At 42.2% G+C, this 57143-nt stretch carries 59 protein-coding genes, 1 tRNA gene and 2 pseudogenes (1 of these 62 running past the window's edge); 23 read left to right on the forward strand and 39 right to left on the reverse strand.

The window, feature by feature from the left end; genetic code table 11:
* The 5 genes from V7K38_RS26495 to V7K38_RS26515 form a co-directional block, all read right to left on the reverse strand.
* A partial coding sequence (locus tag V7K38_RS26495) for an Hpt domain-containing protein (protein ID WP_334862236.1) occupies positions 1-2702 on the reverse strand: 2702 nt, incomplete at its 3' end.
* 200 nt (positions 2703-2902) lie between these two features.
* A complete protein-coding gene (locus V7K38_RS26500; RefSeq protein WP_442940805.1) occupies positions 2903-5857 on the reverse strand; it encodes a methyl-accepting chemotaxis protein in 2955 nt (984 codons plus the stop codon).
* Positions 5854-6384: a chemotaxis protein CheW gene (locus tag V7K38_RS26505; RefSeq protein ID WP_334862238.1), complete on the reverse strand. Its 531-nt coding sequence runs from the start codon at positions 6382-6384 to the stop codon at positions 5854-5856. Before V7K38_RS26505 ends, V7K38_RS26500 begins: the two co-directional genes overlap by 4 nt.
* 13 nt (positions 6385-6397) lie before the next feature.
* Positions 6398-6763 (reverse strand): response regulator transcription factor, encoded by a 366-nt coding sequence (locus V7K38_RS26510; RefSeq protein ID WP_069073698.1) that lies wholly within the window; start codon positions 6761-6763, stop codon positions 6398-6400.
* Positions 6764-7031: 268 nt separating this feature from the next.
* Positions 7032-8210: a response regulator gene (locus V7K38_RS26515; protein ID WP_334862240.1), complete on the reverse strand. Its 1179-nt coding sequence runs from the start codon at positions 8208-8210 to the stop codon at positions 7032-7034.
* Positions 8211-8618: 408 nt separating this feature from the next.
* Between V7K38_RS26515 and hmpF the strand changes: the two genes are divergently transcribed.
* Entirely contained in the window at positions 8619-10379 is a 1761-nt protein-coding gene (hmpF, locus tag V7K38_RS26520) for a pilus motility taxis protein HmpF (protein ID WP_334862242.1), read from the forward strand.
* A gap of 308 nt (positions 10380-10687) precedes the next feature.
* Here the strand turns inward: hmpF and tilS are convergent, their stop codons facing one another.
* From tilS to V7K38_RS26565, 9 genes are all read right to left on the reverse strand, one after another.
* Positions 10688-11680, reverse strand: a complete 993-nt coding sequence (gene tilS / locus V7K38_RS26525) for a tRNA lysidine(34) synthetase TilS (protein ID WP_334862244.1) — start codon at positions 11678-11680, stop codon at positions 10688-10690.
* Positions 11681-11754: 74 nt separating this feature from the next.
* The gene (locus V7K38_RS26530) at positions 11755-12108 is read right to left on the reverse strand and encodes a KGK domain-containing protein (RefSeq protein WP_334862246.1); all 354 of its coding nucleotides are present in this window, start codon (positions 12106-12108) and stop codon (positions 11755-11757) included.
* A 60-nt stretch (positions 12109-12168) separates the two neighbouring features.
* Positions 12169-12789 carry a Uma2 family endonuclease gene (locus tag V7K38_RS26535; protein WP_334862249.1) on the reverse strand — a complete coding sequence of 207 codons (621 nt, stop codon included), beginning with the start codon at positions 12787-12789 and terminating at the stop codon, positions 12169-12171.
* Positions 12790-12859: 70 nt separating this feature from the next.
* Positions 12860-13168, reverse strand: a complete 309-nt coding sequence (locus V7K38_RS26540) for a KGK domain-containing protein (RefSeq protein WP_334862251.1) — start codon at positions 13166-13168, stop codon at positions 12860-12862.
* A gap of 301 nt (positions 13169-13469) precedes the next feature.
* Positions 13470-14531 (reverse strand): c-type cytochrome biogenesis protein CcsB, encoded by a 1062-nt coding sequence (ccsB, locus tag V7K38_RS26545; protein WP_334862253.1) that lies wholly within the window; start codon positions 14529-14531, stop codon positions 13470-13472.
* Positions 14532-14680: 149 nt separating this feature from the next.
* Positions 14681-16432 (reverse strand): DUF3352 domain-containing protein, encoded by a 1752-nt coding sequence (locus V7K38_RS26550; RefSeq protein WP_334862255.1) that lies wholly within the window; start codon positions 16430-16432, stop codon positions 14681-14683.
* Positions 16433-16864: 432 nt separating this feature from the next.
* Positions 16865-17428 carry a Uma2 family endonuclease gene (locus tag V7K38_RS26555; RefSeq protein ID WP_334862257.1) on the reverse strand — a complete coding sequence of 188 codons (564 nt, stop codon included), beginning with the start codon at positions 17426-17428 and terminating at the stop codon, positions 16865-16867.
* Positions 17429-17586: 158 nt separating this feature from the next.
* On the reverse strand, positions 17587-18210 hold the full coding sequence (locus V7K38_RS26560) for a chorismate lyase (protein ID WP_334862259.1): 624 nt from the start codon (positions 18208-18210) through the stop codon (positions 17587-17589).
* 237 nt (positions 18211-18447) lie between these two features.
* Positions 18448-18528: transfer RNA gene (locus V7K38_RS26565), tRNA-Leu, on the reverse strand.
* Between the two features lie 131 nt (positions 18529-18659).
* Between V7K38_RS26565 and V7K38_RS26570 the strand changes: the two genes are divergently transcribed.
* Positions 18660-18869 (forward strand): hypothetical protein, encoded by a 210-nt coding sequence (locus V7K38_RS26570; RefSeq protein ID WP_334862261.1) that lies wholly within the window; start codon positions 18660-18662, stop codon positions 18867-18869.
* 83 nt (positions 18870-18952) lie between these two features.
* Positions 18953-20296 (forward strand): acetyl-CoA carboxylase biotin carboxylase subunit, encoded by a 1344-nt coding sequence (gene accC / locus V7K38_RS26575; protein WP_334862263.1) that lies wholly within the window; start codon positions 18953-18955, stop codon positions 20294-20296.
* A 63-nt stretch (positions 20297-20359) separates the two neighbouring features.
* On the opposite strand, the gene V7K38_RS26580 is transcribed toward accC, so the two are convergent.
* Positions 20360-20653 carry a YggT family protein gene (locus tag V7K38_RS26580; protein ID WP_334862265.1) on the reverse strand — a complete coding sequence of 98 codons (294 nt, stop codon included), beginning with the start codon at positions 20651-20653 and terminating at the stop codon, positions 20360-20362.
* 672 nt (positions 20654-21325) lie between these two features.
* Here V7K38_RS26580 and psbX point away from each other — a divergent pair.
* The 4 genes from psbX (at position 21326) to V7K38_RS26600 (ending at position 23812) form a co-directional block, all read left to right on the forward strand.
* Positions 21326-21445 carry a photosystem II reaction center X protein gene (gene psbX / locus V7K38_RS26585; RefSeq protein ID WP_012412183.1) on the forward strand — a complete coding sequence of 40 codons (120 nt, stop codon included), beginning with the start codon at positions 21326-21328 and terminating at the stop codon, positions 21443-21445.
* Positions 21446-21695: 250 nt separating this feature from the next.
* On the forward strand, positions 21696-22610 hold the full coding sequence (locus tag V7K38_RS26590; RefSeq protein ID WP_334862267.1) for a Ycf66 family protein: 915 nt from the start codon (positions 21696-21698) through the stop codon (positions 22608-22610).
* 47 nt (positions 22611-22657) lie between these two features.
* Positions 22658-23218, forward strand: coding sequence for a TolB family protein (locus V7K38_RS26595; RefSeq protein ID WP_334862269.1), 561 nt, complete (start codon positions 22658-22660; stop codon positions 23216-23218).
* A 69-nt stretch (positions 23219-23287) separates the two neighbouring features.
* Positions 23288-23812, forward strand: a complete 525-nt coding sequence (locus V7K38_RS26600) for a TolB family protein (RefSeq protein WP_094341552.1) — start codon at positions 23288-23290, stop codon at positions 23810-23812.
* A gap of 75 nt (positions 23813-23887) precedes the next feature.
* Here the strand turns inward: V7K38_RS26600 and V7K38_RS26605 are convergent, their stop codons facing one another.
* Positions 23888-24895, reverse strand: coding sequence for a succinate dehydrogenase/fumarate reductase iron-sulfur subunit (locus V7K38_RS26605; RefSeq protein ID WP_334862271.1), 1008 nt, complete (start codon positions 24893-24895; stop codon positions 23888-23890).
* Positions 24896-26340: 1445 nt separating this feature from the next.
* Between V7K38_RS26605 and V7K38_RS26610 the strand changes: the two genes are divergently transcribed.
* Both V7K38_RS26610 and V7K38_RS26615 read left to right on the forward strand, forming a co-directional pair.
* Complete coding sequence (locus tag V7K38_RS26610) at positions 26341-26778, forward strand: AbrB family transcriptional regulator (RefSeq protein ID WP_094341554.1); 438 nt, start codon at positions 26341-26343, stop codon at positions 26776-26778.
* A gap of 239 nt (positions 26779-27017) precedes the next feature.
* On the forward strand, positions 27018-27824 hold the full coding sequence (locus V7K38_RS26615; RefSeq protein WP_334862273.1) for a CPBP family intramembrane glutamic endopeptidase: 807 nt from the start codon (positions 27018-27020) through the stop codon (positions 27822-27824).
* A gap of 318 nt (positions 27825-28142) precedes the next feature.
* On the opposite strand, the gene V7K38_RS26620 is transcribed toward V7K38_RS26615, so the two are convergent.
* The 4 genes from V7K38_RS26620 to V7K38_RS26635 form a co-directional block, all read right to left on the reverse strand.
* On the reverse strand, positions 28143-29264 hold the full coding sequence (locus tag V7K38_RS26620) for a geranylgeranyl reductase family protein (protein ID WP_334862275.1): 1122 nt from the start codon (positions 29262-29264) through the stop codon (positions 28143-28145).
* Between the two features lie 388 nt (positions 29265-29652).
* A complete protein-coding gene (gene frr, locus V7K38_RS26625) occupies positions 29653-30201 on the reverse strand; it encodes a ribosome recycling factor (protein WP_334862277.1) in 549 nt (182 codons plus the stop codon).
* Positions 30188-30916 carry a UMP kinase gene (gene pyrH, locus V7K38_RS26630; protein WP_334862279.1) on the reverse strand — a complete coding sequence of 243 codons (729 nt, stop codon included), beginning with the start codon at positions 30914-30916 and terminating at the stop codon, positions 30188-30190. Before pyrH ends, frr begins: the two co-directional genes overlap by 14 nt.
* A 71-nt stretch (positions 30917-30987) precedes the next feature.
* Positions 30988-31542 (reverse strand): thioredoxin family protein, encoded by a 555-nt coding sequence (locus V7K38_RS26635; RefSeq protein ID WP_334862281.1) that lies wholly within the window; start codon positions 31540-31542, stop codon positions 30988-30990.
* A 439-nt stretch (positions 31543-31981) separates the two neighbouring features.
* Between V7K38_RS26635 and V7K38_RS26640 the strand changes: the two genes are divergently transcribed.
* Complete coding sequence (locus V7K38_RS26640; RefSeq protein WP_334862283.1) at positions 31982-32908, forward strand: alpha/beta fold hydrolase; 927 nt, start codon at positions 31982-31984, stop codon at positions 32906-32908.
* 94 nt (positions 32909-33002) lie between these two features.
* On the opposite strand, the gene V7K38_RS26645 is transcribed toward V7K38_RS26640, so the two are convergent.
* Positions 33003-33704 carry a diacylglycerol/polyprenol kinase family protein gene (locus tag V7K38_RS26645; RefSeq protein ID WP_334862285.1) on the reverse strand — a complete coding sequence of 234 codons (702 nt, stop codon included), beginning with the start codon at positions 33702-33704 and terminating at the stop codon, positions 33003-33005.
* A gap of 61 nt (positions 33705-33765) precedes the next feature.
* On the opposite strand from V7K38_RS26645, the gene yidD reads away from it, so the two are divergent.
* The 3 genes from yidD to ychF all read left to right on the forward strand — a co-directional run bounded on the left by yidD (position 33766) and on the right by ychF (position 35461).
* Positions 33766-34002, forward strand: a complete 237-nt coding sequence (gene yidD, locus V7K38_RS26650) for a membrane protein insertion efficiency factor YidD (RefSeq protein WP_334862287.1) — start codon at positions 33766-33768, stop codon at positions 34000-34002.
* A gap of 136 nt (positions 34003-34138) precedes the next feature.
* Positions 34139-34324, forward strand: a complete 186-nt coding sequence (locus V7K38_RS26655; protein WP_334862289.1) for a hypothetical protein — start codon at positions 34139-34141, stop codon at positions 34322-34324.
* Positions 34325-34369: 45 nt separating this feature from the next.
* Complete coding sequence (gene ychF / locus V7K38_RS26660) at positions 34370-35461, forward strand: redox-regulated ATPase YchF (protein ID WP_334862291.1); 1092 nt, start codon at positions 34370-34372, stop codon at positions 35459-35461.
* 177 nt (positions 35462-35638) lie between these two features.
* Here the strand turns inward: ychF and V7K38_RS26665 are convergent.
* The 4 genes and pseudogenes from V7K38_RS26665 to V7K38_RS26680 form a co-directional block, all read right to left on the reverse strand.
* Positions 35639-36551, reverse strand: a pseudogene (locus tag V7K38_RS26665) (hypothetical protein).
* Between the two features lie 293 nt (positions 36552-36844).
* Positions 36845-39124, reverse strand: a complete 2280-nt coding sequence (locus tag V7K38_RS26670; protein ID WP_334862344.1) for a hybrid sensor histidine kinase/response regulator — start codon at positions 39122-39124, stop codon at positions 36845-36847.
* Between the two features lie 5 nt (positions 39125-39129).
* A complete protein-coding gene (locus V7K38_RS26675; protein ID WP_442940807.1) occupies positions 39130-39555 on the reverse strand; it encodes a response regulator in 426 nt (141 codons plus the stop codon).
* 17 nt (positions 39556-39572) lie between these two features.
* Positions 39573-42113 carry a GAF domain-containing protein gene (locus V7K38_RS26680; RefSeq protein WP_334862295.1) on the reverse strand — a complete coding sequence of 847 codons (2541 nt, stop codon included), beginning with the start codon at positions 42111-42113 and terminating at the stop codon, positions 39573-39575.
* Positions 42114-42276: 163 nt separating this feature from the next.
* On the opposite strand from V7K38_RS26680, the gene V7K38_RS26685 reads away from it, so the two are divergent.
* On the forward strand, positions 42277-42486 hold the full coding sequence (locus V7K38_RS26685) for a hypothetical protein (RefSeq protein WP_334862297.1): 210 nt from the start codon (positions 42277-42279) through the stop codon (positions 42484-42486).
* An 84-nt stretch (positions 42487-42570) separates the two neighbouring features.
* Here the strand turns inward: V7K38_RS26685 and hisG are convergent, their stop codons facing one another.
* Positions 42571-43215, reverse strand: coding sequence for an ATP phosphoribosyltransferase (gene hisG, locus V7K38_RS26690; protein WP_334862299.1), 645 nt, complete (start codon positions 43213-43215; stop codon positions 42571-42573).
* 66 nt (positions 43216-43281) lie between these two features.
* Here hisG and rppA point away from each other — a divergent pair, with 66 nt between their 5' ends.
* Positions 43282-43974, forward strand: coding sequence for a two-component system response regulator RppA (gene rppA, locus V7K38_RS26695; protein ID WP_334862301.1), 693 nt, complete (start codon positions 43282-43284; stop codon positions 43972-43974).
* A 262-nt stretch (positions 43975-44236) separates the two neighbouring features.
* On the opposite strand, the gene V7K38_RS26700 is transcribed toward rppA, so the two are convergent.
* The 10 genes from V7K38_RS26700 to V7K38_RS26745 all read right to left on the reverse strand — a co-directional run bounded on the left by V7K38_RS26700 (position 44237) and on the right by V7K38_RS26745 (position 50409).
* Positions 44237-45733 (reverse strand): flavin-containing monooxygenase, encoded by a 1497-nt coding sequence (locus V7K38_RS26700; RefSeq protein WP_334862303.1) that lies wholly within the window; start codon positions 45731-45733, stop codon positions 44237-44239.
* Between the two features lie 143 nt (positions 45734-45876).
* The gene (locus V7K38_RS26705) at positions 45877-46026 is read right to left on the reverse strand and encodes a hypothetical protein (RefSeq protein ID WP_334862305.1); all 150 of its coding nucleotides are present in this window, start codon (positions 46024-46026) and stop codon (positions 45877-45879) included.
* Positions 46027-46488: 462 nt separating this feature from the next.
* On the reverse strand, positions 46489-47583 hold the full coding sequence (locus tag V7K38_RS26710) for a site-specific integrase (protein ID WP_334862306.1): 1095 nt from the start codon (positions 47581-47583) through the stop codon (positions 46489-46491).
* 84 nt (positions 47584-47667) lie between these two features.
* On the reverse strand, positions 47668-48087 hold the full coding sequence (locus V7K38_RS26715; protein WP_334862308.1) for a hypothetical protein: 420 nt from the start codon (positions 48085-48087) through the stop codon (positions 47668-47670).
* 92 nt (positions 48088-48179) lie between these two features.
* Positions 48180-48719, reverse strand: coding sequence for a hypothetical protein (locus V7K38_RS26720; RefSeq protein WP_334862310.1), 540 nt, complete (start codon positions 48717-48719; stop codon positions 48180-48182).
* The gene (locus V7K38_RS26725; protein WP_334862312.1) at positions 48701-48973 is read right to left on the reverse strand and encodes a hypothetical protein; all 273 of its coding nucleotides are present in this window, start codon (positions 48971-48973) and stop codon (positions 48701-48703) included. The genes V7K38_RS26720 and V7K38_RS26725 overlap by 19 nt, the downstream gene beginning before the upstream one ends.
* Positions 48973-49485: a hypothetical protein gene (locus V7K38_RS26730; protein WP_334862314.1), complete on the reverse strand. Its 513-nt coding sequence runs from the start codon at positions 49483-49485 to the stop codon at positions 48973-48975. Before V7K38_RS26730 ends, V7K38_RS26725 begins: the two co-directional genes overlap by 1 nt.
* Positions 49486-49494: 9 nt before the next feature.
* Complete coding sequence (locus V7K38_RS26735) at positions 49495-49749, reverse strand: hypothetical protein (RefSeq protein WP_334862316.1); 255 nt, start codon at positions 49747-49749, stop codon at positions 49495-49497.
* Entirely contained in the window at positions 49736-50209 is a 474-nt protein-coding gene (locus V7K38_RS26740) for a hypothetical protein (RefSeq protein ID WP_334862318.1), read from the reverse strand. The genes V7K38_RS26735 and V7K38_RS26740 overlap by 14 nt, the downstream gene beginning before the upstream one ends.
* Positions 50206-50409, reverse strand: a complete 204-nt coding sequence (locus V7K38_RS26745; protein ID WP_334862320.1) for a hypothetical protein — start codon at positions 50407-50409, stop codon at positions 50206-50208. The genes V7K38_RS26740 and V7K38_RS26745 overlap by 4 nt, the downstream gene beginning before the upstream one ends.
* On the opposite strand from V7K38_RS26745, the gene V7K38_RS26750 reads away from it, so the two are divergent.
* The 5 genes from V7K38_RS26750 (at position 50396) to V7K38_RS26770 (ending at position 54292) form a co-directional block, all read left to right on the forward strand.
* A complete protein-coding gene (locus V7K38_RS26750) occupies positions 50396-50716 on the forward strand; it encodes a hypothetical protein (RefSeq protein ID WP_334862322.1) in 321 nt (106 codons plus the stop codon). The genes V7K38_RS26745 and V7K38_RS26750 overlap by 14 nt on opposite strands.
* Before the next feature lie 27 nt (positions 50717-50743).
* Positions 50744-50956, forward strand: coding sequence for a ribbon-helix-helix protein, CopG family (locus V7K38_RS29740; RefSeq protein WP_442940806.1), 213 nt, complete (start codon positions 50744-50746; stop codon positions 50954-50956).
* 264 nt (positions 50957-51220) lie between these two features.
* Entirely contained in the window at positions 51221-51463 is a 243-nt protein-coding gene (locus tag V7K38_RS26760; RefSeq protein ID WP_334862326.1) for a hypothetical protein, read from the forward strand.
* Positions 51463-51660 carry a hypothetical protein gene (locus V7K38_RS26765; protein ID WP_334862328.1) on the forward strand — a complete coding sequence of 66 codons (198 nt, stop codon included), beginning with the start codon at positions 51463-51465 and terminating at the stop codon, positions 51658-51660. The genes V7K38_RS26760 and V7K38_RS26765 overlap by 1 nt, the downstream gene beginning before the upstream one ends.
* 205 nt (positions 51661-51865) lie before the next feature.
* Positions 51866-54292 (forward strand): DnaB-like helicase N-terminal domain-containing protein, encoded by a 2427-nt coding sequence (locus V7K38_RS26770; protein WP_334862330.1) that lies wholly within the window; start codon positions 51866-51868, stop codon positions 54290-54292.
* A gap of 119 nt (positions 54293-54411) precedes the next feature.
* On the opposite strand, the gene V7K38_RS26775 is transcribed toward V7K38_RS26770, so the two are convergent.
* From V7K38_RS26775 to V7K38_RS26785, 3 genes are all read right to left on the reverse strand, one after another.
* On the reverse strand, positions 54412-54609 hold the full coding sequence (locus tag V7K38_RS26775; protein ID WP_334862332.1) for a hypothetical protein: 198 nt from the start codon (positions 54607-54609) through the stop codon (positions 54412-54414).
* 77 nt (positions 54610-54686) lie between these two features.
* Entirely contained in the window at positions 54687-54839 is a 153-nt protein-coding gene (locus V7K38_RS26780; protein WP_334862334.1) for a hypothetical protein, read from the reverse strand.
* Positions 54836-55420 (reverse strand): tyrosine-type recombinase/integrase, encoded by a 585-nt coding sequence (locus tag V7K38_RS26785; RefSeq protein WP_334862336.1) that lies wholly within the window; start codon positions 55418-55420, stop codon positions 54836-54838. The genes V7K38_RS26780 and V7K38_RS26785 overlap by 4 nt, the downstream gene beginning before the upstream one ends.
* A 226-nt stretch (positions 55421-55646) precedes the next feature.
* On the opposite strand from V7K38_RS26785, the gene V7K38_RS26790 reads away from it, so the two are divergent.
* From V7K38_RS26790 to V7K38_RS26800, 3 genes and pseudogenes are all read left to right on the forward strand, one after another.
* Positions 55647-55961, forward strand: a complete 315-nt coding sequence (locus V7K38_RS26790) for a hypothetical protein (protein WP_334862338.1) — start codon at positions 55647-55649, stop codon at positions 55959-55961.
* A 3-nt stretch (positions 55962-55964) separates the two neighbouring features.
* Entirely contained in the window at positions 55965-56465 is a 501-nt protein-coding gene (locus V7K38_RS26795) for a hypothetical protein (RefSeq protein WP_334862340.1), read from the forward strand.
* A pseudogene (locus V7K38_RS26800) lies at positions 56466-57143 on the forward strand (hypothetical protein) (its annotated part continues 995 nt past the right edge of the window); the annotation flags it as partial.

Raw genomic sequence — 57143 nt, forward strand, 5'->3', positions numbered from 1 at the left:
ACAGTATTCTCTGTGATTTCCATCTGAATATAGGTGGAATCATTTATGGCTACATCTTCAAATAGCAGTTGTGAATTTTCATCGAAAGAGCCGAACAAATCATCTGGCTCTGCTTGAACTAAATCTGAAGTTTCACCAAAACTGATATCTAAAGAAGCTTCTATAACCGATATTTCATTCACAGTATTCTCTGTGATTTCCATCTGAATATAGGTGGAATCATTTATGGCTACATCTTCAAATAGCAGTTGTGAATTTTCATCGAAAGAGCCGAATGAATCAAGTTCCAAATCAACACCAGATATTTCTGGGGGCTGATGAGCAAAATCTAAAGCTTCTGGTTGTTGCGGCCTGAGAATTTCTTCCCCTGGATGCTGCGCGAACAAAGGCGTTTCTGGCGTGGAGGTATCACTGATTACCGGGTAAATGGTTGGGTGACTTGGTGCTAACTCATCAAATAAATCATCTCCAGAATCTGATGAGAATATCAAATCTAGCTGTTCTTCCTGCTGGAAATTGATATCCAATTCTTCCAAGCTAAAACTGGCTATAGGAGAAGGTATAGGCTGCTGAATGTCGGCAAAAATATCATCAGTAGTAGCAAACAAACTCTCCTCTAACGCTCTTTCTACATTCTGCTCAATTAAGGAATCCAATCCGTCTTGTTCCCCTGTACTTTCCTGATTCCAAAAGCTGCTCAGATCATTTTCTGATTGAGAAAACTCAGGTGATCTGGACGGAGATGTATCAAATAAATCATCTATTTCTGGTTCACTTGTAGGTAGTAGTGTCAGTTCTTCCATTTCAGCAAAAGGATTGTCCGAAGACAAGCCTATTTGCTGGGGTAATTCTATGTAGTCACTAGGAGTAATTTCTTCTACCCAGTTTGCATTTCTAGTTTCGGAGAATAAGTTATCAAAACTGTTTGGTTGGTTAATCGATAGTTCAACACTGGCGAACACCTCAGTTTCTGGTTGAGTCACTTCGCCTGTAAGCAATATTTCTGCATCATCATCTAGATCCAGTGTCAATAAATCTTCAAATACATCGTTTTTGTTGACACTAGCAAGCAGGTTTGTCTCACTAGAAATATCAATAAATTCTTGTAAATCTACGGAAGAAGAATCTAAATTTATATCAACTATGTTAGTATCACTCAACTCTAGAGCCGTAGCAGATATTTGTTGATTTTGCGATTCTGAATTCTCTTTTTCTATGAAATTGTCGCCAAATAACAGAGATAAATCTTCTGTCGTGGCTGTAGTTACTCCTGGATCAAAGGAGAGGAAATCGGATAAATCGCTATGAGCATCCTCAGCATCAGTGCTGCTGAAATCAATTCCAAAATCATCGGTAGCAACAATATCTAAGGTTTCTTCTTGATGCCAGCTTTCATCTAGTTCGGGAGTCTCACCTTCAAATAAATCGGCAAGGGTATTTAACTCAGCTATTCCTACCTCTGGGCCATTGGGGTCAAGATTATTACTGATTGGATGTGCTTCGTCATGTGTGGTGAAAGCAAAACTAGTGTGAGTTGCAGCGTTGAGTGGTGTCCCTTGTGGAAGATAGGGGCGAACGTTAGTATTCTCGTCTAGATTAAGTTCTTCAGTTGTCTGGGCTAGGTTTAACTGTTCGGTGTTACCAGATAAAATTGGCTCTAACGTAGTTGATGATTCGGTAAAAGCCGCAGACTGTTCATCAAACAAATCAGGAGTAACTTCTAACAATTCAATTTCTGCCAAGCTCAAAAGTGATTCTAGTTGCTGACTAATTGCAATTTCGGCTTCTCTACCTTGCAGGACTAATTCTTGAGCTTGCTTGATTTCGGTAATGACAATTTTAGCTAAAGTCAGATAACTATTTTCAGGATTGCCGATCGCACTGGCTGCTGCTTGACACAAACCACACCACTTGGATAAATTCCAAGTTTCACCAAGTTTGACTAACTGGTAACAGCATTGTTGAAGGTTTTGCCGAGTTGAGGGTGTTGTGGTTTGCTTAAACAGTTGCAACATTTCCCGCAGTGTTTGCAGCACCTGGGCTTGAAACTCACCCCAATTATTATGTTCTTTTGCGGTGACTGGCGATCGCACAGTGTTAGCGTCTTGTACCTGCTGAGGTGCTACTGAGACAGATATTCGTGGAGATCCCTGATGGGTGTCTTCTGCCAAATTGGGAATATCTCGCCGCAGGAAAAGTTCTGTAAGTGTGGAGACATTCTCTACAGAGGTTGTGGGTAGTTCTGTTGCATCAGAATTACTAGATACTTCACTTTTTCCTTGTTGTACAAGTAGTTCTAGATGATCATACAGCCATTGAAAGACCGGCTCCGTCTCTGACATCAAAGTATTAGCTGCATCTTCAGAAAGACCATAAGTCCCGCTCAAATGCTCTAACAGCGATTTTAGGGTATCAGATACACCAAGAAATAAAGACTCTAACTTTTGGTCAATCTGAACCGGATTATCTTTAAGAATTTTAAAACAATCTTCCAGACGGTGGGAAGTATGCTGAATGCTAGTCAATCCAAGCATCGCCGCTCCTCCTTTGATGGAGTGAGCCGCCCGGAAGACTTCACTGATCATTTCCGGGTCGTTCAAGGTACCTTCTAGATTCAGTAACCCCTGCTCAATGGTATTCAGGTGATCCCTGGCTTCTTCGATAAAGTAACCCAAAATCCGCTGTTGTTGTTCCGGCAGCATAGCAAAAGTTATGAGTTATGAGTTGTTAGTTATGAGTTATGAGTTGTGAGTTATGAGTTATGAGTTATGAGTTGTAATTTTTATTTCTAACTTCTGTACAGACGCGATTAATCGCGTCTGTACTCGTAACTCCTAACTTTATTCCAAGTTGTGAGTTGTGATTTTTAGTTCTAACTCCTCACTCCTAACTCCTAACTTTTTTACCTGGTTTCCATAGTTTCCACTCGGAAACGTTCAACGGAGGCGATCAAGTCACGGGATACACCTACTAAGTGTTGTAAGGCACCTGAAACTCGCTGTGCTTCCTGGGAAGTTTCTTGTGCAGTCAGTTCTACTGATTGCATTACGTGAGCGACGGCGCGGGAGGTTTCGGTTTGTTCCACAGTGTCGCTAGTAATAGAGCGCACAAGAATATCGATGCGATTCGCCACTTGAATAATATTTTCGAGCGATCGCTTGGCTTCTTCTGCCAATTTTGTCCCTTTAATTACTTGTTGTGTGCCTTCTTCCATCGCGGTCATTACAGAGCCTGTTTCGCTTTGGATTTGCATCACGATTTGTTCAATTTCCTTGAGGGATTTAGCAGATTTATCTGCTAACTGGCGCACTTCGTCTGCGACGATCGCAAACCCGCGTCCAGCTTCTCCCGCTCTTGCCGCCTCAATACTAGCATTGAGTGCTAATAAGTTGGTTCTGGAAGCAATCTGAGAAATCAACGCCACAATTTTAGAAATTTCTTGAGAAGATTCCGCCAGCCGCTTCACTTTGCGAGTGGTTTCGGCAACGGTTTCTCGAATTTCTAAAATACCTGCCACAGTATTTTCTACTGCTTCGCCACCTTTAAGAGCGATCGTACTAGCATCACGAGCAACGGTTTCTGCTTCCCGCGCTGCTTCTGCTACCCGTTGAATCGAGTCAGTCATTACCTGTACAGAATTCAGCGTCACTGCTAACTCTTCTGCTTGGCGCAAAGCATCACTAGATAAGGCTCTAGCAAAGGTTTCAGAGTTGGTTGCACCTTTTGTTACATCCTTCGCTGCTACTTTTACTTGTTGTACAATATCGCGCAGGTTTTGAATTGTCAGGTTAAAAGCGTCGGCTACGGCTCCCAATACGTCGGCTGTCACCTCAGCTTGGACTGTTAAATCGCCTCTAGCGGCTCCTTCCACGTCGTCTAAAAGGCGAATCACCTGGCGTTGTAGGTTTTCCTTAGCCTCCTCTTGTTCATCAGCTTTCCGCTGGGCTTCACTTGTTGTTGTGAAAATGACCCGCGCCATTTCATTAAAGCCAGTGGCTAAATGTCCCAATTCATCTTCGGAAAACACGGTGGCTTGAGCATTCAAATTTCCTTGGCGTACAGCTTCAAACTGAGCTTGCAGATCGTTGGTTGTGCGCCGAATTTGTTTGAGGGCAAAATTTCCCATGAAGCCTGCGGTGGCAAAACCCGCAATCCCAGCTGCTAGAGACATTGCCCAACCTGTGTTTCGTACTGATTCTCGTTGGGGGGCTGGCGAAAATGTGGTGGCGACAAAGCTAACTGTGGCTACCACTAGCGCCGAGACAATGCCGACACTTCCAGCAATTAACCATTGTTTCCGTTCTATGGAGGCATTCTCTAATGGTGCTAACCAGCCTTGCTCGACGCTAACGTTGGGTTCTAGTTTCGAGACATCTGTTTGGCTAAATATTGGAACTCCTTCATGGGAACCAGTCATCGAGAATAGTTCTTCTTCGCGATCGGCTGCATTGGTTCGAGAAGTATCCGTGCTTGGAGAGCGTCCACTACCACTAGTTTCTGCTGGAGCAGAATACATTGCTGCATCACCGAAGTTAGAATCTTCTTCGATCAGGTCAAACCCTGGAATGTTTCCTAAATCGTCAAATTCCTCAAAATCATCTAGAAAATCGATATTGCTCTTAGAATTTTCTCCATTCAGTATATTGCTTGAGTCTTCATAAGAGCTTGACCCCTCTGAGCCAAAAGCAGACTCAAATGCTTCCATATCAAAGTTTTCATCATCAAAGCTATTTTTGCCGATGCTTGTACCTGATTTAAACTTCTTTTCTTCCAAAGGTATGGTGTTATTAAAAGATGAAGAATTATCAGATAAATCCGACTGAAACTCTTCTTCGGCTCCTAAATCGGTTGACTTCAACCAATCATGTGCTTCGGTTTCAGGCAAATCATCTTTACTATTGTTATTTGTAGTTGGCGAACTATTTCTAAGTTCTTCTTGAACAACAATAAGTAACGTTTCATCTCCAACATTAGATTTTTTATATTCTAAATTCCCAACCTTAAGCTCTGGAGACTTTGGCTCACTTAACAAATCAGGGAAATTATTTTCACCATTACTAGTTTGTGAATTAAAAGATGAAGAGTTATTATTGTCAATACCTGAATTTTCGCGTTCAGAATTTATTTCATTCTCTGAAAAATGACTATTTACTAATGATTTTTCAGGACTATTTTCTGACATATCTTCCTGCCAAAAAGCAGGCAATTCTAATTCTGTTTTTTCTTCATAATTACTGCCATTTAACTCTTGTTCCTCTGATTTTTCATCCAAAGCAAAAGGATCATCACCAAAAGCTGTAGAAAAATCTGATCCTTTTCCTGTGCCAATACTATCTTCTGTGGGGATGTCAAATGGACTATTGGAAGATAGTTCTTCAACCCCATTCACAGTTTCTTGATGCTCTCCAAAAAAGTTCAAATCAAGATTTTTGCTGTCAAATTCCTCACTAGCGCCTAAATGTTCTAATTCTGGTTCGCTATATGCCAGTGGGTCAGATATCTCTGAGGAATTTATTTGCTCTTGATTTCCTGATGTATCAATCTGCCCACCGAATGACTGTAAATATTGATTGATATTCTCAATTCCATTATTGGCAAAACCAATAATTTCTTGCTCGTTAGTTAAGCTTAATACCTGTTGATATTCTTCTTTTGCAACATCGTACTGCTGCAAGACATAGTAGATATGACCTCTTAACAAATGTGTGTTGGGGTCATTTGGTAAATTTTGCACCACTTGATCGACTAAAGTGGCGGCAACCTCATAATTCCTTTGAACATAGGCGGTCATCGCCTGTTGATATGTTGTTGGCTCGTAATTATCAATACTTGCTGCCATTTCCTCCTCCAATTTCATCCTGCCCACCTAGCACTCCGTACAATTGCCATTTGATCGAGCAGTCTTAGACACTGGTTATTTTTAGTACCTAGTAACCACTCTCCACGTAAAAAGGGAGCCATAGTATCTGGAACACTAGTTGGTGGCATGAGATTCTGGGCATCCAACCAATCCATACCACCGATTTTCTCGACTGCTAAACCCACTATTGTGTCTTGCTCTTCGATGGCAATCACCGAAATTTCCGCTCTATCTGTGTTTAATGCACTTGCTTCCCCCAGAAATTGACCCAAATCAGCCACCCAAATAACTCGACCTCGTAAATTTAGAGTACCCAAAAGTAAAGGAGAAGCATTAGGAATTGGGGTGATTCTATCAGGACTTAGTTCAATTACCTCTCGAATGCCAGTTGCTTGTAGTGCAAACTCCTGATGCGAGGGAATGTAAAACCTCAAATGTAACTCACCTTCAGGACTTTCTACTTGTAATTCTGGTCGGAAGTGGTCTTGACCGCTACCACTTAAAAAGTCCGGTTTGCTGACCATATTGTTTTTATCCTTATCCTCGCAGCAGTTGTTTGACTGTTCCTACCAACTCGGTTGGTTGAAACGGTTTGGCTATGTAGGCATCTGCACCCTGCTTCATGCCCCAGTAGCGATCGAATTCTTCGCCTTTGGAAGAACACATGACCACGGGGACATTTTGGGTTTTGGGATCGGATTTTAACCGCCGACAAACTTCGTAGCCATTCATTCGGGGCATGACAATATCTAACACCACTAAATCGGGAGGTGCTATTTGAATTGCCTCCAATGCTTCTAATCCGTCACTGGCATGGGTAACTGTTAGGCCAGTTGCTTTCAGGAGGTCTGTAATCATCTCCCTTTGCGCGATACTGTCTTCCACAATCAGAACTGTACTCATAAATGTCTATTTACCTCCTGATGTAGACGTTCCTATTTGGAACATTCCCTGATTCCTCCGCAAGTATTAACTGTATAAATTAATTGTATGTTCTCGCTATTTTCCTGGAGATTGACGTTTCACGAAGTTGGCTGACTCTGTGATAACATCTTTTAACTCATCTTTTACTAGATCAACAAATATTAGGAGTGCTGAGTGAGGAGTTAGAAGTTAAGAATTGGGGTTATTAAAAGATTCTTCCCAATGCCCAATGCCCAATGCCCAACTTTCATTGGTTGTTGATATATTTCTCTACAAGCATGAGTAATTCAGTGTCTGTAAATGGTTTTGTTAAGTAATCTGTAGCCCCGACCATCCTAGCTTTGACTCGATCAATAAATCCATCCTTACCAGTGAGCATGATAATCGGTGTGAGTCGAAATGCTGTGGAATGTCGCAGCATGGCGCAAACTTCGTAACCTTCCAATTCCGACATTGCGATATCGCACAAAATTAAATCCGGTTTGAGTTGAAAAACCAGACTTAGCGCCTCTAAGGGATTGGTGAGAACGATCGCTTCATAACCTTGTGATTGTAAGATTGAATTTATAGTCTCACCGATGGCGATCGCATCGTCAATACATACTATCCGCCCCCTGTGTTTTCCCTTCAATTCCCCGCTATCGCTGTGGGTATCTGATTTAACCGTAACTGAATATATTAGTTGTAGCCAACTCTGTTGTACATAAGGATATATTGCCTTAGCAACAGTCAAAATGTCTCGGTTGAGATAACGAGCCAGTTGACGCAAGGATGTTTTACCATCAGCCCAATGTTGTAATTTCTCCACAGTTGCTTCTGGTAGCGAGGATTGTAGCTGAACTTTGTCAGATAGCACTGGCAATTGTTCGGGAGACTGAATGTGTGGATAGAGTTCTTTCCACTCTTGCACCTGCTTCGTAATTTTTGTAACAAATGGAGCAATCTCGAAAGTATTTAATTGTGGAGCAAGGGGCGCACCCTGATGAAAAATAAAGTTACCTTTATGTAAACTCAGCAGGTCAAACAGAGTTTCATGCACCAAGCCGTGAATGATACTACCAGCTATCTTAGGGTTGATAATATTCCGCTCCAAAAGTGCCCACAGATAGGCATACTCTGGCGCATCAGTTGGTGGTATGGAGGCAATTTGTTTGTCGGTGAGTCGCGTGTCGACTCGATAATGACGTAAAGAATCGTTAATTCTGGATAAACTACTCTCACCTTCTTGGCAATAAATAATTTGACCATTCAGGAAAAAGACGAACCAAGACTGTTGTTTGGGGTGATAAATATTTGTTTTCTCTCCACTCAGCTTGTTGTGATGGTGAGAGCTACTGGCTCTCACCCAAAGTTGCCCAGTTCGCTGTCCTAACTCAATCAATTGCAGAATACTGCAAATATCAATTTCATTTAAATTTCCCTGCATTTACCTAAAAAGTACTCCTCGTAATGCCGTTAATATTATTTTTGAATTGTGTCCTGCAATTTTTCCATTTATCTAGCAGGTAGTTTAAGTATTGATTATGGTATATTGGCAAGATTTTTACCCTTTTCCTTGTTGCCATTAAGGAATATATTCAGCTATAAAGCTTAATCTTTCGTAATACACTTTGACAAAGCTAGTGTTAACACGGAAGTCATCATCACTGTCATCAGTACAAAATATAAAGGCGCGACTAGCTCGCTTTTATAAGTATCAAGACGTAACATATCGCGTCTATAGTTTTGTCTGTCTTGTTTTCCTAAACTTGGGTTCAATGAGACAAGTTAACAGAATTATTTGAGGTATATCCCAAAAAATGAACTTTAAGTGCATCAATAAAGGACTAACGGTGTGCTGTATTTAGCAGAAGTACAAAAACAGAAAGGTGGTTTACTTAGTGGCAGTGGCAAAACTGAACTGAAACTGCTAGCTTGTCAGCGAACTGACCAGAATTGGAGTACTGTGTCAGAAGAAGTGATTGCTGCTGAGGACGCAAGCAAATTAAATGATGGCGCTTTGGTATTGGTTGAACTCAATCCAAATCGTCAAGTGCAGCGAATTCAAGAAGCAGGGCGGCCACTAGTCAATATTTTGCAGAATTTTTCCCGCCAATTGGAGAAATTTAAGCTCAAAGAAGATGAAATCGATCAGTGGAAACAGTCGTTAACATTTCAGGCGCAAGAGTTGAATCGCCGTGAAATGGATATGGAAGTCCGCTCAGAAGAGTTGCAAAATATGGAAGAGGAGTTGCAACAACTGGAGCAGCAAAAACAAGTTGTTGACACATCTCGCCAGGAAATTGAACGGTTACAAACAGAAGTTGAACGCAACCGCCTAGAATTGGAAGGCGCTTGGGAACATTTGCGGGGTGAGCAGCGCCGTCTAGAGGAACATCAAGCAGATTTTAAACAGGGAACGGTTTTGGATGAGGAGCAAAGTCGGGTAATGAGTGAGTTACTCGATCGCTTATCTAGTCGCGTAGCTCCCACAGAAACAGTCAGAGAACACCTGCATAAGGCTTTTGAATTGGTCGAAAAGCAGCAAGCAACTCTTACCCCACACTGGCAAAAACTAGAAGAACAAAAAACTGCGATCGCACAACAGCAAGCAGAAGTGGAGCGGTTGTCACAAACATTTAGCGAGCGCCAAAATGCATTGCAAGAAGCACAAAATATTCTAGTTCAGCAAACAGCCCAATTGCAGATAAATACAGCAGACTTCACCAGCAAGCAAGAGTATGCTCAGATAATCAAAGATCAGTTACGAAACGCGGAAGAGTTATATCAACAAATTCACACTTTAGCTGCAATGTCTGGTGATGTAGTTCTCGGCCAGCAAGCTAATGTGGAAGTTTTGGATAAAATGCCTTTAGAAGAACTACAAAAGATAGTCCAAGACTTGCAGCATAAGCTGCACATAGATGCTAGCTTTGTTCACGATCAAGAGCAAGAACTGACATATAAACAAGAAGCTATAGAAGAACTGCAAAATAAATTAAGCCAAGCATCTGACAATGACCACATCAATTTTGAACTGGAATTAACGGATGAAAAAGACCTCTATCAGATGCTAAACTCCAGTTTGGTGGGACAACGCCGCAATATGTTACAGCATCAGAAGTTTCTCAAGCAACACCAAGCTGTACTGCTACGGCGACAAGGACATCCTGTTGCTGAGGAAGAAGAGGGTAATAAAGTTAATTTAGAACCGGTTCTGTTACAAATTGAAACCCAGCGACAACAATATTCGCAGGAAATCCAAAAGCTGGAACGTGAAATCGATCAAATCCATTCTGGTATTGAGCTAAATCAGGGAATGATTGACAATCAAACCCACGATTTGGATGAAAAGCGCCAAGAACTGAAAGCGATCGAAGAAAATTTGTTGTCCCTGCGAAGAACAACTGCTGAATACTGTGGTCGAGTGAATCTTTATCAAGAAGCACTCCAACCAATTCAGGATTCTCTCGATGGCTTACGGCAAAAGCTGCAAGGAATTAGAGAATCTTTGGAGCAATTCCAGGAAACTGGTGATTATCAAGTCCAAGCGATCGCGCAGTTGCGCCAAACTCTCCAAAGTTTAATGCCTCAGCCAGAATTGTTAGCGTCTTAACAAGTTCTGGGGATTAAATAATTCGTAATGACGCTCCTGCGTCGCTACTGCTACGCTAAGTAATTCGTAATTCGTAATCACACTTCTACGCGCACCGTCATTACGAATTAGTAATTTTGTACAGTGCGTAAGTACTAGGAAAGACCTGCTGTACTCCAACTAAATTTGACCATTTAGCTTTAGTGAGTGGCGACTTTATACCAATTGCTTAATGCTTCCTGACAATCTGCATGGTTTTCTGCATATTATCTTAAGAATCTAAAACTAATAATGTGCATTGTCCCTGATAATAAAAAGACTTTAAGTAACTATTTCAAACAGATCCAGTCACCTTCTACTTGAGCGATCGCACCACCAGGAAATGGATCGGTTTGCGATCGATTTGGCGCTATAATTAAACTCGTTAATTTCTCAATGTGTTCAAAACTGGGGGCATCAGCCAGTATTTGCTGCAATACCTGACGCATCACCCGACGTTGCAGTGCCAACGGTGCTTTCTGCAATACCCGCCGATTTAACCGTAAGGGAAGAAGAGCAAGGGAATCTTCTTCATCCCCAATACCCAATGCCTTTTGGCGCAACTGCTGGGCTGCTTTTTCGAGATATTCCACTTCTGCTTGGAGAAGTTCTGCTGTTTGGGCTAAGGCTGATTCTACTTGGGGATTGAAATTTTCTCGCAAATATGGTAATAGTTCTTGGCGAATACGGTTGCGGGCATATTGCAAATCTTGATTGGTGGAATCTTCCCAAATTGGCAATTTAAACTCTTGACAAAATTGCTCTGTTTGTGTGCGAGTGACTTCTAAAAGTGGCCGCACTAGCATAATGTCTGTAGTTAGGGGGCGTTGCCAAGTCAGGGCTTGTAAGCCATCAGCACCAGTACCGCGAATTAAATTGTAGAGGAGAGTTTCGGCGCGATCGCTGGCGGTGTGTCCTGTAACTATATACTGATAATTGTTTGCTTTGGCGATCGCACTTAAAGCTTGATAACGCCAATTGCGTGCAGCAGCTTCACTATTTATAGATTCCTTCGCTGTTTCTAAATAAAAGGATATATCCCAAGTTTTAGCTAAATTTTCGACGTGATGAGCATTAGCTTGGGAGTCAGAACGCCAGCAATGATCGCAGTGGGCAATACCTAAATTCCATCCCCATTTTGATTGTAAATCTAAAAGTAATTTTATTAAACACAAAGAATCTTGTCCGCCGGAGACAGCGATTAATAGACGCTGGTTGCGCTCAAATAAGTGGCGCGATCGGATGGTGCGATGTATTTTTGCATGTAGAGGAGTCCATACCATTTTGATTTTTTACCGCCGAGGGACACAGATAATTGTCTCTTATATCACGTGTATCAATAGTTACGATTTTGGTATTAATTATCACCTTCTTTGAGTTGCTGTCGCAGGTCGTCGAGGGGAGAGCTTTCTTGATTGATATCTAAGCGATTATTTTCTTGTTTTTCTTCAATTTCAGCTTCATCAGGGCAAAATTCTAGGCGGAGTCTAATTTTGCCTGTCCGCCATTGTTTACCAGGGATTAAAACATAACATTCAAAACCTTCGTCAAATATTTTTGAACCTGACGATGTATAGTGTTTTGACCAAAATCTTTTTACTTCCTTTAAAAGCTGAAAGACTATTTGAGTGCGGGGTAAATTTTCAAACGTTTCTTGGTGAAAATGCACAACATCTTTTTCAGGATTTAGAGGTTCCCACTCATTATTCATAAATCTTGCTCCTGTAACTAAATTTATAGTTCCCAAGAGAGAGAAATTAATTGCAACTATTCATAGTTTTTGAATTTGACTTGCAGCTATAACTTGTTTAACAGTTAGTTCTAGTTCGGGGAAAGTAGTAGAGAGAATGCGGTCATTACCAGTAAACTTTTGGACTTGGTATTGACCCTCAACCAATTGGTAAACAAAAACCGTGGGGAGTTTGGGATTACCGAGATAAGCGCGACTAGCGATTGCTAGATAATCCACAATCCAATATTCAGGGATACCTAGCCTCTGATACTCATCTAATTTATCAACGTAATCATCATCCCAGTTTGTTGAAGTAACTTCTACAGCAAGTTGAATTGGCTCAATCAGCGCCCCGTAAGCTAGAACATTGCTGTTCCATTGTGATGCACTAACTACACTCACATCTGGATTTCTACCTCGTTCTTCCCCAATATCAGTAAAAGTTTTTACGATTACATCTTTGTCAGCAATATAGTCAAGTTCCAAGCGTCTAATTTCATCATTGAAGCCAAGCATTAAAAACCTTGCCACATTCTTATGCGCTCTAGTTGCCTCTACTTGTATAATCTCTCCATTTAACAGTTCATAAATGCCAGAGCCATCAGCGTATTGTTCTAAAAACTCTTCAAAAGTTAGTTTTTTAACTGGAGTCTGAACCATATTGTTCACCTGCTCAAAAAGGTTTATAATTATTTGTAATTGATAATTAAATTATCAATTACAAATAATTTTATTTTTCTATTTGTTTAAGCTTTTCAAAAATCTCATCAAGTGGTGATTCCGATTCATCAGGACAAAATTCTAAAGCAAGTCTAACTTTTCCTTTTTTCCATCCTTGAGTACTAAATTGCAAAACTTCACAATTTAATCCTTGGGTATACAAATTTACTTCATCTGTTTCCTCTGCTCCAATATATTCTTTAATTGCAGTAATCAAATCACGGACTTTAAAAGTTTTAGCAATATTTAATTTATTAAAGGTGTCTGGTTCTATAGACACAACTTCATCGTGATTTAGTCTCTCAAATCCATCTTCCATAAAAATGTCCTATCACTAAATCTATACTTTCCAGTGATATAACAGTTCATCCGAAATAATTCCCAAGAGATAATAGTAAATTTCAATCTGCTCCTTTCTCTCTCTCCTTTGCTGGCTAAGGTGTACACACAAGTCTTTAAGAAACCTCACCCTGGTTTTACTACGTAAAACCTATTCCTCTCCGATACTTTGAAGAGGGATGTCCTTTCTTGACAGGGTGAGGTTTTTCTTTTGTTTTGGGTAATTGGATGACTTGTGTGTAGACTGTAGCCGTTGCTGGAGAGGGCTAGGGGTGAGGTTATTAAAAGAACCAGCCGTAAGAATGCAAACCTTTACCTAAAAGATTCACACCAAGATAGCAAACCCAAACAACAACAAAGCCAGTAGCAGCTAAAATGGCAGGACGAAGACCTTGCCAACCGCGAGTGATTCGGGCGTGGAGGTAGGCGGCGAACACTAACCAGGTGATTAATGCCCAAGTTTCTTTGGGATCCCAACTCCAGTAAGAACCCCAAGCTTCGTTAGCCCAAACGCCACCAGCAATAATGCCAATTGTCAATAAGGGAAATCCAAGCCCGATGATGCGATAGCTGATGTTGTCGAGGGTTTCGGCAAGGTTAAGGCGCTGAGGTGAAAGAGGTTCAGCAGATGCTACGGTTTGAGGTTCAGAAGTAGTTACTAAATTCAAAACGGCAGTGTTAGCATTACCGTTGCCATTGCTACTACTTTCAAAACGAGCAAAGCCGTTATTTTCGGCAGAAGGGGCTAGTGGTTGAGAAATTAGTTCAGATGCTTTGTGCAAGCGGTAGCCATTGCTGCGATAGCCACCAGTACCGACAGAACTACCTTGTAGTTGGATGTTTTGACCGCGAGTGACAATCAGAAAAGCGATCGCTAATAATGCACCCACCATCAAAGCAGAATAACTCAACATCATGACGCTAACATGCATCATCAGCCAATTTGACTTCAATGCAGGTACTAGGGGTTCTGATGCTTGCATCTGGGATGGTAATGTCATCGTCGCAAAAGCAGCGATCAACATTGCCACCGGTGATGTAACAACTCCTACTAAGCGGCTACGGCTACTACTTTCAGCAATTAGATGGACGGTGGTAATTCCCCAAGTTAAGAAAAATAGGGATTCATAGAGATTACTTAGGGGAAAGTAACCAGCTTCTATCCATCTTGCCCCTAATAGAGTTGCCATACACAAATTAGCGATCGCCATCCCCGCTGTCCCCAAAGCGGCTAGATAAGGCAGATTCGGGAAAGCCGCTCCTCCCCAATACACCAGCATTGTTAGGAATAATATGGCAAAAGACGCATTGTCTAGCCAGTTCTGGAGTACAACCAGGTTCATAAAGTGTTCTCTCCGTGAATCATTTAAAATATGGATTCTGACTATTCTGATCCTATATGTTTACGGGGTTATGAAACCGGGGAATTGGGAATTGGGAATTGGGGAAAGACTTACTGTAACTTCTCCTCTGCCCCCTGCTCCCTGCTCCCCTATCTAGCAGAATTGCTTTTATTGCTTTCTGGACTAGGTAAGGGAGTCGTGTTACTAACTTTTTTGAGTGCTATAAAAATATCGTAAAGATTACTACGACTGTCGCTGACGGCGGATGTCATCCCAATTAAGCGCGTTGCATCAAGCAAAGTTTGTTGATTGGAAATTAGAGTTGGTAAAGGGAAATTTTTCACAGTTCGTTCTACATCCAGGAAAAATTGACCATTTGTCGGATTTGGTTCTGTAGGAACTGTTTGTTGAAAGGGGATCGTGCTAGCTAGTGTGTTGTTGGGTTTGGGAACAATTTTATCAGTGATGGGAGCGCCCACTACTAAAAAGGCAACATCTCCATCTAACCAGCCGTGGGTGGCGGTTAATGTACCATAAGGTGAAACCCAATTAACAACGGGTTGTCCTGCAACTTTCGCAGGTTGAACTTCGAACTGGTATTGATTTCTCATCACATCATCTAGCTGTTTTATGGATGCTTCGGCTGAATTGCGATCGCTGCCTTGTACCATAAACACTAAACCCGAACGAAAATTGTCTGGTGAACCTTGTTTTGGACTACTAGGAATCACTGATAAGGAAAACTCGCCTTTCATCCAACTGAGTAAATCCTTATCTAAATCAAGAGTGGTAAGAGATTTTATTCCACCCCTAATTTGTTCTGGTGCGATCGGCGAGAGGGGGTTTCCTTGAGATGTTAAAACGTAATCTCCCCACAACCTCTGTAAGTTTCCCCCTGAAAGCATCATTAAGGTTTCTGCTGGTACGCGGCTTTGCATTTGCCCAGCTTTGTTTTCTACCGCCAGCACCCGTTGACTATTAGGGTTTAACCAAGAAACGCCCTTGAAGCGGATTCCTTCTGCCTCTAAAGTCATTGTCCCCGCTAAACCTTGGTTATTTTGCAGTTGAGCCAAAACTTGAGCAGGTAAAGGGCGATTTGGAGAAGCCGCGGCTATTTTGGCTGCTGTTGGCACATTGATATAAAACTGGCTAAAGGGTTGATCGCTGGCAATTTTTGGGAAATTATCAGCAAAGCCCCCTGTTGTGGCTAGGGATGTTTGATTTTTGTAGGCATCGATCGCTCGTTCTGTGGCTTTGGGACTATCAGTTATGACTAAAAAACGCCCATCTAGTAATGCTGCTGAGAAGTTTTCCCCTGGTTGTCCCTCACTTTGTTTAATAGCGATCCCTTGATAAATACGGTCAATCCATTTGCCTTGTTTAAGGGTTTTGGGTTGTGCCAAAATGTTTTTGGCGATTTCTGGGTTTTTTACTGGTAATACCATTACCATCGACTGTTGATCGCTGGCAGCATCTTCATTAGTGGTAACAACTGGTTTTGGTACAGTTTTATTTGCTGTTGCTGGGGCAAGAATTGCGATTGTAACGTCATTGCCTACCCAAGGAGCGATATCTTTCTGGAAGTCGTAACCATTATTAGTGAGAAAGCGATCGCGCAATTCTACTAAATTTTTGTCCAGTTCTGCTTGGGTTTCTTTTGTCCCAAACTGCCGCAATTTCTGCCACTGCTGGGGATCTGTTGTCAGAGAAACCGCAAAAAGCGCATCACCAGGAATAATATTTGCACCTACTAGCAAATCACCGGAAGATATTTGTCTGTGGCCTAACAACCAGTATGCTAGAGTCCCCGCACCAATCAATAGCCCAGCAGCCGAGAGCGTCAGCACCAGAGACGGTTTCTTTTTTTTCTTCATCGGAACAGACACAAGAGGCGGTGCCATTGAAACCTATACCTTATACTTGCAAACTCATTACTTGCTTGATTAGTCAAGTACATCAACTGGTTTAACCATTGTTTAGGGCAGCTAATTGGATTAAATTTTTCTACCTTAGATGCTGATGCTACTTAGATAATCAACTTTCCCTAGTCTTTCAAAAGCTGTGTTTTTGACTCAGTTACCATTTTTAACACGCTTTGTTGAATTTAGTAGGACGTTTCGCTAAGATTAATTCCTTAGTCGGAAAATTTTCGCAAGTAAATCTGTGATTCCAAGCAATTTGAGAATATAACTAACTGGGAAAAGCTGCAAGTCAATTTTAGCTATTTGGCTTTGCTCGGTAGCAATTGTCTACGCGATCGCATCACCTTACGAGTACAATATTTTTTGGGACAATGTGGCAAGCAAAGCTATGCCATGACACTTGTTGCCTAACTATACTTGCAACTCAAATCCAGGTAATATATCTTCTCCAGAAACAATCGCCGGCATTTGTACAATCTCTACAGCTTGCAAAAGTCGGTAAATTTCTACTTGGCGATCTTGAGGATTAATCAGCCAACCCAAGCACAGACCATTTTTAATGTATTCCTGCATTTTTTCTTGAATTGGTGCCAGCCGATCTGTCTCTGAATGCAGTTCAATCACAAAGTCGGGTACAAGTGGCGGAAATTTTTTTCGTTGTTCTGGCGTTAAAGCTTCCCACCGCTCCAATTTTACCCAAGCAGCATCAGGAGAACGTTTTGCACCATTAGGAAGTATAAAGATAGTTGAAGAACTAAAAACTTTCCCTAATTTAGCTTGACGATTCCAATTATTTAAGTCTGTAATTAAATCTGCTTCTTGATTTCCGCTTTCTCCTCCTACTGGTGGCATAATTATTAATTCTCCGGCTGCATTCATTTCCAGGCTTAAATCCCGATTGGCAATACACAATTGATAAAATTGCTCATCGGTTAAATGAGCAATCGGTTCTAGATTTAGCACAACAGTATTCATTAAATCTTTCCTTGTGCCTTTATTGCTCACATCAGTAGGAAATTCTTGCTTGCTGGAAGATTATCGATGCCAGTCGTTCTGTCTCCGATCGCGATCGCTACAATATTTAATCTTCCTTTGATAACCTCATTGTATTGCTCAATAGCGATCGCAGAATTTTACTGATTTTGGGAATTTAATTGCATCACTCCCAAATATTTAGTTAAATAAGGCGAAAAAACTTCATAAATTAAGGTTAATGGCTGTCCATGATGCCAAAACAAGTAATGACGACCCCAAAAAGGCCCAGTTACTCCAAAACCAGACTCTAGCGCCGATGAGTCACCATAGTAAATCCCTCGAACATCCCGGTACAACTCTGTGCGGAGACGAGCTAAACTTGCCCAAATTGGTAATGAACGATTTTGCAAATACTCATCTACATGACTGGCTTCCCACCACGAAGTAGCATAAGCTAATCGTTGATCAGAAGCAGTCCGCAGCCACACTTGTCGCCGTAGTCGCGGCCCTGGAACAGCTTGGATTAAATCAGGTGCAGCATCCAAGTCCATGCCAATCAATGACATATCAATGACATCTACTTCTACAGACTCGCCTGTAAGCAATTCTAAGTGACGTGTTGGAGAGCCATCACCCAAAAGCATTAGCTGCCAAGCAGGTGCTAGCTGAGTATGAGGTAAACTTTTTTGAATTACTTCCTCCCCTCCTTGCCAAATCGGAGTGAGGCGATGCCAAGCTGCTGGCTGTTTTAAGTTATTTATCGGCGTAAAAGTAATACTCAATGCTTTTTACAAAACTTCACGTATCTCTATAAAAGCATAAAAAACTATAGAGTCATTTGTCATTTGTCACTAGTCATTTGTTCTCTTACAAATTTCTGATGCCTGGGCAAGCCCCAAAGCGTTTAATCTCGCAAGAGATTTTGCGCTTTGACCAATGACCAATGACCCTCTAGATTTAAGGGTCAACAGTCTCAGGTCTATTGACCCTTGACTATTGACCCTTGACAAACAAAAATATGCGGATGGCGAGACTCGAACTCGCAAGGCAAAGCCACACGCACCTCAAGCGTGCGCGTATACCAATTCCGCCACATCCGCACGGGTTGTCTAAAGATAGACTATAGCATAAGAAAATAATTATAGTAAGGTGATATCTAAAGTTATATTTCTCAAAAATATAAATTTCTTCAAGGCGGTATCAGACTGACAGAAATTTAGCATCTGCACAAGTGATATTAAAAAGGGTAGAGCGACTGTGGGAGATGCGGTGCGATCGCGTACCCGCCATGAGCCGGTGGCGATCGCAGATCGCAAAAGCCCAGTTTGGTAAGCTAGCCAAGACTTACAGCAGCAATGTTGTTAGTGTAGTAAAACCTGTAAAGGCAGCAAGCCTACAATATGCGAGTTTGCTTAGAATCAGGGTGGCGAATCTCCTGTGATAATTTTAAATAATGCGGAAGCGTCGTTTCAAGTTGGATCGGGGAAAATGTCAATCTACTGGTAATGATATCGAAACTAAAAAATGAAGTTTGACAAAATATTAATTGCCAATCGGGGAGAAATCGCCCTTCGCATTCTCCGCGCCTGTGAAGAAATGGGAATTGCCACAGTCGCGGTTCACTCCACCGTTGACCGGAATGCTCTCCACGTTCAACTTGCTGATGAAGCGGTTTGCATTGGCGAACCAGCTAGCAGTAAAAGTTATCTGAATATTCCCAATATTATTGCTGCCGCCCTGACGCGCAATGCCACTGCCATTCATCCAGGCTATGGTTTTCTGGCAGAAAATGCCCGGTTTGCAGAAATCTGTGCTGACCATCATATTGCTTTTATCGGCCCAACTCCAGAAGCTATCAAGCTGATGGGTGACAAATCCACTGCCAAAGAAACCATGCAAAAAGCTGGAGTCCCTACAGTACCAGGTAGTGAGGGGTTAGTAGAATCTGAGGAAGAAGGATTAAGATTCGCCAAAAATATCGGCTATCCAGTGATGATCAAAGCCACAGCTGGCGGCGGCGGACGGGGTATGCGCCTAGTTCGTTCTGAAGATGAATTTGTCAAACTTTTCCTAGCAGCCCAAGGGGAAGCAGGAGCAGCTTTTGGAAATTCTGGCGTTTACATCGAAAAATTTATTGAACGTCCTCGCCACATCGAATTTCAAATTTTGGCGGATAACTACGGTAATGTTATCCACTTAGGCGAACGCGATTGCTCAATTCAGCGCCGGAACCAAAAGCTACTAGAAGAAGCTCCAAGTCCGGCTCTCGACCAAGACCTGCGTGAGAAAATGGGACAAGCTGCTGTCAAAGCTGCCCAATTCATTAGTTACAGTGGGGCGGGTACTATTGAGTTTCTCTTGGATAGATCGGGTAAATTCTACTTTATGGAAATGAACACCCGGATTCAAGTAGAACATCCTGTAACAGAGATGATTACTGGGATAGATTTGGTTGCCGAACAAATTCGGATTGCTCAAGGAGAAAGACTTAAACTTACCCAAGAGGAAGTAGTTTTGCGGGGTCATTCCATTGAATGCCGGATCAACGCTGAAGACCCAGATCATGACTTTCGCCCCTCTCCAGGACGGATTAGTGGCTATCTGCCGCCTGGAGGCCCTGGTGTTCGGATTGATTCTCACGTTTACACAGATTACCAAATCCCGCCTTATTACGATTCCTTGATTGGCAAGTTAATTGTTTGGGCCCCAGACCGACCCACTGCTATTAACCGTATGAAACGCGCACTCCGGGAATGTGCCATTACTGGACTACCCACTACCATCGGGTTTCATCAAAAAATTATGGAAACTCCACAGTTTTTGCAGGGTAATGTCTATACAAATTTTGTGCAAGAGATGAACGGATAGGGGACTGGGGACTGGGGACTGGGGACTGGGGAAGAGTTTTCCCAATTCCCAATTCCCAATTCCCTAATTCACACGAGATGCCATAGTCAGCAATCCCTGCTGACCTAGTAATATTTCTCGTAGTAGGCTGAAGATACCAACCCAAATAATCGGTGTAATGTCCACTCCACCAATAGGTTGTACCAGTTTTCGTAATGGTACTAAAAATGGTTCGGTAGGCCAAGCTATTAAATTAAAGGGCAAACGATTCAAATTCACTTGCGGATACCAAGTGAGAATGATCCGAAATATAAATAGAAATGTTATCACCCCTAACACAGGGCCAAGAATCCAAGCAGTCAGGTCAACACCAGTCATCGGTTTAAGGTATTATCTGTAAAGAAAGAAAGACTTAGGCAACGGCAAGCTGCGCTTCGTGTAGACGTAGCCCATCGTTGACATTGCCACAAAATTTGAAGCTTTGTAAAGCACTCTTAGGGACTTCCAAATAAAAAAATGTCCCAAAACTGACCCAAAAACCCTCTATATTTATCCTTTCTCTGTGTTCTCTGTGTCTCTGTGGTTCGTTTATTTGAATAATTTATTTCTTGGAAGTCCCTGATCATTATTTTAACCAAATGCTGCTACTTCCTTCTTGAATAGAAAAGTAAACTCCCTCACAGCAGTTACTAAGTTTGGCAGTTTCAAGTTAGAGGCTTCTCAAGAAAGTAATACAGTAGTGAACTACTCCACCCTAGCAGAGCTAGAGAGTGGGGCTTCCAACTTCACAGAGGAATGCCGCATCTTAGACTTACGTCCGCGAATTGGTCTTATTTCCTCATACTATTTGTAGTAATAGCAATCCATAAGTATTCCAGAAAGCTGAGGAATTTTTATACATCTTTCTTCTGTATCAAGAGCGGAGATAATTGGTCAAAGATGCAATCGTCGCTATCTGGCTATCTATCCCCACCTTGTAATGAAGGATGGGGAATTTCGCCGAATAAGTTAAAATTGATGATCGAATGTGTAAAAAAAAGGTTGGAAAGTATGACACCTTCTTTAGCAAATTTTCTTTGGAGTCTGCTATGGGGTACTGCAATTGTTGTAATACCCGTTACAGTCGGTCTAATTTTCATTAGCCAAAAAGATAAAATTCAGCGTTCATAATGCTTATGAGAGTTAATTTAACTTTCATAATCGATTGTCTGTCAGCTATCTACATTTATTTTACCAAAAGCGGTAAAAACTGCGACTGGTGGGAGTTGTAGATAACAGACATAGGTGTTTTTACTTTTCGGTGAACGGCTTCAGAGCTTCTTTGCCAGGGGCTTTGAAGCTTCAATATTTATCGTGACTAATTACAGTAGTGATTTTAATTGTGACTCGCTAACATAGATTTGATATTGGGAAAACAGCAATGATAAATTTTGGGCTGAACTCAGCCAGTTTTCTGGCTCAGGTAAATTTTGGGGCAAATTCAGCCAGTATTCTAGGAATTTTCCTGGCTGTGGCTGGGGCAGCACTGTATTTTCTCCGCACTGTGCGTCCAGAATTGTCACGGGATCAAGATATCTTTTTTGCAGCAGTCGGTTTGCTCTGCGGCTTTATTCTCGTGTTTCAAGGATGGCGGCTAGACCCGATTCTACAATTTGGTCAACTGCTTTTAGTTGGCACAACTGTGTTTTTTGCAGTTGAAAGTATTCGCCTGCGGAGTATAGCTACCCAGCAAGCAAAGCGTAACACTCCGATTGTTGACGATGAGCGAGAGGTAAGCAGAAACTATGAGTACAAGAATCGCAAAAACTATCAAGCTGAAATAGAAGACTTAGATCCATTGCCTTATGAAGACGAGGAAGAACGCCCCGTGCGTCCCCGGATTCAGGGTAGCAGAGATAGAATTTCAACTCGTGATGACTATGAGGAGGAGCAAACCCCCCGTCGTCCTGAACGCCGTAACAGCAGAAGTAGTGAAAGACAGGCTCCAGCAGATAGAACGCGGGGGCGGACTTCTGGCCGTCCTGTGAATCGCCCTTCTGAAAACTCTGAAGATGAAAATTGGGGTTCTTCATCTAGGCAAGTTGATGATTGGGAAAGTTCGGGAGGGGAAGTTAGAAAACCTTCTCGCCGTAATAATAACGGTTCTCAACGTCCAGAAAGCCGGGAAGATGATGCTGCTCCCAGACCAAGAAGGCGTCGTCCACCCACTGATTCGGCTTCTCGAAGACCGCGTGAAGATGATGATGCAATCCCAACTGATTATGTACCATACAACCCGATTGAAAAGCCAAATCAGGGGACAGATAATTCGACCGATTTTGATGACGATGTTTAAAACAGTTGGCGTTGAAGTACGTTTAAAGGCGACGGAAAACAGTTGAGGTGGAAAAATTTACGCTTACATTTTGGCTCCAAAGACCAATTCATTGGAGCCTGGTTTTTGGGTTAACAGGTTTGCTTACATCTTGTGGTTCTAACGATATTTCCATAGGGCCTACTTCCCTCAACAGTCGTTACACTGAGGAGCAACCTGCTTTGAGTGGAAATGGGCGCTTTTTAGCGTTTGTATCTAATCGGAATGGTAATCAGCAGCTACTGGTTTTCGATTTGGAGAGGCAACAGTTTATTGGTACACCGGGTATAAACCGAGCAGAGACAATTGCTGAAAGTCCTAGCTTGAGCTATACCGGGCGTTATATTGCTTATCTTACTAGCGACCAAGGTAGAGCAGTAGTGGCGCTTTACGATCGCGCTACGCAACAGTCGCAAATCGTCACACCAACCTATCGCGGCTGGATCAGAAAACCAAATATCAGTCCAGATGGACGTTATATTGTCTTTGAAACCGCTAGCCGAGGTCAGTGGGATATTGAAGTGCTAGATCGGGGGCCAAATATTGAGTTAGATATTCCTAATGGTGCAACCGTAGGTTCACCACCGTAGGAGTTAGGAGTTAGGAGTTAGGAGTTAGGAGTTATGAGACTATTAACTAATGACTAATGACTAAATTATATGAAACGTATTTTTTTTATACCTGTATTTTTCTGCTTAAGTTTATTAACTGGGTGTTTTGGCTACCCTCGCCTTTTGAGTTATCCCTTTGATCCGGGGGGTCGGAGTCTCAATAGTTTGGCATCAGAATTAAACCCCCAAATTTCTGGGAGATACATTGTTTTTATTACTGACCGACGCGGTAGCCAAGATGTTTATATGTTTGATACGGTGACTCGTGATTTGGTTGATTTGCCAGGTTTAAATTCCTTTGATGCGATCGCAAATCATCCTAGTGTTTCACAAGATGGTCGTTATATTGTATTTGCCGCTAGCCGCCAGGGACGATCGGCTATTTTTCTTTATGACCGAGAAACACGCCAATCACGAAATTTGACTAATAACCTCCAAGCCGAAGTCCGCAACCCTACAATTAGTGCTGATGGTAGTAGGATTGCTTTTGAGTCCAGTAACAACGGGCAATGGGATATTTTAGTATATGACCGGAATGGACAGCCGTTGAATATACCTCAAGAGCCGCGTTGAAGAATGGGGAATGGGGAATGGGGAATGGGGACTGGGGACTGGGGAATGGGGACTGGGAAAGAATTCTTTTAATCCCTAATCCCTAATCCCTTCTACTTGTTGCACAGATTCAATGAGCGATCGCACTTGTTCTGTCCCTTCTGAAGGTTCAAATGATAAGGGGAATTTACCCCGGATAATCATCCGCAAACCGAGGGGTGCAAGACTGAGTAATCCTTTTAAATCTTGAAAATAATTACCGACTACTTGTAAACCAAATTGACGTTCGTCAATCCAACCACCTTCTTTAACTAAATCTATCAATACTTTCCGGTGACGAATTGAGCGACTATCGCTAGCTTCTTTGTGGGTGAGAATTTCTTGTTTAACTTTGGTGATTTGTTCTAATGGTGCAACTTCCATTGGACAAACTGAATCGCAGTACAAACAACGAGTGCAACCCCATACGCCTTTAGTACCTTCGTTGTAGCTTTCTAAACGATTTTCGGTATCGCTATCGCGGGAATCCGCTACCATCCGATAAGCTTTGGCAAGGGCATGGGGGCCAACAAAGTCTGGATTAACTTCACGGGCGTTGCATTCAGAGTAACAAGCACCGCACATAATACAGTTACCAGTTTGATCGAGGCGCGATCGCTCTTGTGGTGTTTGCAAAAACTCTCTTTCTGGTACTTGTCGGGCTGCCGTACTTACATAAGGAGCAACTGCCTCTAAATTATTCCAGAAACTGCTCATATCTACAACCAAATCTTTAATCACGGGCATATTGCCAAGAGGTGCGATCGTGATTTCAGGAATGGTATTTATTTTACTTTGGAATGATGGTATTTGTTGTAATCTAGCAAGTTCACTCCCAACATTTTCTTTGCAAGCTAAAGCCGAACGCCCATTGATTCGTATAGCACAGCTACCACAAATCGTATTACGGCAATTTTTGCGGAATGCCAACGTTCCATCTTGCTCCCACTTAATATCATTGAGGCAATCCAGGATTGTATTACCTGGTTCAGCCTCTACAAGATAGGTTTGCACAACAGGCGAGGAATTTTGTTGCTGCCGAATGACCTTAAAAATAACTTCCATGACTACTAACCAAAATTTTAAAATTGCTTCACCAGCCTTAACAATTATGAGTCAAGGCAAGTAGTTGCGAAAAGTGAGCTATACTTTTTTTGCCCTCAATTCAAAGCCTGGTGTTAATAGGCTGACGATTAAAGGCAACTGATTCTAGTTTAAGGATAACTATTAAAATTTTACTTTTAGCAGCGCTGTCGGCAAAATTTGTGTCAAATTCTGAGAGAAAACGCCAAAAATGTAATCGTAGCTTGACATTGAATTTAGCCGTTTGAGAATGTAATGGAAAGGGGCTTTACTTAGAAAGGGACTCAGGTTTATCTTTTAGCTAGCGATCGTATCCAAATTAAATGCATTTCAGGTTAGCAGTACGTCTTCATGTCAAATTGAGTCAAGCAATCCTAGCTTAAAAATTTCGCCTTTGCTACCGCTTGACGGAATTTTTTGATTATATAGAAGTGTAAAAGCAAATGTTCAATATATATTAGTGGCAATTAAGCGCTAGGCGTATGTTAAGAGATTTATTCTTCCCATAGACAGACGTACAAAATCCTCTGGCCGCTTTTGAGCTTACTGTAATAAACTCAGGAAAAATCCTCACCACTTTCAAATAAAAGTCTCGCGCATCGGGGAATCCTGGATAGGCGAGACTTTGAGATTTTTTTCTCCTCTCAATAAAGAAAATCTTGGATTTAACTCATTGGTCAAAACTACTCATATAAATTAGATAAATTTTTATAATGCAATAAAGGGTTAGGAAAATCGTCACGGCTTTTTCTTCCTTAAGTCCAGAAATTTAAATAAAAATTTACCAGCAACTTTAATTCAAATTTAAACAACTATTTTGCTATTATTAGTCCATGCTAGTATTTAATATAAAATTACGAAGTCACAAAAGCAGAATCAATAGCCGTATCAGAGCGGCTACTACTGCTTTGTTGATTCGTAAGGTAGAGACAAGAAAATTCGCGTCTCTACTGGCAGGACAAAAGGGCATAAGCCCGTAGGACTCTATTGAAATACTATGCTGTCCTAAGCTTGAGAGGATGAATAGAGAAAACTCTACCTAATCATTAGCAGAAAGGCAAGCACTGAAAGTGAAAAACCTGCAATTTATTGAGTCTACGACTTATTTGGAGTAGAACCAATCCCATTTGTAAAGGTGGCTGAAAGTTACACCGCTACAGTAGCGCCAAAAGAGAAAATAATTTTATTTCTGATGGCGAATAATGGTTAAAAGTGCCGTGAAATCAGCAAAATTAATTTCTGTGGCAACTATGACCTCTAATTGGTTGTGGACAACCATAATATGAAGTGCTTTTGTCTCCTATTGGCAGTGATTCACCCATTACACTAGAGTCCTAAGTAGCTCTATGCAAATGCTAAAAAGCCAAATGCCAGCATAAGACTACATCATTTATCAGCTTGGAGAGAGTAAGGAAAATTTGAGCATAATGACTGAAACTGCAACCGCACCATTAACCGGAAAAGCACTACTTGCGAAAGTAAAAGAACTTTCCACTTTACCACGCCGAGAAAGAGCTAAACAGTGCGGCTATTACACTGTTACTAAGAATAACCAGGTTCGTGTCAATCTCACTGATTTTTATGACGCTTTGCTATCGGCTAGAGGAATTCCTCTAAGTCCAGAAGCACCTAAAGATGGTCGTGGTCGTGAACCGACATATCGGGTTAGCGTCCATCAAAATGGTCAGATTGTGATTGGTGCTACATATACCAAAGCAATGGGCTTAAAGTCTGGAGATGAGTTTGAAATTAGGCTGGGATACAAGCATATTCACTTGATTCAACTTGGCGAAAGTGATAAAAAACTAACCTCAGCAGATATAGACTCTGAAGAATCAGACGAAGATTTGGAAGACGAAGAGTAAATTTTCTGATGGTAGGGATAAGTTTCAGATAATGAGAACTTGTCCTTACCTCCACAGCAAACTAGTAACTCTATTGAGAAAATTTTGTCTGAAGTAAAAAATACGATTAGACCCCTTGCAAAATTCACCAAATTTAGTAGATTCTTGATTAATCAGCAAGAAATCTATAGTGCAAGAAGTCTATCGTGTTTTTTTTGATAACTTTCTTTGAATCTTCGGTTAACGTATTTCTAGCATTTATGCAAAATGCACCAGCACTAGTTATAGTGATGGCATTTTTTATTTTCTGGATAGTTTGCTGGTTGCCAGTAGCAGCAGTATCAGCAATATTGCTCAATTGGCAACCTCCTAAACCTTTACAGCCAGAGCAAAAAATGCCCTTATTGGTATCACTTTACCTATTAGCTCCCCTGATTTTGTGGGCAGTTAGTTGGCTTACCAATAAATCTTTTTCGGATTACGGCTTTGTTGGGAATTTTTCAACCCTTGGTTCGTTAGCGCTAGGTTTCGGTTTGGGAGTGGTAAGCCTAGCTATTGTATTTAGTGGGCAATTCGGATTAGGTTGGTGTTCTTTTGAAAAGACGAATTTCAAGTTAGTACTACCCATCTTGCTACCGATTTTCTTGATAGCATTGTTAGTTGGTGGGATAGAAGAGTTAGTTTTTCGGGGTTTTCTGTTCACGGAATTAGCACAGGATTATCCCGTTTGGGTAGCAGCAGCAATTTCTAGCTTGATTTTTGCCTTGCTACATCTAGTTTGGGAGCAACGTGAAACCGCACCCCAACTCCCTGGATTGTGGCTGATGGGAATGGTGTTGGTGTTGGCACGTTTTGCCGCTCGCAACAATTTGGGTTTAGCTTGGGGATTGCACGCGGGATGGGTATGGGCGATCGCAACCCTAGATACAGCAGAATTAATTACTTACACAGGTAAAGTCTCTGACTGGTTTACAGGTAAGAATAAAAAACCTCTAGCTGGGTTGGCGGGAATTATTTGTGTACTGGGAACTGCAATAAGTATCTGGCTTTTCTCTCGGTATTTTTAATTTCGTGTTAGATGTCTTACGGGGCTGGGGAAGTCATGCACAATTAAGATAAAACTGGAGCATGAGTCTATGACATACAGTGATTTTAGTCTTCTTAAAGTTACAGATGTCTTTAGGTATAAATAAGATTTACGCAAAACTTTAGCCAAAACCCTTATTCTTAGGTAGGGGCAATTCATGAATTGCCCCTACACCGTGTGGTTTTGAGTAAGTCCTAATAAATAAAGTAAAAATAGGACGGACGAAATGCCCACCCTACAAGAGATGATTAATGTAGGTGTCTCGTTTGCTAGAGATTCGTTACCTAATCCCTAATACTTAACCTCCAAAACCAGGTATTAAACGCTTGAGGGCGCGACTGGCAATGTCGCTATAGCGCAGTTCTGCACACACAATCTTACCCATGATTTTGCCACCAGAGGGATGCTTAACACCAACTTTGTATCCAAAACCAGGAAAGCGATAGAATGCTCCAGCTAATTGTTGTGCCCAAGCCATCTCAGTACCATATTCTTCATTAATAGCTTCACTATATTTTTCTAAAGCGTTGGTGTCACCCGAAAGGGAATCATTAATGGCTCCTGCTGCGATCAAACCGCTAAAAATTGAAGGACGAATGCCTTCTGCTGTCATCGGATAAACTACACAAGCAGCTTCCCCAGCCAAAACTGCATTTTGGGTATGCAACTTTTGCTTTCCATCCCACAAGGAAATAGGATAACCATGCTGCTTACTAGTTTTGATATCTAGATTAAACGATCGCGCGTACTCATCTAAAATCTTCTTAAAATTCTGGGGTTCGCCACGGATAAATGTACCGACACCAATGGAATAACCATCTGCCTTCGGGAAGTTCCAAGCGTAGCCATTTTTCACCAAGCCCAACTCAACGTGAATTGTGGATTTGTCTGTCACAGTTGCAGGAACTTCTGCTTCCAAAGCTGCTGCTAAAAAACGTTTACGTTCTTTGAAGCCTAGCCATTTTGCCATTGGGCCTTTAGCACCATCAGCCGCGATTAAGTAGCGACTTGTAATTGGGCCATTCGCTGTGTTAACTTGCCAATGGTCACTTTTAAATTCAATACCAATCACTTCAGTATTATCTCGGAGTTCAGCCCCTAGTTTCTGTGCCTGCTGCACTAGAAAATGGTCAAAAATATCTCGTCGCACCATCCAGACTGGTTCTCCTGTACCAATTTTTGTTTCTACGGGATCGCCCAATTTCCATGTAAAACGAAAGGAGTCAGCTTTTACAGAAATTGCTGGGCTAAAATCAAAGTCAAACCATTGAGCGATCGCTGGGGATACACCACCACCACAAGGTTTATATCTTGGCAGGGATTCTTTCTCTAACACTAATACTGAGCGGCCCTGCTTGGCTAAATGATATGCAGCTGTTCCACCAGCTGGGCCAGCACCGACGATGATGCAGTCGTACATAAGGCTGAATTTTTGCTCCTGAATTAGTTGATTTTCTCTTGTAGTAGGGGCAATTTATCATAATTCGTAATTCGTAATTAAATATGGGTTGATAACCTCATTTTTATAAATGGCTTGTATGTTAGTCGGCGTTTAAATTCCCGTCATAAAACACAACTACATTAGCGTAGCGAGTCAACGTACCCCTGCTCTTAAGCAAGCTACGTACAACGTCTCGTAGAGAGCGTCATTATGAATTAGGAATTACGAATTGTTTAAGAATTAACACTACTTCAATTATTCACGCCCACTTACGTGCTTGATTAATTTTTGTTCGATATTTAAGAAATGATAAAGGCTGAAGAATTTCAGTATCATTCTTCAGCCTTTATGCTTCAGACTTTAGACTTTAAACAGTCGTAATGTCTTTTTCTTTTTCTGCTAAGAGCGCGTCTATTTTGGCAGTATACTCGTTTGTGAGTTTTTGCAAGTCGTCTTGTTGGTCTTTTGATTCATCTTTGGAGATTTCAGAGGCTTTTTCTTGCTTGCGAATCGAGTCTATGGCATCGCGGCGGATGTTGCGAATAGCAACACGACCCTCTTCAGCATACTTGGTAGCCATTTTGACGAATTCTTTCCGGCGATCGCTTGTCAAAGGCGGAATATTCAGCCGAATCACAGAACCATCGTTGCTGGGGGTTAAACCCACATCAGAGAGAGAAATCGCCTTCTCAACGATGTTTAAGGTGTTGCGCTCGTAGGGCTGAATCAGAATTGTCGAGGCATCTGGCGTGCTAATATTCGCCAGTGATTTTAAGGCTGTAGGCGAACCGTAATAGTCCACTAATACTTTATCTAATAAACTCGAATTGGCGCGGCCAGTGCGAATCGTGTTAAAAGCTCGTTGAGTTGACTCAACAGAACTTTGCATTTTACTTTTAGCGTCAGCTAATATCACAAGAACCTCCCACAAGGGTACCGATGGATTCTCCCAAGACTGCTCGGTGGATGTTACCTCGCACCGTTAGGTCAAATACCAGAATTGGGATATTATTTTCTTTACACAAGGCGATCGCAGTACTATCCATCACCCGCAAATCTTTGGCTAAAACGTGCGCGTAGGTAAGGCTATTGTAACGCTTGGCGTTAGGATAAATGTGAGGATCGGCATCATATACTCCGTCTACTTTGGTGGCTTTAAAAATCACCTCAGCGTCAATTTCTGCTGCTCTTAGTGCCGCAGTAGTATCTGTAGTAAAGAAGGGATTTCCAGAACCAGCCCCAAAAATTACCACCCGCCCTTTTTCAAGATGACGGATGGCACGACGACGGATATATGGTTCTGCTAATTCTTGCATAGCGATCGCAGTTTGCACCCGCGTCTGTACCCCTATGTGTTCTAGCGAATCTTGCAACGTCATGGCGTTCATTACCGTGGCAATCATCCCTATGTAGTCAGCAGTTGCCCTGTCCATCCCCGCCGACGCTGCTTTCACGCCACGAAAAATATTGCCGCCGCCAACAACGATGGCTATTTGAATGCCAGTGGCTATCACCTCTGCTAATTCTTGTGCTATTCCTTTGACCACTTCTGGATCAATACCATAGCCCATGTTGCCCATTAAGGCTTCACCGCTCAGTTTGAGTAAAACCCGTCGGTAATTCGTTCCCATGAAGTTACGCTTTATCAAAAAAGTTGCAATTGCCTCCAATTTAAGATAGCAGTTACAGGGACTATCTATGTCTAGTTACGCCAAATCAATGTAGTACCTATTGGTTCTGTTTGTGGTACATCTATGGTCTGACCAAGAAATAGAGAGGCGATCGCAGTTCTCAAATATTCTTCTCCCACTGCTGATGCATCTTGGGGATGATTATCAATTCTGCCTTTATAGCGAACTATACCATTAGCATCTATTAAAAAGGCCATTGGTGTTTTTGTCGCCCCAAAACTCTGGGTTACATCTTGCGTCGAATCCCACAGGTAAGGAAAGTTCAAATCGTGACGCTGGGCAAAAGCTTTCATATTTTCAAAGCTTGGCCTAGTTTCAAGATTACCATCACTACCATTCATCCCAATTAGTGTGAAGCCTTTAGGGGCAAATTCGGCTTGAATGTTTTTTAACCTGTTGATATACCACTCTACATAAGGACAGTGGTTACATAAGGAAATAACGCCCACTGCTCGGAACTTCTCAAGATAACGCCTAAGATGGTGTACTTGATCGTCAATTCCTGGCAGTTCAAAATCGGGTGCATAGCTCCCGATGGGAGTATCGATTGTTTCTAGTATATTCATGTTGTCTGGCTCGCAGAACTAGGAACAAGAAAAGTATTGTTAAATTCAGCGTCAGTTTCCAGTTGCAAACCACTCCTTAGCCGATGCCTCATATTCTGACAATGTTATAGACTCTCATTCGCGATCGTAAATTGTGAAACTACTGAATCTAGCAATGATACTAATTCACTCACATCTAAATAAATCGCAAAAATATTGTTCACATTATAAACTTAATGCTGACACAATCTAAGTTGTGAGAAATTGCCCTATCAACAAGACGAAAACTCTCTATCCTGGATAACACTATCAGTCTAGAAGTTTCATGCTGTAATGTCTAAGTTATCACTAGAGTAAAGGATTTTCTTTGAAAATCTGATAAATTTTATTCAAATTCAAAACAATTTTACTTGCTTCTTACTGCTGAAAGGCTTTTACTCTTGTATTCATCAAATTTATTATGACAACCTCAAGTTCAAAAACAGCATTTACCTCTACAAAAACCTGGATTTGGCAAGATTTCTCTATCTGCTATCAAACCCAAGGAACCACTGGGCCGGCTGTTGTCCTCGTGCATGGATTTGGCGCTTCTTGGTGGCATTGGCGGAAAAATATTCCTGTGTTAGCACAAAATTGCCGTGTTTATGCTATTGATTTGATTGGTTTTGGCGGTTCTGCAAAACCTCAACCTGGTGAAAAAATTGCTTATACTCTAGAAACCTGGGGACAACAAGTAGGAGATTTTTGCCGGGAAATAGTCGGTGAACCAGCTTTTTTAGTTGGCAATTCAATTGGCTGTATTGTAGCCATGCAAGCAGCAGTTGGCAATCCAGATATTGTCTTAGGAGTTGCTTTGCTAAACTGTTCTTTACGGCTGTTACACGATCGCAAACGGGTAACTTTACCTTGGACTCGTCGTTTCGGAGCGCCTTTACTACAACGCCTGTTATCTATCAAACCAGTTGGCGATTTCTTTTTCAATCAACTCGCCAAACCGAAAACGGTGCGGAAAATTCTGCTGCAAGCATACTCGAATCCTGAGATGGTGACAGATGAGTTGGTAGATATTCTTATGTCACCAGCAAGCGATCCGGGGGCTGGGGCTGTGTTTCTGGCTTTTACCTCTTATTCTACAGGGCCATTACCTGAAGAACTTTTACCACTGTTACAGTGTCCGGCGATTATTTTGTGGGGAACGGCTGATCCGTGGGAACCAATTAAATTAGGGAGAGAATTAGCTAATTTTCCGCAAGTAGAAAAGTTTATTCCTTTAGAGGGAGTTGGGCATTGTCCGCAGGATGAAGCGCCGGAGTTAGTCAATCCGATTTTACTCGATTGGATTTTGGAGCGAAAGACACTAATAGACTCGGCAAAGCTAGAGGAATAATTTACATCAAGTTAACCTCAAAATTTATAGAATGCATATTCAAAGATAAAACTTTATTCAAAGATTATTCTTGTTTAAAAGAGATTTCATAGAGTTAACTCAAGATTAACTGACTTAAGAAGAAAGCAAGGGCTGCACTACCCAAAGGAACTGTCAAATTATCAATACCCAAAAATGAAACAGCTTCTAAACCAGTAGCGATAAATGCAACCACGAGCGATATCGCCCAAGTTTGCCAATTATTCCCTTGAGTGCCAATCAAAATCAAACTACTGATGAGATAGGTAACGAACATCATCGTTAGGGAGCCTTCCCAACTTTTTTGTGTTCCAAAAACTTTATACTTGTGTGTACCAAAGCGTTGCCCAATTAAGGCTGCTAGTCCATCTCCCCAAGTCATGATCAGAATTCCTAGTGCTGCGTATTGGGGTTGTTGCAAGTACCAAAAAGAGGCAACTAAAATACCGAAACTGACAGAGTAAAAAAATGTCCCGAAACTCTGCCTTCCAACGCTATTAATACCAGGAAGAATAGGCAATCGGTAGGATAATAAGGTGATTGCACTCGCTAAAATAGAAGCTGTAATCCCTACACTGGCAGGAATATCTAGCCACCAAGCAAGTAAAATCACGTTACCAGTGCCAATATGAACTATCTTCCGCACGATTTCTGGCTTATCGGTGAAGCGGTTTACCACCCATGCAATCATGAGGATGACTAACACCCAAATTGCAGTAATCGCAATTTGTAGCCATAAAACCGGAATTGAGGTTAAGTCAGAAAATGTAATCAACAAAGATGTAACAAAATGAAAATTTTTACCTCTGTTACTAATTTATAAGATTTAGGTAACTCCAATGAAATTATTATTTATTTGGCTGATTCGGGGCTACCGAATGTTTATATCGCCGTTGTTTCTCCCGACTTGTCGCTTTCAACCCACTTGTTCGATGTATGCTATTGAAGCTATTGAACGATTTGGAGTATTGCGTGGTAGCTGGATGGCGACTCGGCGAATTTTGCGCTGTCACCCGTTTCATCCAGGTGGTTACGATCCAGTGCCAGAGGTGGTAGGAAAGGTAAAAGAGGAGTAGATATTGCCAATTCCCAATTCCCAATTCCTAATGCCCAATTAAAGAAGTGTTCGTGGGTATAGGTATTTGGGGAGATGTCAAGATATGAGGTTGTCATCTAGCTTGAGAAAGTTGAATAATTTAATTTGGAGTTACCATGCTTAATCCTACTGCGATTTCTATACCCGAACCACGAATTCCCAATCCTGAACCGAATCCACTACCGAGTCCTGAACCTACACCCGGGCCAGGCATACCGCAGCCCTTACCAGAACCATTACCTGCTCCCATTCCTCAAACAGTTCCAGGGACGATTCCTCAAACCATACCGGAACCGGTTTAAATTACCCTGGTAATGTAATCCAAAATCCAAAATCTAAAATCCAAAATGCTAAGAGCCGGAATTGTCGGACTTCCCAACGTCGGAAAATCTACTTTATTTAATGCTGTAGTTGCTAATGCCAAGGCAGAAGCGGCTAACTTCCCTTTTTGCACGATTGAACCGAATGTCGGCGTTGTCGCAGTACCGGATGAGCGGTTAAGTGTTCTTGCTAAGATTGCTAGTTCGGTACAAACTATTCCGGCGCGGGTTGAATTTGTAGATATTGCCGGTTTGGTTAAAGGTGCAAGTCAGGGTGAGGGACTAGGAAATCAATTCCTGTCCCACATCCGGGAAGTTGATGCGATCATCCATGTGGTACGTTGTTTTGAAAATGACGATATTATCCACGTTGCTGGTTCTGTTAACCCAGCGCGAGATATTGAAATCATTAATATAGAATTGGGTTTATCAGATTTAGGACAAATTGAGCGGCGAATTGATCGGACTCGCAAACAAGCTCGTACCAGCAAAGATGCACAGTTTGAAGTCTCAGTTTTGGAAAAATTAGCTGCGGCTTTAAATGAAGGTAAATCGGTGCGTCAGGTAAGTTTGAATGAAGAAGAAGAAGTAATTATTAAGGGATTAGAACTGCTCACTTATAAACCGATTATCTACGCCGCCAATGTATCTGAAGATGAGTTGGCAACTGGTAATCATTTTGTGGAAACAGTGCGGCAAATTGCATCGACAGAAAATGCCCAAGTTGTGATAGTTTCGGCTCAAGTTGAAGCGGAGTTAGTAGAGTTACCAGAGGAAGATAAAGCAGATTTCCTCGCGTCTTTAGGTGTGGAAGAAGGCGGTTTGAAATCATTGATTCGTGCAACTTACTCGCTTCTAGGCTTGCGGACATATTTTACCTGCGGCCCCAAAGAAACCCGCGCTTGGACAATTAATGCTGGAATGTCTGCACCTCAAGCTGCTGGTGTAATTCACAGTGATTTTGAGCGGGGATTTATTCGCGCTGAAACTGTCGCTTATAAAGATTTGGTAACAACTGGTTCGATGAATGCTGCGAAGGAAAAAGGGTTGGTTCGCAGTGAAGGAAAAGAGTATGTTGTGCAGGAAGGGGATGTAATGTTGTTCCGATTTAATGTGTAAGGGTAATTAATTAAGTGGCCATTATCTAACTGATAATGGTCAACTTATACTAAATTGCGATCGCGTACCCGCCCACCGTACGCCATCGCACTAACAAATATTGACAAAAGCTTAAAATTATGCATACTTTTTAAGGAAGCTATTAGGCGATCGCAAATAAACCAGCAAAGACATACTTCAGTTACTTCCGCCCACCATGTATACGTAGGAACCCAAATTCTCATCATCTGTACCAACAATCGCACCACCTTCTGCACCAGGTACAAGTTCCATAGCTTCAATTTTGTGGTAATCAGAGCGGTAAAGGGGAACAAGTTGAGAATTTTGCCGCCATGCAATTTTGTTACCACCCAATCCCAAATAACCAGCGACATACACAGCTGACTGAAATGGGCCATCATCTCCGGCATCACTTGCTGAGGTGATGTATACAATTCCTATGGGGTCTATCTTAATATCTGAAATATGACGAACATTGCCAGATGGAAACGGTACTTTTAGATTGGCAGAACCTGCGAGAGTAATTTGATATTTAGCCAAATCAAACATTCCCCAAAAAATAGTTGCTGGTTGTTCTCCTTCACCTCGATCTGCCCAAATAGCAACTATTTTTCCGTCTATATTTTGTAATCCAAATCCTTCAAAATTATTTCCTTGAATAATTCCTGGTAAATTGAATTTTTTGAGAACTAAGACGGTTTTAACGACTGGATTTAACCTGATATAATAGGCTTTTCCAGAACTGCTTAAAGCGATGAAAGAGAATTTTGTTTTTTCTGGAACAGATGTTAAAGCTTCTAAATCGATGGGCAATTCTATTTTGTCTGGCCAGTTTAATGAGAAATATTCAGGTTGTTTTTTTCCCTTTAATACTAATAATTGCTAAACGTGTTTGATTGGGTTTTTTGTTGTCGTGGACAATCAGAAAATCGAGCGTATTGCTTTGCTGCTTTATCAAAGCCATACCACTGATTCCGAAAGGGATACCACCGCGAACTGGTCTCCAATCATGCGCCCAAACTTGCACAGATATGAGTAACAATGTACTCAAGACTACTATATTGATGATTACAGCGCTTCCGGCTATTATGCAATACAGTTTTCCTCTTGCCCCTCTTCTATCACAGCTTTCAGCTTTGAGGATGTACCTCATAGCTGCCGTAAGTGCTGTAACCTGAGAAACCGAGACATATTACAAGGAATTGGGCATGGAGGATTGGGTATGGGGCATTGGCTTAGAAAAACTCTTCCCAGCCCCTACACTCCGTAAGAGGAGTGTGTTAGTCGAGGCTCAATAATATTAAATACTAACAATTTGCACCCACATCAATGAAGCTGTCTTTTCTACTCACAAGCATCAGAATATTTACGTAATTATTTGAGTTACGATAGGATTTTCTGTAAAGAAAGCAATAATTCGTTGACTGTATAGGGCTTTACCAAAAACGTATTGATACCAATAGCAGCTACTGCACTCAGCTTGTTGTCAGACATAAGTCCACTACTGGCAATAATTCTGACTTGAGGGTTGATTTTTTTCAGGGTACGAATGGCAGTTAAACCATCGAGGGTGGGCAGCATAATATCCATCAGTACGGCATCAATTTTATCTCGATTTTGAACGTATAGCGCGATCGCTTCAATGCCATCACTGGCAATTAGGGTTGTGTAGTTGTGAGCTTCCAGCGATGTCCTCGTAATCTCTTGAATGGCAACTTCATCATCCACAATCAAAATCAATTCTCCATGTCCTTTCTGTGGTGTCAATTCTTCTGGAGTAATTGTTTCCATTCCCCCAACTGCTGGCAAGTAAACCTTAAAGCTAGTGCCACTTCCTGGTTCGCTATAGACGTTCACAAAACCACCGTGGCTTTTGATAATTCCCACCACGGTGGAAAGTCCTAAACCTGTGCCTTTTCCGATATCTTTTGTGGTAAAGAATGGCTCGAAAATTCTATCTAAGATTTCTTTAGTAATCCCAACTCCAGTATCGGAGACAGTAATCACTATGTAAGCCCCCTCTTTGGCTTCCAGGTTCATGCGGGCATAATTTTCGTCAATCAAGAGATTTTCAGCATAGATGCTCAAACTCCCGCCGTTGGGCATTGCATCGCGGGCGTTAACGCAAAGGTTCATCAGCACTTGATGTAGTTGGGTGCTATCTCCAGAAACCATCCATAAATCTTGCAGGACATCAGTGCTGATTTGTATGGATTTGGGAAATGTCTCTTTAAGAATCTTACCAACTTCCACAATTATATGTCTGAGTTGCAAAGTGATGCGCTTTCCTTCTACACCCCGCGCAAATGACAGCACTTGTTTGACTAAATCTGCCCCGCGTCTAGCATTGATTTCCAATATCTCTAATAGATGACGGGTGCGCTCATCTGCATCGGGAAATTTAAGTGGTAAGAGTTGCGCTCCTGCCAAAATTGGTGTGAGGATATTGTTGAGATCGTGAGCAATGCCGCTAGCTAAAGTGCCAATACTTTCCAACCGTTGGGCGCGAAATAATTGGGCTTCTAAATGTTTTTTCTCAGTAATATCTGTGTCAACGGTGAGAATAGCTTTTGGCTTTCCTTGTTCATCACATACTAAACTCCAGCGACTAGCAACAAGAATTTCTTTGTCAGCTTTGGTAAGTTTAGTTAACTCACCTTGCCACTTACCTTTACTAGTAGCTTGTAAAAGAGCCGCTTCTATTTCTGGGGAAGGTTCGTCATACAAAAGCTCACTAGCATTTTTGCCCCAAGCCTCTGTAGCTTTCCAGCCATAAAGTGTTTCTGCGCCTTTGTTCCAAAAAATAATTTGATTGTTTAAATCTCGCACGCAAATGGCATCTGTGGTGACATCTAGTAATGCTGCTTGTTCGCGGATTTTTTCTTCTGCCAATTTGCGTTCGCGTAGCGCCGCCTGTCGTTCGCTAATATCAATACTGGCACATGTCACGCCCACAATTTCTTGCGACTCATTCCGCAATGGCTCAACTGTCAAATCGTAATATCGAGTTGTATCTTTGATTGTAATTGATACTTCTTCTCGCGTTCCTATGTCAGTGGTTAGCACCCCACGTTTAATTGTGGTGAGACGTTGAGCATCTTCAACTGAGATAATATCCAAGTCTTGTTTGCCCAATATTTCCTCAACAGTCAATCTAAATGGGGGATTGTAAACCCAGGTGTAGCGTAAATCTATATCTTGGTTGTAGACAAAGATAGGAGAGTTTTTCAGGGCTACCCGAAATCGCTCCTCACTGTGGCGCAATGCGTCATCTGCCCGTTGACGTTCAATAGCATAACGCATAGAGCGTACCAGCAAGTCACCAGTTACTTGCCCTTTCACCAAATAATCTTGCGCTCCTTCTTGCATGGCTCTAATTGCTAGGGTTTCATCATTTATACCCGTCAGCACAATTATCGGAGTGGCTTTTGCTTGATGGTGAGCAATTACAAAGGTTTCTAGCCCCTGGCTATCTGGTAGCGAGAGGTCTAACAAAATTACATCAAAAAGTTCCTTAGCTAAGTAGTTTAGTGCTTCTGAAAGCCGCTCAACAGGCATCAAGTCAACTACAACTGTGGTAACTTCTTTTAAAAACTCCTGTAATAAAAAGACATCACTAGGGTTATCTTCTACTAACAAAACTTTAATATTTTTACCTGCCATTTGCGCTACTCCGGCGGCAGTTTTACGATCGCAAACCAAAAATTTTCTATTGATTGGACAATTTTAACGAATTGATCGAAATCTACTGGCTTAGTTATGTAACAGTTTGCAGATAAATTATAGGCTTTGAGAATGTCTTCTTCAGCTTGGGAAGTCGTCAGAACTACTACGGGAATTCGCTTGAGTTTTTCATCTGCTTTGATTTCTGCCAGTACCTCCCGCCCATCTTTTCTGGGTAAGTTCAAATCGAGCAATATAATATCAGGATGGACTACCTTAACATATTTTTCTTGTTTCCGCAAGAATGCCATTGCCTCCACACCATCTTCGACCACATTTAGATGAATCGATATTTTACTATCTTCTAGGGCGATGCGTGTAAGTTGGGCATCGCCAGGATTGTCTTCTACTAACAAAACCTCAATAGGCATAATCGCTGTTATGATACTCACGATTGTTTACCTGCTCTATCTGGAATTGTGAAGTAAAAAGTCGAGCCTTGACCCGGTTTCGACTCAACCCAGATCCGGCCGCCGTGGCGTTCTATAATCTTTTTACAAATTGATAGACCAATTCCAGTACCGGGATACTTGTCTCTACCATGCAGGCGCTGAAAAATTATAAATATACGTTCTGCATACTGGGATTCCAAACCAATGCCATTATCCCTTACCCAGAACAACCATTCATCTGCCAATGGTATAGAATTTAAACCTTCCCCGTCTAGATTTGCATTTGGCTTGGCTACCCCAATATGAATTTGTGGCTGCTGATTTTGGCAAAATTTGATGGCGTTGCCAATCAGGTTTTGAAATACTTGTGTGAGTTGGGTACTATCAGCCATAACTTCAGGTAGAGCATCATGAGTAACAATTGCCTGACTATCTGCGATCGCAATTTTGAGATTAGCGATCGCTTGCTGTAAAATTACATCACAATCAACTAACTTAAATGGCTGTCCTCGGGTACTGAGGCGGGAATAGTTCAACAAATCGTTGATTAGGGTCTGCATTCGCCGCGCCCCATCTACCGCGTAGGCGATAAACTCATCGGCATTGGCATCAAGTTGATTTTTATATCTTCGCTCTAATAGTTGTAAATAACTTGTTACCATCCGTAACGGCTCTTGCAAGTCATGGGAAGCCACATAAGCAAACTGTTCTAATTCCGCATTAGAACGGGCGAGTTCTTGAGTTTGCTCGGTTTCTTTTTCTAATAGTTGCGCTTGAGATAAAGCAATGCCAATTTGATTAGCTAGTTGCTGTAACAACTCCGTCTCAAAGTTATTCCATTGTCGAGGTGCGGCACACTGGTGAGCCAGCAACAAGCCCCAAATATTATCTCTGACAAGAATTGGGACTACAAGGTTAGCTCTTACAGCAAACTTCTGAAGAAATTCTCGATAGCAAGGGTGAACGTGAGCAGCTTGAATATCTTCCATAGCACTCACCCTGCCCTGCCGATATCTTTCTATATATTTTTCTTTAAAGCAGCCATCGATCAGATTTTCTCCCAAAATGACGGGCCAACCAGGTAACACCGCCTCTTGTACCACTGTTCCCGAACCATCACTTTCCAATCGGAAAATTAAAACTCGGTCAGCTTGTAGTAACTTTTGTACCTCTGTAACTGTGGTTTGGAGAATTTCATCTATTTGTAAAGAGTCTCGAATTCTCAGGGTTATTTCTGCAAATAATAGCGATCGCAAATTCTGCCGTTTTAATTCTTCATCTACCCGCTTGCGATCTGTGATATCTGTATAAGAACCCACCATACGAACTATATCACCCAATGCGTCCCAAAGTGCCTGTCCTCGATCTAGAATCCATTTATAACTACCGTCTTGGCACTGAACTCGGTATTCACAGACATAAAACGGTGTTTTCTTGGCAAAGTGGTCTTGAAAGGCTTGAAGTACCCAATCTCGCTCATCAGGGTGGATTAGTTTTGTCCATTCATCCCTACCGTTGGAAACTTCGTGGTCTTTATAACCGAGCATTTCCTTCCACCGAGTTGAGAAGAACACTTTATTAGTCTTCAGATTCCAATCCCAAATGCCGTCATTATTACCATGTAATGCTAATTCCCAGCGTTCTTCACTTTCGCGTAGTGCTTCTGCTGTTTGCCGCCGTTCAGTAATGTCTTGGAAATAAATAGACAAACCATCTTTTGCAGGATAAGCATGGACTTGAAGCCAGCAATTTAGTGGCGGATAAAACTCCTCAAATTCCACACTCACTTGTTCTAAGATTGCTTTGTGATACTCACGGTAAAATGTTGTGCCGATGATTTCTGGAAACACTTCCCAAATGTTCTTATCCAGAAGCTCATTTTGGTTTTTTTGCAACAGCCGTTCTGCTTGACCATTAATGTAGTTGAATCGCCAGTTTTTATCTAGGGCAAAAAAACCATCAGTAATGCTTTCGAGAAGATTATTGATGCGGGTTGTCGCAGCTTGCTCTTGCCCCATTAGCTTTTCAGTAACTTGAGATACCTCATTTACATAACGCCTAAGTTCTAGTTGGTCGATTACCAAGCGACTCAGAGCCATAAGCGCTTCTATTTGCTTTTGGCTCAATTCTTTGGGAACTTGGTCAAGTACACAGAGAGTTCCTAGCATATCTCCCTTTGGGGTAATTAAGGGTACACCTGCATAAAACCGCGCGAAGGGATAGCCAGTGACTACTGCATTATTGGCTAACTTTTCATCAGCTAAGGTATCAGGAATCACCACAATCTGACGTTGCTCTTGGCAAAGGTAAGATAATCCAATACACCGAGGCATTTCTGATACATCTAAACCTACTTTTGCCTTAAACCATTGACGGTTTTCATCAATAAAATTTACCAAAGACATGGAAGTACCACAAATAAATGCTGCTAACTGAGCAAGATTGTCGTAAGCTTCTTCGGGTTCTGTGTCAAGAATTTGATACTGGCGGAGGGCTTCTAGCCGCGCCATTTCTGTATCAAGTTGTCCAGCGTTCATTAACTTTTATTAATAAATTTAAGTGTAATATTCAGTCAGCAGCATGGCTGTCTCAAGAGTAGCTTAACTTTTTTTAACAATTATTAGTCATTTCCCCGCCTTTGGCTGTTCAGGGAATTGTGTTTAAATATTGTACTAGTGCGATCGCACTAATCTTTAGAGAATGTTTAAAAAGTATTATTGGTATCAGAAACCTAACCCCCTAACCCCCTTCGCTACAAGGGAATGGGGTTTCAAAGCCTCTCTCCGTATTGAGGAGAGGAATGGAAGTGGCATCTTGAATCGGGGAAGTGATAGACGGATTGAGGATGATATCGACTTACCTGAACTAGTATTCGATGGCATACACACCAAAGGCTGTTGTCAGAAGTAAAATCATGATTTTTTTGATGAAAATCATGATTTTGTAAATGAAAACCTTAGCTTTATTTTTGACTTCTAACTTTTGCTCTAACTATTAAACTTTTACCAAAACGGCTTCCCGCAGGTTGGCCATCACATCACTAAGATTACCCGTGTTCAGACGGTAACTTAGAGGATGGGCAATCAACCGCGCCGTGCTTTCATACAGAGTAGCAATTTCAATCAAACCGTTTTCGCGCATAGTCCGGCCTGTAGAAACTAAATCTACGATCGCTTCTGACATTCCAGTAATCGGGCCTAGTTCCACTGAACCATATAATGGTACGATTTCCACGGGTAAATCTAGACTGTGGAAATATTCACGAGCGCAATTCACATATTTTGAAGCAACTCTACCATGCGGTGGTAAATCTAAAGGCGATCGGTAAGAACTTGATGCTTTTACCGCCACCGACATCCGACAATACCCAAACTGCAAATCTATCAAGTGGGCAACTTGCGGCTGCTTCTCCCGCAGCACATCGTAACCGACAATACCCAATTGTGCTTGACCATATTCTACATAAACAGGCACATCCTGCGCCCGTACCAACAAAGCTTTTGCAAGTCCCTTAGGATCAGGAATTTGAAGTTGGCGAGTTCCTGAATCTAAAAAAGCACTAAAATCTAATCCCACAGATTGTAGCAGGCGGATGCTATTTTTAAGGAGTTCCCCTTTTGGCAATGCAACAGTCAGCATTCTTTTTCTTAGTATCCTTGGCGTACTGGCAGTTGAATAATATCTCTATATGCTTACCACAGCAGCATGAGAATTTTATTAGTTGATGATGAAGTTGAACTAACTAAACCCTTGAGTCGCTTGTTAACTCGTGAGGGTTATATTGTCGATGCCGCTTTCGATGGCACAAGTGGCAACGAACATGCACAAACAGGCAATTATGATCTACTAATTTTAGATTGGATGCTGCCAGGAAAAACGGGGTTAGAGATTTGTCAGCAATTGCGACGACAAGGTAAAACTACTCCCGTACTATTTCTCACAGCTAAAGATACTTTAGATGACCGAGTACAAGGTTTAGATGCTGGTGCAGACGACTATTTAGTTAAACCCTTTGAACTGCGCGAGTTACTCGCCAGAGTCCGGGCTTTATTGCGTCGTTCTGGTTCCCAAATCTATGAAACTACTACCGGACGTTTAACCGTCGCTGATTTAGAACTCGATTGTGAAAATCAAGTCGCCTATCGCCAAGGAAGAATGATTGAGTTATCGCAAAAAGAAAGTCAGTTGCTGCAATATTTTATGGAACACACGGGACAACTAATGACTCATGCTCAAATTATGCAAAATTTGTGGCAAGAGGAAGAACAACCCAGTAGTAATGTGATTGCAGCATTAATTCGTTTGCTGCGCCGTAAGATTGAGGTAGGTAGAGAAACTGCGCTGATTCACACAGTCTACGGCAAAGGCTATCGTTTTGGTGCTTCCTCAGTGGAGTGAGTTTAACTAATTCGTCATTTGCCATTCGTAGTTAAAAAGAAAGCAATGCGTTTGGATTAAGCATTTTTTTCTCCTCTCTGTGTCCTCTGCGATTCGTTGAATTTTAACCTTAATTGAACCCCGTATTAAATTAAAAAAGATATAAATACCACTTCATTTTTAATTCATCGAGCTACCATCAATAGAATTGCGCTAGCGAGTCCGCAAACGTCTTGTAATTACGAATTACGTTTGCGGAGCGTGCCGGAGGCTCTATTACGAATTATTTTAGTCTTTGCGACTTCAATTCCTGTCGAAGTTTGTTGTACAGAGATAAATCTACAGGCATCATAATCTGTGAAATTCCTTTCCAGATACCAAGTTCATGATTTGCACCCATATCTTCCATGATTTGCTCAGTGTAACGCAAAGAAAACGAGGTGATGCATGTCGCCCTCGCTACAACACTATGGTATTGAGTTTTCATCCAATCGATATCTGCTGCCATTTCTTGATACATTGCTGACGGCGAAGGTAATAACAAATTGCCTTTGACATACTCTAGTAGCCACCAAGCACCAACTTCTGATGTTAACTGACTATAGAAACTGCTGTTATAGCCAACAAAACCCATCTGGGGAATATTAGGATGAATCAGATAACGATAAAGATTAAAATTACCATCTTCATCAATTATCTGTCGGCGATATTCTTCTTCGAGAAAAGAAAGTTCTTGGGTAAATCCTGTCCCAAAAATTACTATATCTGCCTGTAACTGTTGACCATTAGCTAATTCCACACCATCAGGGATAAACTTGGCAATGCTCGTTTTAATTGCCTGAATTTTACCAGAGTGTACATACTTAAAGAAATCTGGCGGAGCTATGCTAATGGTACAGTTAACCACATTTAGAGGTAGTTCAGGCAACATTCCGCAACTATCAAGCCCGAATTGCAGGCGTATCAGCATCTCATTAGTGCGCCAGAAAGCCCACACTAGCGGCTTACCCAGAGTGTGCAGTAATCTTTCAAGCCGTCCCATCTGACGGTAGGGAAACCAAGCTTCTGAAAAGCGAGTTAATAAAATATACTTCAGGTTTACTAAACCGAGGAAAAATCTCGGAACCTTCCACATCGGCTTACGGAAGATGAGGGTGGATTTTTTGGCTATGTTTCCCCCCAAAGTCGCAATATCGCAGGCAGATTTGCCAAAACCCACTACTACTACTCGTTTCCCCTCAATAATTGAGGCATCGTTAAATTCGGTAGAATGAATTACCTGTCCTCCAGATGCGACAAACTCTTCTCTACCAGGCAACGAAGGTAACTTCGGGATGCTAAATGTGCCGTTGCACACTAGTACAAAGTCAAATTCGTGCTTTTCTTCTCTTGTCTCATCGCCATTACCTTCTTTCACTCTGATAGTAACTACCCATCTTGCTTGTTCTCCAGTTTTGCGGGAAACATTGGTAACTTCCGTTTGGAAGCGAATTCTCTCAAGAACCCTAAAATTCTGGGCGTATGAATTTAAGTAATTCCGCATATCTTCTGCTGTGGGCCACTCTGGGTATGATGCAGGCATGGGATAGTCGGAAAAACTATATGTGTCACCTGTATTCTGGGTTGTTAATCCTGGGTAACTTCGAGATTGTTCCCAAACACCACCAAGTCCTTTTTGTTTCTCGAATACAGTAACGTTGTAACCTTCTTCGACAAAAGTTTTAGTTGTTACTAGACCGCTAATTCCAGCCCCAATTACGCAAATTTGCTTGATTTCCATATTCTTTTTTTAGTAAAATTTGCAATAATTTCTGTAAAGATGAATTTACAGCAGGTTTTATTTATTTAAATAACATCAAAAAAACCTGTTTATACGCAAGTTATCAATTTAATCTGCAAAGGCGGTTTTGATAACTCGCAGATTCAAAACTTAATTGAAGATTTTGCAGAAGGCTGTGAAATATTGCGTGTCTTGCTAGAAACGACAACATCAGGATTTGCTAAAAATAGATCGGCTATGGTAACAAAACCAGTTATGTTGGTAACTAAGGCATAAGCTGTCGTTACTAACAAATAAGCATTGGTAACAAAATAATTTGTGTTGATAACAAATAGACAAGCTGTGGTAACGACAACAACTTTTTTCCTAACGTCCGCTTTTGTATTGGTAACAAATGCCCAAGCTGTTGTTATTACAATAATTTTATTCGTAACGGTGTATTACGCTATGCAAACGTCAAGGCTAGGCGTAGAGTCTTGGTAATTCCTAAAGTTTGACGAAGAAGCTGTAACTCCATGCCGCACACGTTCAGACTTTTACACATTCGATAAAAAGTCAGATATTTTTGCGAGGAATGTATACCGGATTCCCGTCTGAATCATTGATTAACAAGCTTTGACAATACTTTAAAAGTGGGTGACGAGGGAATCGAACCCGCAACCAATAGATTAAGAGTCACCACGTCACCATATTCGCAATGCAAAAACCCAGCAAACCGCTTGCTGGTTAATTCAAAATTAGTAACTATAAATCTATCATTTTGGAGGTAGAGGGCGATCGCTTTTATTTATCGCCAAATCAAAGGCTCTCTGGTGATGCTCAACACTTACCCAGGCATGATACAGATTACTGTGAACAGCTAGGCTGTGACCCATCTGCTGTGCTGCCAATGAAATATCAACCCCGTAGTCAAGGGTTCTAATTGCCCAGCAATGGCGTAGGTCGTAAACCTTGAATGGCAGTCGCTCGTTGCGTCTAAACCGTTGGGTAACAGTTCCGCCTATGTACGAGTTGTTGCGATCGCAGTTGATGTCGGGAATTTTTACATCTTGCAGGGAGAACTGATCGAACCATTCCGGGTGGTAAGGCCATATAGTTCTATAGCCAGTCTTGCCCTGGAGTACAGACACAACTTTATTGCCAGCCATTAACTCTTTGAGGTCGAGGAAGAAAACCTCGTGATTTCTCAAGCCATAGGTGGCGAGCATTCCAAAGACCCAGCGCCACTTGTAATCCTCGATTTCGCTATGCAATTCGACAATCAATTTATCTGTGGGTAAATCTCTAGGTTTTCTGCTTTTTGGGCTGTAGCTACCTGAATATTTCCGAGGATCAAAGTTTATACCTGCAAATCTAGCCAGGATTCCTAACGTTGAACAAAATCGTTTTCTTGTTCTCGTATCTGGCTCAGTTCCTAAAATTGCAGTTTTTAAAATTTCAGCAGTTAGTGGACTATCAAAATCTAAAACTTTGAATACTGTTGCATATTCAACCCTCCATGTTGATTCAGATTTAAAATTTTTGGCACGGCGTTGAAAATAATCTTCCTCAAATTCCCTGACAATTTGACCAATTGCTTTGCTTTCTAATTGCACGTAATTAGACCAGTCAAACGTTTTAGTGTCTAATTGAAGCCTTAGAACTTTGGCTGATTGTTCGGCGAGTTTTACCCCGTCTGAATTGGCTACAGCAATATTTATTCTTTGTTGATGCCACTCATTTTTTATTGCTCGTGGCTTTGGTGGAAGGGTTGCTCGCAAATAAAGCCTGCTACGGATTTGCTCTATATTTATGCCGAAATTACGGAGTCGTCCGTTCGCCTCCTTGATTCGGTGTTCAATGTTTTTCATAGTTAAATTTCCATTAAAAATTCATCACAAAGTGAAGCAAGTTTGTATTTGCTTCTCGCTGGGATAAAATTATTTGACTCAAGACTAGTGAGGGATGTCCTTATGTCTAAAATCTTCAGTCAAAAGATTAATGTCGCAACGCTTCTTGTCGAGAACATCGCCGTAGACAGCTTGCTTTAAAATCTGTTTACCGTCTTCGATCTGAGCTAGGCAATTGTCGCAGACAATAGCGATTGCGCCATCTGCGGGGATGCCACAAACAAAGCAACTCCAACCCGTGCCAGGAATAAGGGCTTTTTTCTGAAGTGTTAGGATATTTTGCACTCGTGAGTGGCGCGTGCCGCAGCCGCAGCAAGCGCCAAGGTCTAGCGGTTCTTCGTCATAGTCTGGATCATCAGTATCCAACGCCCAAACATGACCGCAGTCTAAACACTCCCAGTAACCGTAATTTTCTTGATATTTCAAGGTTGTGCAATCGCATCGAGGACAAGTTGTTTGAGTCATTTCAGAGTTGAAAATTATTTGGACTTTTCAAATTATTGAGCCATTACCATTCCGATAGGCTATGCCAACAGCGCTGCAAGGTGACTTTGAAATTACCACTCATTTTGTTGACCCTCATCTAAAATTTGTTGCAATAGCCGCTTGCCTTCATCCCATTGACGTCCACCCATTTTTAAAATCTTCTCAATAACGTAGGTTTCGCCGCTAACTTCCAAAAGCGACTTAATCGCCAGATAGAAAGCTTTTTTTTGGGAAGTGGAAGTGGAAGTTTCTTCAGTGCGATCCGCGCTCGGCTCTTTATATAAGTGTTCCAGACTAATGGTTAGCTCCTCCTTTACTTCCGGCGGGTAAGTCGGTGCATCGCCATAGACTTCATAAAGCGCTTGCTCTTGCTGTTGGGTGTGCAGTGCGAATTCAGTTTGCTCTAGCTCTTGGTTCATGGCTGCGAGTGCTGCACGTCGGGCATCCTGGATAATCAATCGCCGCGACTCCTGGACGAGTTGCACTGATGCAACAAGTGCCAGACTATAGCTAACTCCCTTTGCGATCGCGGGAACTGGAGAAAGTGCAGTTAGCCAAAAAGCTGTTGCACTAGCTAGCAAACAGTTAGTTTTTAGCCACCGATCAGCCATGACAGCATCCCTCCCAAAACAATCGAAACTGCGATCGCAATCAGCAGGGCGTAATAGTCATGCTGGGACAATTTGAGAAACGGTCTAACAGCGTCATCCGTCAGGAGTGCAAGGCATAACGCAGCACAACACACAATGTAGATAACCCACATCACCCGAAATAAAGCAGGATGCAACGCCCCTAGCCAAGCTACAGAGCTAGAGGCGATACACCCCAGAAGGAACCAAGCCCCCAGGTGTACCGCCTTTGCCATTAGTATTTATCCTTGACTTTGGCTTTGAGTTCGTCAATCCGTTGCTGTGCTTTATTTTCAGCGCGGTCTAGTCCAAAACCTAACTTTGCATATTCCGGGCGCAGCCCGTGTAAGTGTCTTGCTGTGGAAGCATCAGAGCGTTTTTTGGTGAGTTCGTTGTCTGCAACGCCCTTAATATAGCTACGATGGGCAGTGTGTACCTGTGCATCAGATTCTTCCAGTTTCTTGAGAGATTTGTAAGCACGTCGCGCCTGGCGTGCTTCTTCTCTCTTTTGAGCAGCAATCTTTTTGAGTGCGTCTGCCTCAGCTTTGTTAAAATAGCGAGGAGTTTCATTGATCGGTGCAGTCCTCACGGTCTGCCATCTTCCCGCGTTCATCGGATTGATGACAGTTGCATCTGTGGGGGCTAACACCTGATTTTTGTCAATCCCATGTCCTCCGGTGGACAGTGAGGACTCATTATTATTGCTATTAGATTTTCCAGCGCTGGTAATTCGTGCAAGGATTCCCATTGTTTACTCCTATCTACAAACTTGATTTTTAACTTTTTCTAACTGCTGACTTTGGGCTTTCATCTCACGGAGTTGGACTTGATCCGCGCTTTGGTAAGTTGACATTGCACCCATGCTTAATCCGGCAACCAGTGCAGCTGCAACGATTACTAAATAAGCCGCAATATTGTTTCCGGCTGGCGTGGGTTCTGGATCGGGAACTGGGTAGAATTCACCAGTGAATGGTACAACCTTACTACTGAGCTTCTGGTTACTCTGTTTCATCTCCGGACTCTAATAGCATTGGCTGATATGTGGGTAAGAGTAGATGCTCGGTTCCAGCGTTGAGCGCAGCGCGAACGGAAAGTGTTACTACCTCCCGGTCTTCAGGTGTGGGGTTATCCCTCATCTGTTTAATACGTTGCAATGTTCGACCTGGTAATTGTCGCCAGTATTCACGGGCTAATCGCTGTGCATCTTCTTCTAGGAGCGTTTCAAGTAAATCGGGTGCGTCGGATTCTGCATCAAATTCTGCATCGGACTCGGTTGCATTTTTTGACGCACGTCGGCTGTGCAACAGTTCAATTCCCGCTTCAGTCCACAATTTTTGCCCGTGTTCGTCAATTGCAACGTGAACGTCAATCTGAAATACCCCAGGATGTCGGCGTAGCCAACTGCGGATCGTGCTTTCTGGGATGCCAGTCAGTTTGGCAGCATCAGTAGTGGTGTACAGTTGCTGTGTCATTGTCCCCCTAACAGCTTGGATGCTGCATCTAATACCGTTTGCTGCTGTGCTTGGCTGAGTCGGTCGTTCCCATCGCATTCAATTACTTCCATCTGGGTTCCAGCCCGATAAAGATAATTGTTTTTTAGTTGTTCATTGTCTGTAGCTTCAGCTTTGGCAACGTAATGCTGGACGTAGGATTTGTTAATGTCTTCTGTCATTGGTAAAATCTCCTTAGTAATTGATAAAGAATCCATTTGGCGATCGCTAGCGAGTAGTGGTCGCCTTTTTTCTTGGACTGCTAACCCCGCGACGCTACGACTTATGGGTGAATGCAGTTGGTCATCAGTCATTGGGCATCAGGTACAGGGTGTTTCCGCGCAAGGTGGCGCGGGTGCTTGCTCCGGTTGCAACGCGAAAGATGAGGCGTTGGGGAGTTGGACTTCTATACTTATAAAAGTATATTATGATGGTAATACTGCACGTTCAAAAGTGCAAGTTAATTCCATACTTTTAGATGTGCAATAATTGAGGGGTCGATTATGGGGATAGAGAATGGCAAGAACAGGCCGTCCAAAAAGCGGGAAAGTAGGCATATCCGGCACTTTGAGAGTAACACCGGAATCATGGGAAGCACTTCGACAATTAGCGGAGAGCATGGGAATGACAAGATCGGAGTTAGTCGAGAGAGTGGCCAACAAAGAGATACCGCTAGCACTGGAGAACGGTCAAGCAATGGAATCACTGGGGAAATCGTTCGCCAGCTGATCCAGGAAACCGAGCGACAGCTGGCTTATTACAAAACTCAAGCAAGTGAATTAGAAGCTAGGTTGCAAGAACTGCACCAATTAGACGAAGCTTTTAGTCAAGACCAAAAAACCGAGAATCAAGAATAAAGCCGTTTACCTGCTTGGGTGGACGGCTTTATTCGTGGCGATTGCCTTATTCAAAGCGGATTGCGATCGCCACGAAGTTCCGAATGTCTAAGTAACTGCTGTTTAAGGGAGTGCGATCGCAACCGACTAATGGACAATGACAAAACAAAAAATCTCATCAAAGGTAGTTAGGGCGAGAACTCTGCTCATCTACGAGCTAGAGGAATTTATCGGCTACATCCGCACCATTGACCCAGAATTAGAACCCGACCAGGCGATAGTGCTAGCAGCATTCATCCTAGATGGATTACCACAGCTATTCCAAGAAAGTCCCGCCCTGCTGGATCGGATGAAAGAAATAGCCAAAAGCGTCAAGCTTAAGCGTGGCACTCGCAACTAATGACTAATGACAAAGAACCAACCTACCCAAACTTCCGTGACCTAATGAAGAAGACAGATACCGAGATGCAGCGATTGGGCTGGACAGTTGAGCAGGGACGAGAGCATTTAGGGAGGTATTACGGGAAGCGATCGCGACTGCAATTGACCGAAGAGGAATTAGATAACTTTCTTCTTTATCTGCAACTCTCCGATTGATTAGCTTGCAATTATTGGCAATGTCTCAATAGCAACTAAGCAATTTATCACACGCAAAAAAAAACTCACCATTAGAACTGGTGAATTCAAAACCAAAAGTAAAAATGAATAAATATTTAGAAAAGTTAGGCAGTAGAATATCCGTTACTTCTCCATATTCTACCACATCCAATAACTCAAAATCAGCTAATTTGGGGGTAGAAAAATGACACAAGGTATCTATCAATTCCCCCAAGAGCAACATCAATTCGATACAGTTGCTGACCGCCTACCACCATCCGAAATAGATGCAGAAGCGGAAGTTATCGGAGGTATATTAGACGACCCGAATGCAATTTTCCGCGTCAAAGATAGGCTAAAGCCAGAGCATTTTTATATCAGTGCCCATAGAGACATTTACCAAGCCTGTTTAAAACTCTGCAATAAGGGTAAACCAAATGATTTATTGAGTGTTACTAGCTTTCTAAGGAGCCACGACATTCTTACCAGAATAGGCGGTCAAGCAAAGCTAGCCTCTACATTAGATTGGAACGTCAGCGCAGTTAATATCGACCACAAGGCTGACTTAATTATTACAGCATTTGTTCAGAGACAGATAGTTGAGTTGGGATCTAGCATCAACAAACTGGGATATGAAACTAAACGCGAATTACCTGATTTATTCGCTGAGATTACCGAGAGAACCCGGTCAATTATTGAGACACCAATTGCTCCAACAAGAGATGAACACGAACAATGGTTACACGACAAATTGCTCTCAGAACTGACAATTATTTATACAACTTGTGCCCTCCCATCTCTAAGACTACTGAAGCTGAAAAGACTAGCAGATGACCATCATCTTTCGATGGGATTCTTGGAACAGTTTTACCTAAAAGCACTCGTCGCTCAATGCAGCAACTTGCTTACTTATGATGAATTAAGAGAATTAGCCGGCTCCACAGTTCGGGAATGGCTAATCAATGGACTCATCCCTAAAAGTACAACCATCTTACTAGCTTCCGATGGTGGAGTTGGTAAAACTAAATTCGCTTATGCAATTGGCAAGATTCTGATCCAAGGCACCCAGCTTGGCTCATTTGTAGCCACAGGGAAAAGAAAGATTCTCTACTACCAGGGAGACGAAAGCCCCGGTGATATGCTGCAAGCCCTAGATTCAATGGGTTATTCAGAATCCGATATCGGCGAATCTGTTCGTGTCCGCTTTGGTTGGAGCGCTGAAAATATGCCAACACTGATCCAAGATTTAAAAGAATTTCAGCCGGAGCTTGTCTTCATCGACTCGCTATCTACTGCCAACCGTTTTTCGATTTACCGGGAGTCAGAAATGGAATACTCTCGCCCCATCCTGGAGATGACCGGACTAGCTACCCAGTACAAAGTGACTTTTGTGATTATTCACCACATGAACAAGGGAGGTGAGGTTAGGGGCACGACCGCAATTAGAAACGCAGTCAGTGAAGTTTGGACACTATCCAAGGACAAAAAAGAAACTGCTACTTCCTACGACCGGATATTAGAGATCGACAAATCGCGATCGCGATCCTCCAGCAAGAAATACCGAATGTATTTCAACCCAGAAGACCTTAGCTTTACCTTTTTGGGAGAAGAGGGAGAAGAGTTTGGCGGGCCCGGTCAATCTGCCAAAGACAGTACTTTAGAGCTTTTGGCATCTCACAGAAATATCAAATTCACCAGTGAAGAGATAGCCCATCGACTAGGCATCTCCAAAGACTACGCTCGGCGATACCTTAGAGAATTATCATCTGACGGATTAATCAGCGTCAAACGCCACCCAGCAGCTAAGGGCGAGAAGGCCAAACCCAACGTTTATTTTCTAGCCTACGAAGGATCACCAAAGGATCACCCCTCGGATCAGACCCCCTCATATCCTATAAGCATTGACAGCAATGAATTGCAGCCCCACTCTGAATCTGGTATAAAAAAAATAGGATCAGGGGAGGATCAGTACGAGGATCAGACCCAATATTCAGACACAGCAAGCGATACAGCCTCTAGTGATCCTCAAGGGGCTGAAAATCTCGAAAAAATGCCCAGCACAGAAATTTTAGAACTCAAAAGGGGGGACGAGGATCACATGAGGCTGAATGCCTTGTCAGACAACAACAATGGGTCTGATCCTCGTACTGATCCTCCCCTGATCCTGTGCGAAAATACACATACTAGTAAAACAGCCATTGAAGCCCTACCAGTCAAAGACTCTAGCAGTTTTCCCCAACCTGATCCGAAGGGTGGTACTGCGTCTGATCCTTCGTCACCCTCTCCCCTCAAACGAGCGGATTTTGAGTCAGGCGGTATTTACTGGTCGCCGCGACTTAACAACAAGGTCAAAGTATGTAAGCTTTTTAAAACTCTTCCAGAAGCTGAAGTCTGGCAAGCTGGTGACATACATAAAATTCGGGTTCCACTCTCCGAACTTTACCCATTGTTAATAGAGTTCAAAGTTGATGATGAGGTAACAGTTATTGGTGAACACAAAAAATTCCTTGGCAAGGTATTTACAATTAGCGGTGTTCACCCAGGAGGTATCTGGATTCAGACAAAAACCAGATCAGGCAACGAGTGCTTTGGGCCATTCCAACCAAGTCAACTGAAAAAAATTAGTGAGTAATTATAATTCGGCGAGGTGCGATCGACAAGTATCGCGCTCGAAGGCATAAAAAATGCGATCGCCTTGTAAGTGGACGATCGCAAAAAGTAAATCATGGTGTTCAACGGTGAAATTTAAGTTTATTCGTCGCTGGCATCATCTTCATTGCTCTCGTCGTCATCGATGATCATATTCACGCCATCAGACCCAGCCTGAAAGCCAACGATCAGAAATCGGTTAGCATCACTATCCTTGATAGAAATGAGGGCATCACTAGGGAAATTGTGCAGTTCTTGAATTAGTTCCGCAACTGTGGTTCCTTTTATTGCAGTAGGCATATTTCTTTTCTCTCCGATTTAACGAATCGCGCTGTGACTAATTTCTGGTTTGAGCTTACCTGTTCATGGAAACTTTGTCACAGATTGGGGTAAATTTGGTCAACCTCGTCCCATGCCTGGTTAGCGAGATTTTCTAAGGCCATAGCTAAATACAGGGGATGGTCATATTCCCCTTCCTGCAAGCGTCCGAAGAAGATTTCGATTTGGAGGAATAGGAGTCTGGCGTTCATAGAGTTGCGATCGCGCCTCGGCGTTCGTCCATTTCAATCTCAAAATAAGGGTCAAGCCCTTTGTTGTCGCGGTGTCCGGTGAAAGTGCGGATGATTTCTTTGGCAACTCCACTTTTTCGCAATTTATTTACCATGCTCCGGCGGGTGCTGTGTGTAGAGATGCCCTTGCTTTCAAATCCCGCGTCATCTGATGCCCGCGCCAAAATGTCATAAGCATTTTTCCAAGTAATTGGCTTGGTTCCACATCTTGAGGGAAATAGCCACTCGCTTTGTGTTTTTGGTTGATATCGCCCTAAAGACTCCTTCAATATTGGATGCACTGGAATCTCTGTAGTATCGGCTGTTCCGTCTGGCCTGTGCTTTCTGATAATGGCGGGGAAAATGATGTCTTCCTTGGGTAGTCCATTGTGATCGTAAACATCGCTTACCTTAAGTTGCACTAAAGCCCCCCATCTCTCCCCGGTGTACCAGGCAAGGTCTAAAAGTAATTTGTATTTCTCAGTTTTAATCTGCCGTCGAATTTTGGAATATTCACCATCTGTCAGTACAGCAGCTTTCCCTTTTCTGTTAATCTTTGGCATAGATAGTTAAACAAATTTAGAATATTTCGCATTCCGCTTTTACCTGAACAAGAGGTGAAAGCGGAATTATCTAAATATTGGCTATTAGCAAATATTGGCTCAATCCTAATACTGGTAATGGATACACGGCATCAGTGAATATTCCACTTCTACATAAAAGTGGAACATTTACATAAATTTCGATTAGCAATACAACGGATTTATTCACTTCAATAAAAAATTCGTTATGCAACCTGGAATCACTGACTTATTTGGCGCAACTGCAACATTTTCTGGTTCACCAAAAATATTAGCAATCCCACTTACTTCCTTGCCATCTCTTTCAGGAGCAAATCCTACCGCTTTAGAAATTTACGCGGCGATTATTGCCAATGCCCACGCTTGGATAAATGCCAATACTGATGCCTCGGTAATGGCAAGTTCTGATTTAGTTATCTCTTCACCAATAACTCGTAACGGCACTGCTAAAACTCAATTTCAATTTTCAGAAAGATTTTACGGGACGTACGCTGCTCCAACCTTTGACCCTAACGCTGTTTAGGATATGACAACTTCTAATCCTGGTGGGAGTTGTATTTTAACCGTAAATTTTAGCACTCCTGGATATAACAATGGTTCCGATGTTGGCAGCTTCAATGTCCCAGATGGTTCATACCAAACAGCCTATAAAGTTGTAATTGGCGGGCCACCTCAAAACACTTATGAGTTGCGAGTTGATGGCAATCTGGGGACAATTTTACTTAACACTTATTCCCCTGGCAGCATTAACGTAACTGTTACATCTAGCAGTAATTCTTGTCTTAACGTTACCAAGTATGACTGCATTAATGGTCAATGCATTCAGTCCAGCACTTACGAAACCCCTGGAATCTATCAATCTTTAGCTGATTGCCAAGCTGTTTGTGCTAACGGTGGCGCTTGCGCTAGTGGTAAAAAATGCGTTGACCCGACAACATTCTGCCCAGATGGTAAAGTCTGCATTGACCAAGGCGAATTTGATTCAATTGAAGCCTTGATTTCTAAAATTAATAGTGAGATTTGTTAAATGTCTGGTACTGGTCAATCGCTGATATCCTCACTTTCAAATCTTAGCAATTGTGCAGGTCATCAATGTGATTGTTGTCAGCAATTACAAGTCCAGATTGATGACCTAAGAAATTTAATTAATAGTTCAAATAATGCAAATCTCCAAGCTGAAATTGATGCATTAAAACATCAACTAGCCGATGTTTATCGCCAATTAGCACAGGATGAAATCCAAATTGGGAACTTAGAAACCGAACTACATGATTTAGAAGCAAAATTAATTGCTTTTGGGGCAGGAATTGCAGCTTTAGTCGCGATCGTAGCTGCTCCACTGATTGCTGCTGCTCTTGAAGGTGTGTTTGCTGCCGCCGCGGCCGCGGCGGCAGAAGGAGCAGCAGCAATAGCCGCAATAGCAGGATTAGAAGCTGAATTTGTAGGAGTTCAAGCTGAGGTCGGTGCAGTTCAGGCTGAAGTTGCAGGAATTCAAGCTGAGGTCGGTGCAGTTCAAGCTGAAGTTGCAGGAATTCAAGCTGAGGTCGGTGCAGTTCAAGCTGAAGTTGCCAGCGAGCAAGCACAAATTGCTCGATTAGATGTAGGAATAGCAACAATTGAAAGTCAAATTGGCGGATTACAATCCCAAATAGCGGGAGAAGAAACACAAATTGCTCAAATAGAAGGCAGTGTCGGTGGTCTTCAA

Origin of the sequence: Nostoc sp., from assembly GCF_036917465.1 — a bacterium.
Classification (GTDB): Bacteria; Cyanobacteriota; Cyanobacteriia; order Cyanobacteriales; family Nostocaceae; genus Nostoc.

What these genes read in the sequence shown, in the direction of transcription:
- V7K38_RS26500 (WP_442940805.1), bottom strand. Translation starts at nt 5,857, where the DNA reads ATGAAATTGGAGGAGGAAATGGCAGCAAGTATTGATAATTACGAGCCA.
- V7K38_RS26505 (WP_334862238.1), bottom strand. Translation starts at nt 6,384, where the DNA reads ATGGTCAGCAAACCGGACTTTTTAAGTGGTAGCGGTCAAGACCACTTC.
- V7K38_RS26510 (WP_069073698.1), bottom strand. Translation starts at nt 6,763, where the DNA reads ATGAGTACAGTTCTGATTGTGGAAGACAGTATCGCGCAAAGGGAGATG.
- V7K38_RS26515 (WP_334862240.1), bottom strand. Translation starts at nt 8,210, where the DNA reads ATGCAGGGAAATTTAAATGAAATTGATATTTGCAGTATTCTGCAATTG.
- tilS (WP_334862244.1), bottom strand. Translation starts at nt 11,680, where the DNA reads ATGGTATGGACTCCTCTACATGCAAAAATACATCGCACCATCCGATCG.
- V7K38_RS26530 (WP_334862246.1), bottom strand. Translation starts at nt 12,108, where the DNA reads ATGAATAATGAGTGGGAACCTCTAAATCCTGAAAAAGATGTTGTGCAT.
- V7K38_RS26535 (WP_334862249.1), bottom strand. Translation starts at nt 12,789, where the DNA reads ATGGTTCAGACTCCAGTTAAAAAACTAACTTTTGAAGAGTTTTTAGAA.
- V7K38_RS26540 (WP_334862251.1), bottom strand. Translation starts at nt 13,168, where the DNA reads ATGGAAGATGGATTTGAGAGACTAAATCACGATGAAGTTGTGTCTATA.
- ccsB (WP_334862253.1), bottom strand. Translation starts at nt 14,531, where the DNA reads ATGAACCTGGTTGTACTCCAGAACTGGCTAGACAATGCGTCTTTTGCC.
- V7K38_RS26550 (WP_334862255.1), bottom strand. Translation starts at nt 16,432, where the DNA reads ATGGCACCGCCTCTTGTGTCTGTTCCGATGAAGAAAAAAAAGAAACCG.
- V7K38_RS26555 (WP_334862257.1), bottom strand. Translation starts at nt 17,428, where the DNA reads ATGAATACTGTTGTGCTAAATCTAGAACCGATTGCTCATTTAACCGAT.
- accC (WP_334862263.1), top strand. Translation starts at nt 18,953, where the DNA reads ATGAAGTTTGACAAAATATTAATTGCCAATCGGGGAGAAATCGCCCTT.
- V7K38_RS26580 (WP_334862265.1), bottom strand. Translation starts at nt 20,653, where the DNA reads ATGACTGGTGTTGACCTGACTGCTTGGATTCTTGGCCCTGTGTTAGGG.
- psbX (WP_012412183.1), top strand. Translation starts at nt 21,326, where the DNA reads ATGACACCTTCTTTAGCAAATTTTCTTTGGAGTCTGCTATGGGGTACT.
- V7K38_RS26590 (WP_334862267.1), top strand. Translation starts at nt 21,696, where the DNA reads ATGATAAATTTTGGGCTGAACTCAGCCAGTTTTCTGGCTCAGGTAAAT.
- V7K38_RS26600 (WP_094341552.1), top strand. Translation starts at nt 23,288, where the DNA reads ATGAAACGTATTTTTTTTATACCTGTATTTTTCTGCTTAAGTTTATTA.
- V7K38_RS26605 (WP_334862271.1), bottom strand. Translation starts at nt 24,895, where the DNA reads ATGGAAGTTATTTTTAAGGTCATTCGGCAGCAACAAAATTCCTCGCCT.
- V7K38_RS26610 (WP_094341554.1), top strand. Translation starts at nt 26,341, where the DNA reads ATGACTGAAACTGCAACCGCACCATTAACCGGAAAAGCACTACTTGCG.
- V7K38_RS26615 (WP_334862273.1), top strand. Translation starts at nt 27,018, where the DNA reads ATGCAAAATGCACCAGCACTAGTTATAGTGATGGCATTTTTTATTTTC.
- V7K38_RS26620 (WP_334862275.1), bottom strand. Translation starts at nt 29,264, where the DNA reads ATGTACGACTGCATCATCGTCGGTGCTGGCCCAGCTGGTGGAACAGCT.
- pyrH (WP_334862279.1), bottom strand. Translation starts at nt 30,916, where the DNA reads ATGGGAACGAATTACCGACGGGTTTTACTCAAACTGAGCGGTGAAGCC.
- V7K38_RS26635 (WP_334862281.1), bottom strand. Translation starts at nt 31,542, where the DNA reads ATGAATATACTAGAAACAATCGATACTCCCATCGGGAGCTATGCACCC.
- V7K38_RS26640 (WP_334862283.1), top strand. Translation starts at nt 31,982, where the DNA reads ATGACAACCTCAAGTTCAAAAACAGCATTTACCTCTACAAAAACCTGG.
- yidD (WP_334862287.1), top strand. Translation starts at nt 33,766, where the DNA reads ATGAAATTATTATTTATTTGGCTGATTCGGGGCTACCGAATGTTTATA.
- V7K38_RS26655 (WP_334862289.1), top strand. Translation starts at nt 34,139, where the DNA reads ATGCTTAATCCTACTGCGATTTCTATACCCGAACCACGAATTCCCAAT.
- ychF (WP_334862291.1), top strand. Translation starts at nt 34,370, where the DNA reads ATGCTAAGAGCCGGAATTGTCGGACTTCCCAACGTCGGAAAATCTACT.
- V7K38_RS26670 (WP_334862344.1), bottom strand. Translation starts at nt 39,124, where the DNA reads ATGGCAGGTAAAAATATTAAAGTTTTGTTAGTAGAAGATAACCCTAGT.
- V7K38_RS26675 (WP_442940807.1), bottom strand. Translation starts at nt 39,555, where the DNA reads ATGCCTATTGAGGTTTTGTTAGTAGAAGACAATCCTGGCGATGCCCAA.
- V7K38_RS26680 (WP_334862295.1), bottom strand. Translation starts at nt 42,113, where the DNA reads ATGAACGCTGGACAACTTGATACAGAAATGGCGCGGCTAGAAGCCCTC.
- V7K38_RS26685 (WP_334862297.1), top strand. Translation starts at nt 42,277, where the DNA reads ATGTTTAAAAAGTATTATTGGTATCAGAAACCTAACCCCCTAACCCCC.
- hisG (WP_334862299.1), bottom strand. Translation starts at nt 43,215, where the DNA reads ATGCTGACTGTTGCATTGCCAAAAGGGGAACTCCTTAAAAATAGCATC.
- rppA (WP_334862301.1), top strand. Translation starts at nt 43,282, where the DNA reads ATGAGAATTTTATTAGTTGATGATGAAGTTGAACTAACTAAACCCTTG.
- V7K38_RS26700 (WP_334862303.1), bottom strand. Translation starts at nt 45,733, where the DNA reads ATGGAAATCAAGCAAATTTGCGTAATTGGGGCTGGAATTAGCGGTCTA.
- V7K38_RS26710 (WP_334862306.1), bottom strand. Translation starts at nt 47,583, where the DNA reads ATGAAAAACATTGAACACCGAATCAAGGAGGCGAACGGACGACTCCGT.
- V7K38_RS26715 (WP_334862308.1), bottom strand. Translation starts at nt 48,087, where the DNA reads ATGACTCAAACAACTTGTCCTCGATGCGATTGCACAACCTTGAAATAT.
- V7K38_RS26720 (WP_334862310.1), bottom strand. Translation starts at nt 48,719, where the DNA reads ATGGCTGATCGGTGGCTAAAAACTAACTGTTTGCTAGCTAGTGCAACA.
- V7K38_RS26725 (WP_334862312.1), bottom strand. Translation starts at nt 48,973, where the DNA reads ATGGCAAAGGCGGTACACCTGGGGGCTTGGTTCCTTCTGGGGTGTATC.
- V7K38_RS26730 (WP_334862314.1), bottom strand. Translation starts at nt 49,485, where the DNA reads ATGGGAATCCTTGCACGAATTACCAGCGCTGGAAAATCTAATAGCAAT.
- V7K38_RS26735 (WP_334862316.1), bottom strand. Translation starts at nt 49,749, where the DNA reads ATGAAACAGAGTAACCAGAAGCTCAGTAGTAAGGTTGTACCATTCACT.
- V7K38_RS26740 (WP_334862318.1), bottom strand. Translation starts at nt 50,209, where the DNA reads ATGACACAGCAACTGTACACCACTACTGATGCTGCCAAACTGACTGGC.
- V7K38_RS26750 (WP_334862322.1), top strand. Translation starts at nt 50,396, where the DNA reads ATGTCTTCTGTCATTGGTAAAATCTCCTTAGTAATTGATAAAGAATCC.
- V7K38_RS26745 (WP_334862320.1), bottom strand. Translation starts at nt 50,409, where the DNA reads ATGACAGAAGACATTAACAAATCCTACGTCCAGCATTACGTTGCCAAA.
- V7K38_RS29740 (WP_442940806.1), top strand. Translation starts at nt 50,744, where the DNA reads ATGGCAAGAACAGGCCGTCCAAAAAGCGGGAAAGTAGGCATATCCGGC.
- V7K38_RS26760 (WP_334862326.1), top strand. Translation starts at nt 51,221, where the DNA reads ATGACAAAACAAAAAATCTCATCAAAGGTAGTTAGGGCGAGAACTCTG.
- V7K38_RS26765 (WP_334862328.1), top strand. Translation starts at nt 51,463, where the DNA reads ATGACTAATGACAAAGAACCAACCTACCCAAACTTCCGTGACCTAATG.
- V7K38_RS26770 (WP_334862330.1), top strand. Translation starts at nt 51,866, where the DNA reads ATGACACAAGGTATCTATCAATTCCCCCAAGAGCAACATCAATTCGAT.
- V7K38_RS26775 (WP_334862332.1), bottom strand. Translation starts at nt 54,609, where the DNA reads ATGCCTACTGCAATAAAAGGAACCACAGTTGCGGAACTAATTCAAGAA.
- V7K38_RS26780 (WP_334862334.1), bottom strand. Translation starts at nt 54,839, where the DNA reads ATGAACGCCAGACTCCTATTCCTCCAAATCGAAATCTTCTTCGGACGC.
- V7K38_RS26785 (WP_334862336.1), bottom strand. Translation starts at nt 55,420, where the DNA reads ATGCCAAAGATTAACAGAAAAGGGAAAGCTGCTGTACTGACAGATGGT.
- V7K38_RS26790 (WP_334862338.1), top strand. Translation starts at nt 55,647, where the DNA reads ATGCAACCTGGAATCACTGACTTATTTGGCGCAACTGCAACATTTTCT.
- V7K38_RS26795 (WP_334862340.1), top strand. Translation starts at nt 55,965, where the DNA reads ATGACAACTTCTAATCCTGGTGGGAGTTGTATTTTAACCGTAAATTTT.